The organism is Alteromonas genovensis (assembly GCF_010500895.1).
Lineage (GTDB): Bacteria > Pseudomonadota > Gammaproteobacteria > Enterobacterales > Alteromonadaceae > Alteromonas > Alteromonas genovensis.
Map to the genome: position 1 here is coordinate 346030 of NZ_JAAAWO010000001.1, position 57671 is coordinate 403700.

The 57671-nt window shown below is 43.5% G+C and carries 50 protein-coding genes (2 of these 50 only partly in view); 30 read left to right on the forward strand and 20 right to left on the reverse strand.

Going from position 1 to position 57671, the window contains the following annotated elements:
• Both GTQ48_RS01420 and GTQ48_RS01425 read left to right on the forward strand, forming a co-directional pair.
• A protein-coding gene (locus GTQ48_RS01420; protein ID WP_163104713.1) for a putative bifunctional diguanylate cyclase/phosphodiesterase crosses the window boundary here: on the forward strand, window positions 1–1322 show its 3' portion. 904 nt of this gene lie to the left of the window's left edge; the window shows 1322 of its 2226 coding nt (coding positions 905–2226); its start codon lies beyond the left edge, outside the window; it ends in the stop codon at window positions 1320–1322.
• 64 nt (window positions 1323–1386) lie between these two features.
• Entirely contained in the window at window positions 1387–1719 is a 333-nt protein-coding gene (locus tag GTQ48_RS01425; protein ID WP_163104715.1) for a hypothetical protein, read from the forward strand.
• Between the two features lie 35 nt (window positions 1720–1754).
• Here GTQ48_RS01425 and GTQ48_RS01430 read toward each other — a convergent pair whose 3' ends face one another.
• Both GTQ48_RS01430 and GTQ48_RS01435 read right to left on the reverse strand, forming a co-directional pair.
• Window positions 1755–2519, reverse strand: a complete 765-nt coding sequence (locus GTQ48_RS01430; RefSeq protein WP_163104717.1) for a DUF6174 domain-containing protein — start codon at window positions 2517–2519, stop codon at window positions 1755–1757.
• 193 nt (window positions 2520–2712) lie between these two features.
• Window positions 2713–3960: a DEAD/DEAH box helicase gene (locus GTQ48_RS01435; protein WP_163105065.1), complete on the reverse strand. Its 1248-nt coding sequence runs from the start codon at window positions 3958–3960 to the stop codon at window positions 2713–2715.
• Between GTQ48_RS01435 and GTQ48_RS17790 the strand changes: the two genes are divergently transcribed.
• From GTQ48_RS17790 to GTQ48_RS01460, 6 genes are all read left to right on the forward strand, one after another.
• On the forward strand, window positions 3920–4054 hold the full coding sequence (locus tag GTQ48_RS17790) for a hypothetical protein (RefSeq protein ID WP_275405588.1): 135 nt from the start codon (window positions 3920–3922) through the stop codon (window positions 4052–4054). The genes GTQ48_RS01435 and GTQ48_RS17790 overlap by 41 nt on opposite strands.
• A gap of 533 nt (window positions 4055–4587) precedes the next feature.
• Window positions 4588–5793 (forward strand): PQQ-dependent sugar dehydrogenase, encoded by a 1206-nt coding sequence (locus tag GTQ48_RS01440; protein WP_163104719.1) that lies wholly within the window; start codon window positions 4588–4590, stop codon window positions 5791–5793.
• 193 nt (window positions 5794–5986) lie between these two features.
• Window positions 5987–6469 carry a GNAT family N-acetyltransferase gene (locus tag GTQ48_RS01445; protein ID WP_163104721.1) on the forward strand — a complete coding sequence of 161 codons (483 nt, stop codon included), beginning with the start codon at window positions 5987–5989 and terminating at the stop codon, window positions 6467–6469.
• Window positions 6470–6697: 228 nt separating this feature from the next.
• Window positions 6698–6919, forward strand: a complete 222-nt coding sequence (locus tag GTQ48_RS01450; protein ID WP_163104723.1) for a hypothetical protein — start codon at window positions 6698–6700, stop codon at window positions 6917–6919.
• A 233-nt stretch (window positions 6920–7152) separates the two neighbouring features.
• Window positions 7153–8982 carry an Lnb N-terminal periplasmic domain-containing protein gene (locus GTQ48_RS01455; RefSeq protein ID WP_203565043.1) on the forward strand — a complete coding sequence of 610 codons (1830 nt, stop codon included), beginning with the start codon at window positions 7153–7155 and terminating at the stop codon, window positions 8980–8982.
• 42 nt (window positions 8983–9024) lie between these two features.
• A complete protein-coding gene (locus GTQ48_RS01460; protein WP_163104725.1) occupies window positions 9025–9471 on the forward strand; it encodes a DUF3015 family protein in 447 nt (148 codons plus the stop codon).
• 115 nt (window positions 9472–9586) lie between these two features.
• On the opposite strand, the gene GTQ48_RS01465 is transcribed toward GTQ48_RS01460, so the two are convergent.
• From GTQ48_RS01465 to GTQ48_RS01485, 5 genes are all read right to left on the reverse strand, one after another.
• Window positions 9587–10444 carry a PA4780 family RIO1-like protein kinase gene (locus GTQ48_RS01465; protein ID WP_163104727.1) on the reverse strand — a complete coding sequence of 286 codons (858 nt, stop codon included), beginning with the start codon at window positions 10442–10444 and terminating at the stop codon, window positions 9587–9589.
• Window positions 10445–10588: 144 nt separating this feature from the next.
• Window positions 10589–11494 carry a sensor domain-containing diguanylate cyclase gene (locus tag GTQ48_RS01470; protein ID WP_163104729.1) on the reverse strand — a complete coding sequence of 302 codons (906 nt, stop codon included), beginning with the start codon at window positions 11492–11494 and terminating at the stop codon, window positions 10589–10591.
• Between the two features lie 110 nt (window positions 11495–11604).
• Complete coding sequence (locus GTQ48_RS01475; protein WP_338023269.1) at window positions 11605–14925, reverse strand: hybrid sensor histidine kinase/response regulator; 3321 nt, start codon at window positions 14923–14925, stop codon at window positions 11605–11607.
• Window positions 14926–14930: 5 nt separating this feature from the next.
• Window positions 14931–15134 carry a hypothetical protein gene (locus GTQ48_RS01480; protein WP_163104731.1) on the reverse strand — a complete coding sequence of 68 codons (204 nt, stop codon included), beginning with the start codon at window positions 15132–15134 and terminating at the stop codon, window positions 14931–14933.
• 13 nt (window positions 15135–15147) lie between these two features.
• Window positions 15148–15978 (reverse strand): SAM-dependent methyltransferase, encoded by an 831-nt coding sequence (locus GTQ48_RS01485; RefSeq protein WP_239059947.1) that lies wholly within the window; start codon window positions 15976–15978, stop codon window positions 15148–15150.
• Window positions 15979–16341: 363 nt separating this feature from the next.
• Between GTQ48_RS01485 and GTQ48_RS01490 the strand changes: the two genes are divergently transcribed.
• From GTQ48_RS01490 to GTQ48_RS01520, 7 genes are all read left to right on the forward strand, one after another.
• On the forward strand, window positions 16342–16818 hold the full coding sequence (locus GTQ48_RS01490) for a hypothetical protein (RefSeq protein WP_163104733.1): 477 nt from the start codon (window positions 16342–16344) through the stop codon (window positions 16816–16818).
• A gap of 5 nt (window positions 16819–16823) precedes the next feature.
• Window positions 16824–17033, forward strand: a complete 210-nt coding sequence (locus GTQ48_RS01495) for a helix-turn-helix transcriptional regulator (protein ID WP_163104735.1) — start codon at window positions 16824–16826, stop codon at window positions 17031–17033.
• A gap of 163 nt (window positions 17034–17196) precedes the next feature.
• Window positions 17197–18090 (forward strand): S41 family peptidase, encoded by an 894-nt coding sequence (locus GTQ48_RS01500; protein WP_163104737.1) that lies wholly within the window; start codon window positions 17197–17199, stop codon window positions 18088–18090.
• 159 nt (window positions 18091–18249) lie between these two features.
• Complete coding sequence (locus GTQ48_RS01505; RefSeq protein WP_163104739.1) at window positions 18250–19206, forward strand: YihY/virulence factor BrkB family protein; 957 nt, start codon at window positions 18250–18252, stop codon at window positions 19204–19206.
• 97 nt (window positions 19207–19303) lie between these two features.
• Window positions 19304–21277: a RecQ family ATP-dependent DNA helicase gene (locus GTQ48_RS01510; RefSeq protein WP_163104740.1), complete on the forward strand. Its 1974-nt coding sequence runs from the start codon at window positions 19304–19306 to the stop codon at window positions 21275–21277.
• A gap of 246 nt (window positions 21278–21523) precedes the next feature.
• Window positions 21524–22570, forward strand: coding sequence for a mechanosensitive ion channel family protein (locus GTQ48_RS01515; RefSeq protein WP_163104742.1), 1047 nt, complete (start codon window positions 21524–21526; stop codon window positions 22568–22570).
• 82 nt (window positions 22571–22652) lie between these two features.
• Window positions 22653–23201 carry a YaeQ family protein gene (locus GTQ48_RS01520; protein ID WP_163104744.1) on the forward strand — a complete coding sequence of 183 codons (549 nt, stop codon included), beginning with the start codon at window positions 22653–22655 and terminating at the stop codon, window positions 23199–23201.
• A 388-nt stretch (window positions 23202–23589) separates the two neighbouring features.
• On the opposite strand, the gene GTQ48_RS01525 is transcribed toward GTQ48_RS01520, so the two are convergent.
• On the reverse strand, window positions 23590–24330 hold the full coding sequence (locus GTQ48_RS01525) for a glucosaminidase domain-containing protein (protein ID WP_163104746.1): 741 nt from the start codon (window positions 24328–24330) through the stop codon (window positions 23590–23592).
• 743 nt (window positions 24331–25073) lie between these two features.
• Here GTQ48_RS01525 and GTQ48_RS01530 point away from each other — a divergent pair.
• From GTQ48_RS01530 to GTQ48_RS01560, 7 genes are all read left to right on the forward strand, one after another.
• Entirely contained in the window at window positions 25074–25508 is a 435-nt protein-coding gene (locus GTQ48_RS01530) for a hypothetical protein (RefSeq protein WP_163104748.1), read from the forward strand.
• Window positions 25509–25734: 226 nt separating this feature from the next.
• On the forward strand, window positions 25735–27129 hold the full coding sequence (locus GTQ48_RS01535) for a TolC family protein (RefSeq protein ID WP_163104750.1): 1395 nt from the start codon (window positions 25735–25737) through the stop codon (window positions 27127–27129).
• On the forward strand, window positions 27129–29084 hold the full coding sequence (locus GTQ48_RS01540; protein WP_163104752.1) for an efflux RND transporter periplasmic adaptor subunit: 1956 nt from the start codon (window positions 27129–27131) through the stop codon (window positions 29082–29084). Before GTQ48_RS01535 ends, GTQ48_RS01540 begins: the two co-directional genes overlap by 1 nt.
• Window positions 29081–32248, forward strand: coding sequence for an efflux RND transporter permease subunit (locus GTQ48_RS01545; protein WP_163104754.1), 3168 nt, complete (start codon window positions 29081–29083; stop codon window positions 32246–32248). Before GTQ48_RS01540 ends, GTQ48_RS01545 begins: the two co-directional genes overlap by 4 nt.
• The gene (locus GTQ48_RS01550; protein WP_163104756.1) at window positions 32238–32996 is read left to right on the forward strand and encodes a PepSY domain-containing protein; all 759 of its coding nucleotides are present in this window, start codon (window positions 32238–32240) and stop codon (window positions 32994–32996) included. Before GTQ48_RS01545 ends, GTQ48_RS01550 begins: the two co-directional genes overlap by 11 nt.
• Window positions 32993–34102 carry a PepSY domain-containing protein gene (locus GTQ48_RS01555; RefSeq protein WP_163104758.1) on the forward strand — a complete coding sequence of 370 codons (1110 nt, stop codon included), beginning with the start codon at window positions 32993–32995 and terminating at the stop codon, window positions 34100–34102. The genes GTQ48_RS01550 and GTQ48_RS01555 overlap by 4 nt, the downstream gene beginning before the upstream one ends.
• A gap of 149 nt (window positions 34103–34251) precedes the next feature.
• Window positions 34252–35241 carry a YncE family protein gene (locus tag GTQ48_RS01560; RefSeq protein WP_163104760.1) on the forward strand — a complete coding sequence of 330 codons (990 nt, stop codon included), beginning with the start codon at window positions 34252–34254 and terminating at the stop codon, window positions 35239–35241.
• Window positions 35242–35330: 89 nt separating this feature from the next.
• On the opposite strand, the gene GTQ48_RS01565 is transcribed toward GTQ48_RS01560, so the two are convergent.
• The gene (locus GTQ48_RS01565; protein WP_239059948.1) at window positions 35331–35966 is read right to left on the reverse strand and encodes a hypothetical protein; all 636 of its coding nucleotides are present in this window, start codon (window positions 35964–35966) and stop codon (window positions 35331–35333) included.
• 384 nt (window positions 35967–36350) lie between these two features.
• Between GTQ48_RS01565 and GTQ48_RS01570 the strand changes: the two genes are divergently transcribed.
• Window positions 36351–37238 carry an SDR family NAD(P)-dependent oxidoreductase gene (locus GTQ48_RS01570; RefSeq protein ID WP_163104762.1) on the forward strand — a complete coding sequence of 296 codons (888 nt, stop codon included), beginning with the start codon at window positions 36351–36353 and terminating at the stop codon, window positions 37236–37238.
• 42 nt (window positions 37239–37280) lie between these two features.
• Here the strand turns inward: GTQ48_RS01570 and GTQ48_RS01575 are convergent, their stop codons facing one another.
• From GTQ48_RS01575 to GTQ48_RS01590, 4 genes are all read right to left on the reverse strand, one after another.
• The gene (locus GTQ48_RS01575; RefSeq protein WP_163104764.1) at window positions 37281–39818 is read right to left on the reverse strand and encodes an EAL domain-containing protein; all 2538 of its coding nucleotides are present in this window, start codon (window positions 39816–39818) and stop codon (window positions 37281–37283) included.
• Between the two features lie 152 nt (window positions 39819–39970).
• Window positions 39971–40165: a hypothetical protein gene (locus GTQ48_RS01580; protein ID WP_163104766.1), complete on the reverse strand. Its 195-nt coding sequence runs from the start codon at window positions 40163–40165 to the stop codon at window positions 39971–39973.
• A gap of 59 nt (window positions 40166–40224) precedes the next feature.
• Window positions 40225–40383 (reverse strand): hypothetical protein, encoded by a 159-nt coding sequence (locus tag GTQ48_RS01585; RefSeq protein WP_163104768.1) that lies wholly within the window; start codon window positions 40381–40383, stop codon window positions 40225–40227.
• 9 nt (window positions 40384–40392) lie between these two features.
• Window positions 40393–40533 (reverse strand): bacteriocin, encoded by a 141-nt coding sequence (locus tag GTQ48_RS01590; RefSeq protein ID WP_163104770.1) that lies wholly within the window; start codon window positions 40531–40533, stop codon window positions 40393–40395.
• A gap of 249 nt (window positions 40534–40782) precedes the next feature.
• On the opposite strand from GTQ48_RS01590, the gene GTQ48_RS01595 reads away from it, so the two are divergent.
• Window positions 40783–44055 (forward strand): WD40/YVTN/BNR-like repeat-containing protein, encoded by a 3273-nt coding sequence (locus tag GTQ48_RS01595; protein WP_163104772.1) that lies wholly within the window; start codon window positions 40783–40785, stop codon window positions 44053–44055.
• Between the two features lie 96 nt (window positions 44056–44151).
• Complete coding sequence (locus GTQ48_RS01600) at window positions 44152–46317, forward strand: TonB-dependent receptor plug domain-containing protein (protein ID WP_163104774.1); 2166 nt, start codon at window positions 44152–44154, stop codon at window positions 46315–46317.
• Window positions 46318–46423: 106 nt separating this feature from the next.
• On the opposite strand, the gene GTQ48_RS01605 is transcribed toward GTQ48_RS01600, so the two are convergent.
• Window positions 46424–46984 (reverse strand): PepSY-associated TM helix domain-containing protein, encoded by a 561-nt coding sequence (locus tag GTQ48_RS01605; protein ID WP_163104776.1) that lies wholly within the window; start codon window positions 46982–46984, stop codon window positions 46424–46426.
• Between the two features lie 112 nt (window positions 46985–47096).
• A complete protein-coding gene (locus GTQ48_RS01610; RefSeq protein ID WP_163105070.1) occupies window positions 47097–47714 on the reverse strand; it encodes a LysE family translocator in 618 nt (205 codons plus the stop codon).
• A 418-nt stretch (window positions 47715–48132) separates the two neighbouring features.
• On the opposite strand from GTQ48_RS01610, the gene GTQ48_RS01615 reads away from it, so the two are divergent.
• On the forward strand, window positions 48133–48822 hold the full coding sequence (locus tag GTQ48_RS01615; RefSeq protein WP_163104778.1) for an SDR family oxidoreductase: 690 nt from the start codon (window positions 48133–48135) through the stop codon (window positions 48820–48822).
• A gap of 68 nt (window positions 48823–48890) precedes the next feature.
• Here the strand turns inward: GTQ48_RS01615 and GTQ48_RS01620 are convergent, their stop codons facing one another.
• Window positions 48891–49160: a hypothetical protein gene (locus GTQ48_RS01620; protein WP_163104780.1), complete on the reverse strand. Its 270-nt coding sequence runs from the start codon at window positions 49158–49160 to the stop codon at window positions 48891–48893.
• A gap of 320 nt (window positions 49161–49480) precedes the next feature.
• On the opposite strand from GTQ48_RS01620, the gene GTQ48_RS01625 reads away from it, so the two are divergent.
• From GTQ48_RS01625 to gloA, 3 genes are all read left to right on the forward strand, one after another.
• On the forward strand, window positions 49481–50395 hold the full coding sequence (locus GTQ48_RS01625) for a dienelactone hydrolase family protein (RefSeq protein WP_163104782.1): 915 nt from the start codon (window positions 49481–49483) through the stop codon (window positions 50393–50395).
• Between the two features lie 427 nt (window positions 50396–50822).
• Window positions 50823–51500: a YehS family protein gene (locus tag GTQ48_RS01630; protein WP_163104784.1), complete on the forward strand. Its 678-nt coding sequence runs from the start codon at window positions 50823–50825 to the stop codon at window positions 51498–51500.
• Between the two features lie 142 nt (window positions 51501–51642).
• On the forward strand, window positions 51643–52215 hold the full coding sequence (gloA, locus tag GTQ48_RS01635) for a lactoylglutathione lyase (RefSeq protein WP_163104786.1): 573 nt from the start codon (window positions 51643–51645) through the stop codon (window positions 52213–52215).
• A 100-nt stretch (window positions 52216–52315) separates the two neighbouring features.
• On the opposite strand, the gene GTQ48_RS01640 is transcribed toward gloA, so the two are convergent.
• From GTQ48_RS01640 to GTQ48_RS01655, 4 genes are all read right to left on the reverse strand, one after another.
• A complete protein-coding gene (locus GTQ48_RS01640) occupies window positions 52316–53503 on the reverse strand; it encodes a M56 family metallopeptidase (protein WP_163104788.1) in 1188 nt (395 codons plus the stop codon).
• Window positions 53496–53876, reverse strand: coding sequence for a BlaI/MecI/CopY family transcriptional regulator (locus GTQ48_RS01645; RefSeq protein ID WP_163104790.1), 381 nt, complete (start codon window positions 53874–53876; stop codon window positions 53496–53498). Before GTQ48_RS01645 ends, GTQ48_RS01640 begins: the two co-directional genes overlap by 8 nt.
• Window positions 53877–54169: 293 nt before the next feature.
• The gene (locus GTQ48_RS01650) at window positions 54170–56155 is read right to left on the reverse strand and encodes a class I adenylate cyclase (protein ID WP_163104792.1); all 1986 of its coding nucleotides are present in this window, start codon (window positions 56153–56155) and stop codon (window positions 54170–54172) included.
• Window positions 56156–56243: 88 nt separating this feature from the next.
• Window positions 56244–56804, reverse strand: coding sequence for a DUF4136 domain-containing protein (locus tag GTQ48_RS01655; RefSeq protein WP_163104794.1), 561 nt, complete (start codon window positions 56802–56804; stop codon window positions 56244–56246).
• 252 nt (window positions 56805–57056) lie between these two features.
• On the opposite strand from GTQ48_RS01655, the gene GTQ48_RS01660 reads away from it, so the two are divergent.
• On the forward strand, window positions 57057–57671 hold the 5' portion of the coding sequence (locus GTQ48_RS01660; protein WP_163104797.1) for a hypothetical protein. 222 nt of this gene lie beyond the right edge of the window; the window shows 615 of its 837 coding nt (coding positions 1–615); the start codon lies at window positions 57057–57059; its stop codon lies beyond the right edge, outside the window.

The window sequence follows — 57671 nt, forward strand, 5'->3', positions numbered from 1 at the left end:
TCACCATCGAAGACATTAGCGATCGCAAAAAGCATGAATCTGAGCTGTCTCACCTAGCTCATTACGATCATCTCACTAAAATGCCAAATCGCCTTATGCTTCAAGAGCATCTTGCTTCTTTGCTTAAACTTCACGCTAACGTGTCCTTTGCTGTTATTTTTATCGACCTTGATAAGTTTAAAGACGTTAACGATATGCACGGTCATGAAGCCGGCGATGCAGTATTAGTGGAAGTTGCTCGTCGTTTAGAGCGCTGTGTACGAGAAGGGGATTTTATCGGGCGCTTCGGTGGTGATGAATTTATATTGCTAAGTGAAATCGACACCTCTAAAGATGAAATTGTGCGCTTGGTTCAGCGTGTGCAAAAGGTAATATTACAGCCCATTTATTACCAAAACAGACAGCACAACATTGGCTCAAGCGTGGGCATAGCGCAATACCCAGTTGATAGTGAAGATGCAAACGACTTACTTCGCAAAGCAGATGCTGCTATGTACCGTACAAAAATTAACGAGAAAGGCGCATTCGCTTTTTACAACCTAGATTACGACATTGATTTGCAGCGCAAACTTCGCCTCAACACAGACTTGAATTTTGCATTGGATAAAAATGAATTGTCGTTGGTGTTCCAACCTATATTCGATAAGAACAAAGTGCTTTGTGGTGCCGAGGCCTTGCTGCGTTGGGAGCACAGTGAACTGGGCTTTATTTCGCCCGATGACTTTATTCCAATTGCCGAAGATGGTGGCCAAATTTTACATATTGGCGATTGGGTTATAGATGCTGCTTGTGAGGTACTGCGAGAGTGGCAGGAAATGGGACATTCTGCGCTTAGTATGTCGGTGAATATTTCCTATCGACAACTTGCCGACTGTGCTTTGGTTGATGTAACTCGCCGCAGCTTAAACAAGCATGGCTTGAAAGGCGATAACTTGATACTTGAATTAACCGAGCGTGTATTTGCCGATGACTTAGCGCTGGTTCGAGAAAATATGCGAATGCTGTCTGAGCTAGGGGTGAAAACGGCCATTGACGATTTTGGTATTGCCTATTCCAGCTTGAGCTATTTACGTAGTGTAAACTTTAATATTTTGAAAATTGACCGCAGTTTCGTTAAAGATATTGTGGATGATCACGAAGCCAGAAACCTCTGTCATGCCATACACTCAATGGCGAAAAGCCTGAGCTTACAGGTGACGGCTGAGGGCATTGAAACCGAGGCACATTTTAACGCCTTAATTGAAATGAATGTAGATAAGTTCCAAGGCTATCACTTGGCAAAGCCACTCACTAAAAGCGACTTTTCTAAGTTATTGAGTTAACGCTGCACTGGTAATATTAGAGCAATGTGCTCATACTCAAATTTTTAAGCCATTAAAAGAGACAATGGAAACAAAGCTCCCAATATACAAAAAGCTGCTGGTGATATTTCGCGTTGAGCCTGGCTGCCTTGGGCCGCAGGGTCCTGATTACGTGGAAGAATTTTGTGTTTTTGCGAAGCAGAAACTTAAAAATCATCACGGCCATTGTTTGCGCTGGGCGATTAAACCCCGCTACGACAAATCGTTGCCAGAGTTAGAGTTTCAGTTCAAAAACAGTATTGTGTCTCGTGAGAATGCTGATAAATACATGAACAGCTTCGATATCGACATTGATGTGTTTGAAGAAGGGCTAGAGGAGTCTCTAGCCGATCTTATTGATGTGTTTTTTGAGCGATAGGAAAGCAGACATAGCTGCTTTCCCATCTCGCTTAATTACTCTGGTACTAATGCCACCTCAAGCTCTCTTGGTAAAACATGGCATAAGTCTTTGCCAATACCAAAGTCGTCTACCTGAAACGTTTGATAGCCTGCTTTTTCAACGGTAATTGAATAAAAGCCAGGGCGCTCAGCTAGCATAGCGATTGATTCCTCCCCGTCACAGGTCCCAGTGGCTGCTTCTGAAAAGTCTTCTTCGGTTGCCGTAACCGCTGTATCACAAGCAATGGGCGTGCTTGTAGATTGGTCGGTAACCGACACTATCAAGCCATTTTCCACACTGGTAGTGCAGGTAATGTCGCCCGCTGCAATCACATTACTGACTTCAATTGTGTATTCGTCGTCGGCAGTTTGAGAATTACCATCTACTTGAATTCGAGTTGGATACCCAAGCTCGGGATGATATTCAACTTTTAGCGATTCAGCACGGCTCTCTTCTAATGCTATACGGTTGAACAAGCCAGCTATGGTTTCAGAACTAAAGGTACCTTGCGGCAGGGCGACACTATTTTCTATGATGGTTTGCGATTCTACCTGGTTTGCATTTACAACCACCAAGCGGGGGCGGGTAGCGTCGTCTAAACAAAAACACGAAATGCTGTAATTAAATTGATAGTTGTCGATGTTGGCGCTTTCCCATTTTGCGCGGTTGGCATTGAGGTCTTCCAACGTATTATTTGAATCGCTGTTGCAGCCAACGAGTAAAAGAATAGCAGTGCAAGTAGTCGCGAAAGTAGCGATATAGTGAGTTAAATTATTCATAACTGTCCTTAGTTTTAAGAGCGTTTTGATTTAGTGTTGAGATGCTTTGAGTTAGTTTTGAAATAATCATTTTGAATAATAACTAATCAATAGCATTGCAAATATCACGCGTCCAATCAATAGAATGTGGCATTTTTGTGCGAATTATAACTGCAGCCTGTGACAGCTGCTGCCCAAAAAGGCTTGCTAACATTTACCGACGCTTTTTACGCCCTTTAGATTTTCTTTTGCCTGAGGGCTTATCAAAAGCTTCGAAATTGCCGTATAAATTTTCTTCTATTTTATCTTTTTTAACCGCTGGTGGTTTTGGCTTTGGTGTGAATTCAGAAATAAACGTCTTTTTAAACTGTCGACCAGTAAGGCGTTCAATTGACCTTAGCTGCTTCGTCTCGTCGTCGCTATACAGTGAAATAGCTAAGCCCTTTGATGATGCTCTGCCCGTGCGGCCTATTCTGTGAATGTAGTCTTCAGATACATAGGGTAAATCTACATTGATAACGCACGGCAGTTGCTGAATATCGATGCCTCTTGCGGCAAGGTCGGTCCCTATTAAAACTTTCAGGCTGCCATCTCTAAAGCCATCTAGTGCTTGCGTGCGCGCGTGTTGCGTTCTATTAGCATGTATAGATTCTGCAGCAATACCCATTGCTTCTAATTCGTTTCTCAATTCATCTGCACCGCGTTTAGTGCGGGTAAAAACCAATACCTGAGACCAGTCATTACTTTTAAGAAGATGAATGACGAGCTCGTGCTTTCGCTCCTTATCTACCGGGTGCAATATTTGCGTGATATTTTCAATATGATCGTGAGCCGTTGCCAGTTCAATTGTCACAGGTTTATTGAGCATGGTGGCAGCTAGTGCCTTTATTTCTTTTGAGAACGTGGCTGAAAATAGCAGTGTTTGACGCTGCTTTGGCAAGAGACTTTGTATAAAGTGAATATGCTCAACAAAGCCCAAGTCCAACATGCGATCGGCCTCATCAAGCACTAACATTTCGATATGCTCAAAATTAACATCGCCTTGTTTGTATAAGTCGACTAAGCGGCCAGGAGTGGCAATTAAAATGTCTACCCCTTGCGCTAGCTCAAATTTTTGAGGCTCAATGCGAACACCCCCAAAAACGGCCGTCGAGCGAATATTCATACCTTCGCTGTAGCTTTCAACGTTTTTAGCAACCTGCGCTGCGAGCTCTCGCGTTGGTGCAACAATGAGCGCTTTCACACAATGTGGTTTTGAAGGCTGCGTATTTGCCAGTAACTGCAAAATTGGCAGTGAAAAGCTCGCCGTTTTGCCAGTGCCCGTTTGTGCTATCGCAATGACGTCTCGACCATTGAGTACTGTTGGAATAGCGTGTTGCTGAATAGGAGAGGCACTTGCGTAGCCCTTTTCAGTAACAGTAGTGACCAATTCGGTACACAAACCTAATTCGCCAAATGATATTGGAGACGATATGGGAGGAGACGATATGGAAGAAGACGTAGAAGAAGACTGGGACGAGGGCATAAAGGATACATTCACGACGTTTGAAAATTAACGATATGATACGTGTTGTAGCGCAATGATGCGTGATTATTTGTCGACTTATTTATAATGCTTATTCGAAGGGGCCCGTTAAACGTGGTGCTTTGTTTGCGCGGTGCTACGCTTAATAAAAATGGGTGGATGTCTTCACGTTTGAATGTATTAAACATGTAGAGGTACCACATTAAACCTAAGGTTTAGACAACTAGATAAGTAGGCTTACCGAATGTGGACAGTCGAAATAGACTTTAGTTGAGCCTAACCGAATTGAAATCCGTAAGCATCACTAATAATTATCATTAGCGTGCCATATGTCCATTTGACTAGCCTTTTGTAATGAGCGTTTATGTCTCGTCTTTTGTGTCTAGTTCGTATTCGGTCTCCTGTAACCAGTCTGCATGGACAGCGTGAGGTGGCAAGCGTAAGCAGTTCAACAGGCTCGTAGCGAAAAGCGCAGACATAGCATATGAAGTTGATGCTGTGAATTCACGAGCTTTAATTAAGATTCAACATCAGGATGAGACGATGATTCTTCAAAAGAGAAATATGCAAAAACAATCTGTTAAAACGCGGTCAATGAATATCCGAACCCTGCCGCGGAAAATAGCGTTAATTGTTACGCTAGTTGCAACCTCATACGGAGCCTTAGCTCAGTCTAACTCACCAACGCAGGTGGAAATGACCGGCAGCGAAGGTACTGTGCTAATGGGCAGCGCAATAACATCATTTGATAACCCGTGGGCTATGGCGTTTTTACCCGATGGCCACAGCTTGGTGACAGAAAAAACAGGCGCAATGTGGTTGCTCGATGAAAACCAGCAAAAGCGCGCTAAAGTCGACAATGTGCCAAAGGTTACACCGCGTGGGCAAGGCGGTCTGGGTGATGTGATTGTGCACCCAGATTTTGCATCGAATAATACTATCTATGTTTCTTATGTAGAACGAGATGCTAAGGATGACGCTTTTAGTGGAGCCGTTATCGAGCGCGCCACGCTCACTATTACTGATAAAGGCGCGAGCCTATCGAACAGAGAGCTAATTTGGCGTCAATCACCTAAGGTAACTGGAAACGGACACTACTCCCATCGTATGGCGTTTTCGCCCGATGGTTATTTATTTATCAGTTCTGGTGAAAGACAAAAGTTTACACCTGCGCAGAATATGGCGATGAACTTAGGTAAAATTGTACGCCTGAATGCAGATGGGAGTGTGCCAGAAGACAACCCTTTTTATGGCAATGGTGCAGTGACAGAGCAAATATGGTCGTTAGGTCATCGCAACCCATTGGGTATCGATTTTGATGCGCAGGGTAATTTATGGTCTCACGAGATGGGCCCTCGTCATGGCGATGAGCTGAACATTATCGAAAAGGCACGAAACTATGGTTATCCAACGGTGTCCCAAGGCGATCATTACTCTGGTGTGAAAATACCAAATCATGAAGATATTCCTATTTTTAAGTCGCCGGAAAAAGCCTGGGTGCCAGCGATAAGTCCTGCAGGCTTTATTATTTATAAAGGGGATTTACACAAAGATTGGCAAGGCGATGGTTTTATCGGCGGTCTGTCTTCACAAGCGTTGGTTCGGGTTAGCTTTAATCAGGATGATAAAGGGAAGTGGAATGTTGAAGAAGCTGAGCGTTACGAATGGGGCAAAAGAGTACGTGAAGTTGAGCAAGATGGTATGGGCAACATATACGTACTTGAAGACAAAGAGGGTGGACGCCTTATAAAGCTTCAAAAAGGTAATTAAATGACCAGGGCCAGTGCTGTGACGATATAGTATTTAGTGACAAATCATATAGCGACATAGCATTTGGCGACATTATTTGTGGTACAACGATACATAGTAAAGCGGTTTTTGTTACTGTTATAAATAATGTAGATAGCGTTAGAGAAGTAGGTTTGTAAACTGCTTCCTAACGTCGCCAAAAGGTTGTGCGTTAATGGAAATAAAAGAAGCCTCTATTCAAGACTTTGATCTTATATGGCCTATTTTTCATGAGGTAGCAAAAGCGGGCGAGACCTATGCGTTTCGCACAGACACCTCAAAAGAAGAAGCACTTAATATCTGGGTCAAAACCCCCCGCAAAACTTACATAGCATTGGATGACGGTGAGGTGATAGGCACGTATTATCTTAAAACCAATCACGCCGGCCCGGGAGGCCATGTTTGCAACTGTGGTTATATGGTTGCGGCATCAGCAAGTGGAAAGGGTGTAGCAACGGCCATGTGTAAGCATTCTCAGACCATGGCAAAAGAGTTTGGTTATAAGGCAATGCAGTTTAACTTTGTTGCTTCAACTAACGAGGGAGCCATTCGCTTATGGCACAAGTTAGGGTACAACACTGTTGGGAAATTACCCAATGCGTTCAATCATCCAGCGAAAGGCTTTGTCGATGCACTGGTAATGTATAAATGGCTTTAAACCGGCAAAACAAACCTTGTAATGCTTCCCTACATTCTTTTGGAAATTTGAATTTGCAACTCGGTTTAAAACTTGAACTCATGGCCTAATTGAGGGGCCTAACTGAAGCGCCTAGTTGCAGGGCTAACTTGAATGGCCTAGTTATAAGATAAGGCCGTGACCTCAACGCTTTTTTCAAATATCCGGCGGAAAAACATCACAATTCAATAAACATGTTAAGGACAATTCATGACTTCTAACACATCAGACAGTAATCAACACGACCAATCATTAGGTGACTTTGCAGCAATAAAAACGTCAATTGCCAATGGCGACATTGATGAAGTTAAAGCGAGACTAGACGGTAAATCTCTTAAATCACTGGAAAAGGACTACCTAATAGACCTTGCGAAACTTAGTGGTAACAGTGACATTGTTGATACATTAGAAGCCATGCCGGAGGCTAAATAATAGATAGTGCGTGTATAGCGCTTTATTAGTACTTCGTAGAAAGCCAGTCGTGATTAGTAAGCTGGCTTTTTACATATTAACTCTAGCCTCAACCTCTCATTCCTCATCATTTTTTAAATTATAGCTTGTATATGCGCATAGCTGCAGGCATATTTATTTCTTCTCTGCATTCAGAGCGTTAACTGTCAGCACTGACATTGTGAACTTAAATGGATTTATTGTAGGAATCTCTGTTGTACTCCTTCTTCATTCGCTGTTGTATTTTCTTGCTTTCAACTGTGCCTATTGCTTCTGCCACAGGCGTAAAGTTTGATCTAGAGAGCGCCGCATCGCAAAGCGTGTGGAAACAGTTGCTGCATGCTGAGCAAACAGCAGTTTCGTTACATGCTAGCAGTGAAAACTTTTACTTGGCAGAAAACGGCTTCAAGTATCCCCAAGCAGAGCTTAAAGCAACGATAAGCGCTTTTAAGAACGAGCCAACCAGCCAATGCCAGTTTCCTGCGCGTAAGCTCTTTATTAACAAGCACCTGCCAGAGCTGAGCTTTCCTGATGTTAAATGCCCTCAGTATCAAGAATACTTAGATGCTTTTTCAACCCAAAGCGCAAGCCTCATATTTGCCTCAGGTTATTTAGGCAACCCTGCGTCTATGTTTGGTCACGTGTTTTTAAAGTTTAATAGCGGCTCAGAAGAGGGGCTATTAGACAACACGTTCTCTTATGGCGCCAAGGTTCCAACTGGCGAAAATAAGCTGGTTTATATCACTAAAGGTATATTTGGCGGCTACCAAGGCAAGTTCTCAAATCAGAAGTACCATCACCACCATTTAACGTATAGCGAAACAGAGCTGCGTGACATGTGGGAGTACAAGCTAAATTTAACTCAAGACGATATTCAATTTTTGCTAGCCCATTTGTGGGAGCTAGAAAATGCCACTATGACCTATTACTTTTTTGAGCAAAACTGCGCCTACCAACTGGCAAAGTTGCTCGGTTTAGTGTTCGATAAGCCGTTTATTGCTCCCAACAAGATATGGGTGATGCCGTTTGATTTAGTGGTGATGATGCAGCGCAATCAGAGCGATCAAATAATGTTTAGTGACGTTATCTACCACGGTTCACGTCAACAGACTCTGTACGATCGCTGGCAACAGCTAACCCCTCGAGAACAGCAAGTACTGCTAACAATACTGGAAAGCGCACCTCAAGAGGCGCATCAACAGCTTGCATCGTTAACGGATGCGTCTGCGATACGAGTAATAGATACACTCTACGACTATTTTGCATTTATTGAGCAAAAAGAAGACGACCTTACCGATATCCAAAAAGCGCAAAAGCGGCAGGCCATGATAAAGCGTTTTTCTATGGCACCTGTGAAGACGAGTTGGGATGTAGTGAAAAGGCGTCCTCCCCATGAGGCGCAGGACACTACTCGTATCGGCTTAGCGCTTCACGACTCGTCAGCGGGTGGTATGGCCGGTGAGCTAAATTTTCGCGCGAATTATTATGATTTACTGACGCTTAATCCGGGGCGAATTCCATATTCTGAACTCACCACGTTTAATTTACGTCTTCGGTATCTTGAAGCAGAAGGAGTGTCGGTTAAGGAGTTTACACCGGTACGCATTATTAACCTCAATGCATCTGAATCTGGGTTACCACTAGATAGCAATTGGGCTTGGAAGTTAGCTTTTGGCTACCGCGACCAAGCAAATAATTGCGTGGATTGTGGCGCGGGTTACATAGACAGTTTTATAGGGAAGTCTTGGGTATTTCGCCACAACCTTGTGGGATATGCGGCACTCAGTACTTCCATTACGAGCTCTAATCTGAATGGCGGCTTTATTGCTGTAGGTTCAGAAGTGGGGGGTGTGGCACATGTTACGCCTGAAATAGCAATGTCATTGACAGTGGGCCAACAATGGTTTGTAAATCAACCATCTAAGGACCTGCACTATCTCTCAATGTCAGCTCGATACTTAATTAATCAGCGCTGGGATGTGAGAGTTAATATTGATAATAAGCAAGGTACTGACTTTGGCGTGCTCATTTCGCATTACTATTGAAAATTAAATAAAAAATAAATTTTAAAATCAGAGGAATAATCAATGTTTAAAAAATTAACACTTGCAGCACTTTTAACGACTACTGCTTTTGCTGGAAATGTAGCAGCTGATGACCACATCAATGCGTGGAAACACTGTGGTATTGGCGCTATGATTTTTGACGACAATGGCACAGCAGCTGCTATCTCTAACATCATTTGGGATTTAGGAACTACTGCGGTTTCTTCAAAAATTTCATCTGTTGATTCATGTGAAGGCAAAATGGCAACTGCAGCTATTTTCATTCAAAACAACTTCAACAACGTCATTGAAGAAACTAGCCAAGGTTCTGGCGCACACTTAACGGCAATGCTTGATATTCTAGAAGTCAACGAAGCGGATCGTTCAGAAGTGGTTACTGCGGTACGTGCTGAAATGGCAGTATCAGTTGCAACAAACGAAGCAGCTAACCCAGAAGCTTTCTACAACGCTGTTGTAGCAAACATCTAATAGTGCTGGGCAGTGGCGTATTTACCTATAAAATTAGGTAAAGGTGCCGCTGCCCCAATTTAGCTTTCGTCTTTAGCTGATGTCGCCTGTAAATAGTAGCGGCTTTTGAGAGAGATTACTCAGCATCATCCGTAAAGTTGATACGCGCTAGGCGTTCTTTTTCTTCATCTTCAGCCGCTTGAATTTCTTCAAGAATGGCACCCACATCCGCATCTTCGTCATCATCTTCAAATTCGCCAGTCAGCGTGGAATTAGGCGTTAAATTACCTTCTTCAAACAAAGCCCACATTTCTTTGGCATAGTTCGTTTGTAATAGCTGGGGGGCAAATTCACCGTAATAGCGACGCATGTTGTTTACGTCGCGGGCGAACATGGCTTCAGCGCTATTATTGGCCGAAGCATTAACGGCTTGTGGCAAATCGATGATTACTGGGCCTTTATCGTCGACAAGGACGTTAAATTCTGAGAGGTCACCGTGAATAATGCCGGCACAAAGCATGAGCATGATGTTGTGCATCATTTCTTTGTGTTGCTTGAGCGCCTCATCTTCACTCATTGAAACATGGCCTAACTGAGGGGCCACATCGCCGCTCTCATCTGAAACAAGCTCCATAAGTAACACACCATCAATACAGCAATAGGTATCAGGTACACGTACACCGGCTTCATTTAAGCGTGATAGGGCGTCAACTTCTGCAGTTTGCCATATCTCTTCCTCTAGCTGACGGCCATAGCTTGAGCGCTTACCCATAGCCCGTGCTTGACGACCACCCCGTACCTTTCTGCCTTCTTGGTATTGAGCCGCGTTTTTGAAACTGCGTTTTACCGCGTCTTTGTAAACCTTTGCGCAGCGAATATGGTCGCCACAGCGAACAATAAACACATCGGCTTCTTTGCCACTCATTAAGCGGCTTACTACTGCATCAATTAAACCATCATCGACAAGGGGTTGTAGGCGTTTAGGTATTTTCACAGCGTGCCTACTAAATGGGGGAGGTGTTTAGTCATGTTTTAAAGCATTGCTCTTTATTTAAGTAAATTCAGCCATAGTATATCAGTCTTAAAAATCAAGAGCATTAATGTTGGCCATTTCCTCTATGTAGCCTCAACAACACGGTTACCTGAATCTAATTGTGTTCCGCCCGTCTTGTTTTGCTTGATAAAGCGCGTTATCTGCTCGCTTTATCACCTCTTCAGGTGTTTGCTTATGTGTTTTTTTGACTTCAGTAATACCAATACTGACCGTAATTGAAAACGGGGTCGTGCCTTCAGTGAAAGAGGTTTTTTCAACGCATTGTCTTATCCTCTCGGCAATGACCATTGTATCCTCTTGCGACGCATTATGAATAATAGCTAAGAACTCTTCACCCCCGAACCTACCTAAAATATCGACTTCTCTAAGTTGTGAAGAGGCAATTTCGGTGAATTTAAGTAACACGTCGTCACCAACAAGATGGCCATGGTTATCGTTAATAGCTTTAAAATGGTCTAAATCCATGAGCATTATTGAGAACGGTAGATTATCTCGTTCAAAACGAGATAGCTCTTCGCTTAATGCGTTAACTATTTCGCTTTTGTTCCACAACTGTGTCATGGCATCTCGGCGAGCGCGCTCTTCTAACTCAGCTTCAAGGTGTTTGGTATCAGAGATATCAACCATATAGCCTGTCCAAACTTGATGCCCTTCATAGAATTCATCACTTGGCTTAGAAGACAATCTAATCCAAATCGTACCTTTTGCTGGATTGTTTATGCGAACGTCTGAAACAAAAAAGTCGCCCTGTTGGTTTGCATTATTATCTTCTGCTTGCAGTCGTTCTAAGTCGCTGGGATAAACTATACTCCAGAAATTATCGATATCGCCCATCATGTCTTTAGCGTGTAAACCCAGTAAATCATTGCTGCCAGCACTTACATACAAAAGTCTCCCATCGCCGTTAGGGAATAGCACGTATTTGTAAAGTACGCAGGGCGCGAATTCCAACAGATGCTCTAATTCAACAAGAGATATATTTGTGTGCATTTAGTGAAAAAGTCCTTTTCAGTTTTTATAATTAAAGCATAGCTACATGTTGATGAAATCACCAATATCGACGGCTCTACCAGCGATACGGTTTAAAGCTACCATAATAGCTAGCGTGTAGAGGTGCCGTTTGTGTTTAGGTTAACCTTAACTGCTTCATGTATTTCAGCAAGCGCGCAACTCATTATTTCAAGCTGTTTGTCAAAGTCTGTTTCAAAGTCTTCTGCTCGTTCTTCTTGGTTTTGAATGGTGAGTTCGACAGAGCGTGTTAATTCAGCGAGTTCGTAAGCACCAATGTATTTAAGAGCAGTACTGTAAATATGCACAATTCGGGAGATTGAAGGGTAATCTTTATCAGCAATGGCCAGCGAAAGTGCATCAAGTTCTGCTTGCAGTGCTAAAAAGTCGGTAAGCAAAGTTGTATATAAAGATTCATCGTTAAGCAAAGACTGCATTGCTCTTGCTTTATCGATACGAGTAAGTGCTTTAAGAGGTTTAGCGTTGGCAGGTATTTCGTTCAACTCGTTCGCTTCAATACCGACTGCAGTAGTCTTATGTTCGCGAATTAAGGTTGCCAGTACACTAAATAGTTTGTCCGGCTCGACAGGTTTATTGAGGTGAGCGTTCATGCCCGCCGCGATACTTTTGTCGATGTCTTGCTGCATAGCATGTGCTGTCATAGCGATAATAGGCATCGTAAGCTGTAGTTCACCGCGAATGACTTTGGTTGCTTCTAAGCCATCCATTTCGGGCATTTGGATATCCATAAGCACTAAATCAAAAACGCTATTGCGACGAAGTATATCGATAGCCTCTATGCCATTATTGGCCACTTGAATGTTGGCGTGAGTATCTTTAAGTAAACCTAAGGCCACTTTCTGATTAAGCGCATTATCTTCAGCTAGCAGAATAGTCTTACCGGCAAGGTTCGGAAATCCAGACACGTCTGTCTCTATTATTTCTGCACTTGCGCGGTAATCTAGACACAGCTCCTGAATATTATTGATGAGTTCACTGGCTCCGAAAGGCTTTTTGATAAAGGTCTTAATACCGAGGCGCGTTGCCTGCTCGCGCATTTGGGCCGACTCAAACGCGGACAGCATAATGACTTTGGGAGGCTTAGCAGCAAACTCTTGATTCATGATCGCGACAACTTCAAGGCCGTCAATGTCGGGCATTTTCCAATCTAAAATAAGCAAGTCGAAAGGTGCATTGTTAGCCGTAGCGTTGCGTAATTTGGCTATGGCTTCTTGACCGCCGGTGGCAAGATCAGCCTCAATATTAGCCATCAATAACGCTTCTGATATTGCGTGCCGTGATAAACTTACATCATCTACAACCAACACTTTTAGGGCAGACAGCTGTTTAGAGGGTGATACTATCTTTACTGCTGAATTGCGTTTTACGTTTACCGTAAAGTAAAAGCTAGCGCCTTTGCCTAACTTACTTTCAACCCATGTTTTTCCGCCCATTAATGAGGCGAGCTGCTGACATATGGCTAAACCCAATCCGGTTCCCCCATAGCGACGAGATGTAGATTCATTGCCTTGATTGAAAGGCTGAAACAGCCTGTTTTTTTCCTTGTTATTCAAGCCAATGCCAGTATCTTTTACTTCAAATTCGAGCAGTACGTTGTCGGCGACAAGTTCACATCCCACGCTAACAGATACCAGTCCATCGTCGGTAAACTTAAGCGCATTGCTTAAAAAATTGTTTAAAATTTGCTGTATGCGCAGCGGATCCCCAATTAAATTGTGAGGAACATCTCTGGCAATGTGCTGAATTAACTCAATCTGTTTTTCGTTGGCGCGGGGCAGGTGATATCGAATTGCCTGATTAACCAAAGCGTCAATATTGAACGGCGTCGACTCAATATCCATTTTTCCCGCTTCAATTTTTGAAAAGTCGAGAATATCGTTTACTACGCTCAATAGTGTTTTCGATGCACCTTCTATTTGTAACAGGTTGGTTTGCTGGTCTTTACTTTCGGCAGCGCGCTGAGAAAGTTTTGTAAGCCCAATAATTGCATTGAGTGGAGTTCGTACTTCATGACTCATACGAGCAAGAAAATCAGATTTTGCGTCGGTAGCCTTTTGCAGTTCTTTTGCTAGCTTATTGAGAGCACTGCGCTGTTGCCGAGTTCTAAGCAATAAGCTTATTACTAAAATTAAAGACAAAATAACGCCGCCAATAAAATAAAGCTGAAAAGTATTGGTTTTTTGTTGGATAATATTACGTTGCTCTTTTAACTGATTGTCTTTCTCAAGCAGTTGTATCGTGTCTTCTTTTTCTGCTATTGCTAAACGCACGCGATTTAACGCGAGTAACCTAGACTGTTGTTCGTTAAAACTTTGCTTATAGGTTTCTTGAAACTGCTTTGAATATTGCAGGGCCGACTGATAATCGTTTGTTGATTCAAAGAGTGAAATGAGTTGTTCTAAAAACCTAAGCAGCAGCGCCTTGTCGCTCTTTACCTCTTCTTTTTTTAGTCCTGCCTCAAGCTCGCTGATAGCCAGTTCGACTTCACCCCGCTGTAAATAAATTTCAACCAGCTGTAGCAGACGAGGTCCCTCGGTATATCGAAATCCAACCTTGCGATCTGCTTCTGCGGCTTTGTTGAGGCTTCGTAATGCTTCACTCATATTACCTTGCGCGATGTATAGCTCTGCCATAGAGCTATACACAATGCCAACAAAGGGGTAGTTGATTTCAATCAGAATGTCATCTGCTAGCAGTAGGCTAACTTTCGCATCCTGATAATTGCCTAACTCTTTGTGTGCATAGCCTTGAAAATAATAAGCAATACCTTCACTTTCTCTGTTCCCTAATCGTTGCGCCGAAGAAAGATATTGATGGCTAAACGACAGTAACTTTTCAAAGTCTTCGAGGGAGGCATACACATTTCCCATTGCACTGTATACCGACAGCACTTCGTCGCTATTTAACTGACTATATACCTCAAGAGAATGATTCAAGGCATCTAGTGCTCGCCCATGCTCGCCAGAGAAATCTAAAATAAATCCTTCCAACCGAAATGACTCGGCAAGGGCTAATTCGTTATTACCAACCTTGGCATATTCGCGTGCATCTAAAAGCTGTTGATAAGCTGATACATAATCTTGTTTTAAAATATCGCGATAGGCTTTTAAGTTAAGAAATCGGGCGTGATGGTAATCGTTGGGGTGTTCAGTGAAGTACTGAGAAAGCCCTTTAACCGTGGTTTCTACAGATGACTCGTTTTGTTTGATGCGCTCTTCAAGAGAGTTTAATAGCGCGGGTGTGGGTTGTATCTGGCCAAGGCCGCTTTCTAACGTGTTATTTTGAACAAGCGTACTTCGAAGCGGCATATTTTGCATAGCCATCACTGTTTTCACCGAAAAACCGGTGAAAACAACAACGAAAAAAATAAACTGCTGTACTGCAACTCTCACGTCAATTAATAACTCACTACACGATTGGCTTTACTTGCATCGTCAAACCGTTTCTTCACTTCATCCCAGTTTTGCTCTTTGATAAGCGTTAAGTCCTCATCAGAGAGCCCGTATTTTGCGGCGGTCGCCACGGGGTCTTTTTTGTATGCTTCCATTAAATTGCTATTAGTGTCTAGTTCTTCTAAAAAATTTATCAGCGAGCTGGCCATGTTACTTCCTTATTTAGTTTATTTTCGGGTTTCGGTAATTGATGACTTGTTCTTTTGTCAGGCCAAGGCGTGCTAAGCGTTCCTGGTGATATTCTGGCAACCCCAAGGAAGGTACAACAAGAGTTGAAATTAACGTTGGTGTTGCACGTGGTAAATCGCGAAGCATTAATTTTTGAATTTTGGGCTCACATATGGGTAAGGTTGCTGCTTCGTAAACAATCACTTCGTGGTTCTCGGGATAATGCTCTAGCAGTACCTCTGTCAATATCGCCAACCCAGATAGGCTATGATTGGCATTTAGCACGCTGAGCGAGGCTTCTCCAGCTAGCCCAATTTGCCAGATAATCTGAGTCATGTACGGGTCTATTTTGTAGTCGCGAAATAAAAACTGAGTTGCTTCATACGATTGGCACCCAAATCGCGATGGGTCGAGACCTAAGTCAGCGATTAAGCAATCTTCCGCTGATACGCCAGGCAGCATTTTAGCGTCTAAACCGAGCGCCTGCACTCGTCGAATGGCTTCGTGAGAAGGCGTAACGAATACACCTGCATGACCATAAAAAGCGGCGCACACGTTTTGACCTTCGACAACGGCTTGGACAATGCGGTCAGCCATTTGATGGTAAGTAATTGCTCGGGATTTGCCTTGTTCGTAAAGGTCATCTAGGGAGATGCTATTAGGGTTTATTTTTTTAACGACGTGTTCGCCCACTTTATTCATGATACCCATGAACACGATGTCGGCTCTTTCTATGTAGCTTCTTGCTGCCAATGTCATTTGGCCAGCAACGCTGATGCCGGTGCCGACAACAACTAGCGATCCCTCTTTATCAGTGTCCATCATTCCCTTTTGTCAGTGGCTACATAATATACTCCCGTTACTATAAGTCAGATTTGTTGCATTTACTACGCCTGACGATTGCACGCATGCTCTCCCTCAATGAGCCGTTAATTTTTACTTGAAATAAATGGTGTACGTTGAATGGTTCTCTTCTATTTAAACTGACACTTTCACTTGTACTACTTCCACTTCTACTGCTTTCAATTTTATTCGTAAAAATGTCAAAGAAGAAATGTATTCCAATCTAAATGTTAAAAATACTATACATGAAGTAATAAATTAATTACTCTTGGTTCATCGTAAGCACACCCTCAAGCGCAAAAGGTTTTAAATCACGTCGCTGTAACAAATTTAATGGAGCTACTTATGAACATGACACTAAAAGAAAAAAGTACCTGGCTATCGCTCATTGCCACACTGGTAATTTTTGGCTCGTACACATTAAATGTAGTCAGCATTGATTTAGCTAGCGTGTCAGAGCAGCAAGCTATTGATATTGCTATGGGAAATTTAAGTCAGGCTATTTTATATATCATTATTGTAGAAATTATTTTTCAGTCACTTATTACTGTTGCAGGTTCTAGAGCTGACATAGAAGGTGATGAGCGAGACCGATTTATCGCATTAACTGCTAATAACAGCGGCTACTGGGTATTAAGTATTGGAGTAGTCATGACATTAGGTCATTTATTGCTACCACATGCACTTGGTGTCGAATCGTCGATAAAAGCCTACTTTCCCATCCCATTGTTTGAAGTGCATGTGCTGTTGCTTATGTTTATTTTTTCGGAAATAGTGAGATTCACACATCAAATCATACTTTATAGAAAAGACGCGGTATAACCATTATGGCGATTACGAATAAAGTGAGAGAATGTCGCTTTTTTGCTAACGAGATGACGCAACAAACACTCGCTGAGGCCGTTGGTGTTACGCGGCAAACTATTATGGCTATTGAAAAAAACAAGTATAACCCCTCGCTAGAGGTAGCTTTCAAAATTGCCAAACTCTTCAACAAATCTGTAGAAGAAGTGTTTGCCTATTTTCCTGATGATTAGGGCGGGTGGGAATTAAGCCATCTTGCCTATTGAAAAAGTAGGGCGAAGACAAACATATACACTGAATACATTACCTGGAATGCTCTTGATAACCTTACGCCATTTTCCTACTTTGTTGATATATTTCGCGTTTCTTTTTACGTCGATTTTTGCATCATTTTGTGTGACTGCTGACGATGAACTGCTATCACAACAAGAAGTCGTCAAGGCGCTGAATAATCTTGTAGTGAGTGTAGATAAAGACTACCTGCATGAGAAACATCGGGAAAAGATTACTGAGCAGATCACCACCTCCCTCAATCAAGGTGACTTTGACGGTCATTATCAATTTCATCGGTTTAAACGAAAGCTCGAATCTTTGTTATATGCTTCAAGCCATGATGCTAATTTTGAGATTACATGGCGGTCTGGGTCAGAAAGTTTGACCAACGCCCCAGATAGAGTCTTCCCCAGTACCATTGAAACTCAATTGCTCGAATCGAATATTGGCTACTTGGGAATTGATGGCGACCTTTTTAATGAGCACGCAAAAAGCGATGTAGACAATGCTGTGGCTTACCTATCTAGCGCCACTGCGATCGTTATCGATTTAAGAAGTGCTGGCTACGTCGACTTAGATGTTGCCAAGCAATTTTTAAGTTACTTTGTACCTACTGGTAAACCCATTGCAACGCTTACCCTAGCTCAAAATAATACCTCTCTATTAGTGGCGAGTGATACTGGGTTTAAAATGGGTGAGAAGGTGCCTATTTTTGTGGTTACATCGCCTTTTGTGGCGGGTTCGTGGGAGTTTGTAGCCTATACACTTCAACAGACAAGTAAGGCGACTGTTGTAGGTACGCGTACAATGGGTTTGAGCTATCTATCGACTACCACATCACTTAGTGAGCACATCAATCTTGTGATGACATACGGCGATTTGCGACATCCGTCTACCCAGGAAAGCTGGAAAGATGAGGGAGTCATACCGGATATTCCCTGTGAGGCAACCGACGCAGTGACAGCCGCTTTTGAACTAGTCGAAAAGCGTTTAAATAGTGAAACGAAAGGCAAATGAAATGCATACATCTTCATTATGCTTTTGCTTTCGCTTGTTTTTTGCACCTGTCATTAAAAGCGGTCGCTGGCTGAAATCATAAACTGTGTGAAAATATTTTAATCCTAGTCATACCCACTGCTGTATATATCCTATCAATAAAAAAATTAACGCGAGACTATGAGTAATACACACCTTAGTGAAGCAAGCACAGCTTTTGAGCTCACAATTAAAAGTTGGTGGAGCATTCTCAAACGCATATTCACTAATATTGGCGGTCATAATATTCCCCTTATTTCCGCAGGAGTTGCGTTTTATTGTTTGTTGGCAATCTTTCCCTTACTGGGGGCAACAATATCCTTATATGGTCTTATCGTATCGCCAGAAGAGTTGCAGCGTCATATGGCTTTACTCGTCGATGTGGTGCCTTCTGACAGTAGCTATATCATTGAAGAGCAGCTTAAAAAGCTGACGGAAAAGTCGAGTTCTGCATTGGGGTGGGGGTTCTTTTTAACCCTATTCTTGTCGCTTTGGAGCAGTAGTAAAGGAGCAAATGCATTAATCACAGCGTGCAATATCACCTATAACGAAAGTGAGGGACGAGGCTTTTTTAATGGCTTAATAGCTCGCATAACCTGCACCATCAGTATGATAGCCACCGTTATAGTGGCTCTGGCATGCATTACCATATTGCCCGAGACAATAAGTTGGGTAGCAGGTGGCTCAATTGATGATAAGCAGGCCATGTGGCTTACCTGGCCTATAATGCTCGTGCTGTTCAACTTTTGTCTTTCTGCGCTGTACCGTTATGCGCCTCACCGTCGCTCTGCGCAGTGGCGATGGGTGACACCAGGCGCATTACTCGCCACAGTATTGTGGATAGCGGCCTCGTATGGTTTTTCTATCTATTTAAATGAATTTGCCAGCTATAACAAAACCTATGGATCAGTGGGCGGAATTATCATTTTGCTGATGTGGCTGTATTTAAGTGCCTACATTATTCTAATTGGTGCTGAAGTAAACTCAAGTATAGAGCTACAAACGAGTGTGGATAGCACCGTGGGTGAAGATAAGCCCATGGGGGAGCGAAACGCTGTCGTTGCTGATAATACACCTGAAGATTTACGCAAGTCTTAAGTTTGAACGCATAAAATACTGATGTATTGCGGTATCATGCCTGCCAGTATTTAAACGAGCTTGTGTAAAAGCCGTTTTTTAAGGAGCAGGCAATTCAATGACCGCAGACTACTCTTCAACACTACAGGGCCTATTTGGTTTTCCATCCTTTCGAGCAGGACAGCAGGAGGTGGTTGAAGGCTTACTGAATCAGCAGTCGTCGCTCGCTATTTTTCCTACCGGCTCAGGCAAGTCATTGTGCTATCAATTTGTGGCTACGCAATTACCGCACCTTACCGTGGTGGTATCACCCTTGTTAGCACTGATGAAAGATCAGCTCGCATTCTTACACAGCAAAGGCATTGCAGCGGCGAGTATAGATTCAACGCTAACGCCCCAGCAAAACAAGCAAGTTATGAATGACGTGCGTTCAGGCCAGTGCAAAATATTGATGGTGTCAGTAGAGCGGTTTAAAAATGAGCGTTTTCGTCAGTTTATAGAATCGGTTTCTGTATCGATGCTGGTGGTCGACGAAGCCCACTGTATTTCTGAGTGGGGGCATAACTTTCGACCAGATTATTTAAAGCTGCCCGCCTATCAACAAGATTTAAAAATACCTTTAGTGCTGCTGCTCACTGCTACGGCTACTAAAAAGGTTAAGCTGGACATGGCCCGCAGATTTGACATTGCCCCATCAAATATTATTCAAACCGGGTTTTATCGTTCAAATTTGAATTTAAATGTGTTGCCGGTGGTAGAGTCAGAAAAAAATAACGCATTGCTTAATGAATTAGAGCAGCAGCAAGGTGCAGGCATTGTTTACGTAACCCTGCAACAAAGCGCTGAGCAGGTAGCCCGTTTTTTACAACAAAATGGCTATACAGCAAGTGCTTATCACGCCGGTTTAGACAGTGATGTGAGACAACGTATACAGCACGACTTCATGGACAATAAGCTTCAGGTCGTTGTGGCAACAATTGCCTTTGGTATGGGAATCGATAAATCAGATATTCGCTTTGTAGTGCATTATGACTTACCCAAGTCTATTGAAAACTACAGTCAGGAAATTGGTCGAGGGGGGCGTGACGGAAAAGCGGCTAACTGCACCGTACTAGCTAATTTAGATGGTTTGGTTACCATTGAAAACTTTGTTTATGGCGACACACCCGACCAACAAGCCGTTCAAGCGGTTATCGATGATATCGCCTCACAAGGCACAGAAACAGTAAACGACAATGTGTATGAGTGGGAAACTCAGATAAACAGTCTATCGACTAAAAGTAATATTCGACAGCTCCCGCTTAAAACATTGCTAGTGCAATTAGAATTGGCCAACGTTATCCGCCCACTTTATGCGTATTTTGCAGAGTTTAAATTTCGCTTTATAACCGAAAAAGCAGACATTCTTAGTCAGTTTGCTAAAGAGCGCAGCGACTTTCTAAATGCAGTTTTTAACAACACTGCAATGAAAAAGGTGTGGGGTGTGGTTAACTTTGATGATATTTATCAGCACTATGGGGCCGAGCGAAGCAGAGTTGTGAGCGCACTAGAATATTTGCACGAGCACAACCATATTGAATTGGCATCGCGCTTAATTACCGATGTGTTTGAGGTGAATCAGCAGGCACTGCTCGCAAGTGATTTATCCGAAAAGTTAGCGCACTATTTTGCCGACAATGAACGCAAAGAAATTCAGCGTATTGCTGCTCTTGTTCGATTTTTTGAGCTCGATAGCTGCTTAAATGCCAATTTATCTACCTATTTTGATGATAAAGACGCGCCTGAGCGGTGCGGACACTGTAGCGTGTGCAGCGGCAATGTGTCTAAGCTGACTTACTCAAACCCAATAGCGGCGCCTGATGAAGACGAAATAGCAACCGCAATAACGGCACTTAATAAGCACCTTGAAGGTAAAGTAAACACCCACCTAACCGAAAATACGTACTGCCGTTTTCTTACTGGTATGTCTATGCCGTTGTTTACTCGGATGAAAGTGAGGCAGGTACAGGGCTTCGGTTGTTGTGAAAACTGCCGCTATGCAGATGTAAAAGCGGTGGTGACTGCTTATTTACAATCGAATGCTCGCGGCTAGCATTAGATAACAAGCAGTAAACAACAACCAGTAAATAATAAGAAATAAAACGGTTACTAGGGTGGGGAGTGTTGCTGGAAAAATGTACAGCAAAAATCAATACGCCCTAGGCCGTTATTATTATAACATCAGTCTTATATCATCAGCGATAACAAATCTAACACTAGAGCGCGTTGGTCTTGACTGTATAGCCAAGGTCGACATGCCTTAGCTATCTAAAACGTTAAGCAAATAGGCGAGATGCACATGGAAATTTTGGCGCTGTGGTTACCTTTGGTTATTACATTATCCTTTGGAACGGTAATGATTATCGCAGTGCGATGGATATTATTAAGACGTGCTCAAGAGTTGACCAGCGAACAGCGTTTGCCGCGACAAATGGTCGTGTTTGTTATTATTTTGGTACTATTGATAGCGGTTGCGCTCACACTTCCGGTAAGTGAAAGCTCTAGAAATCAGCTGTTGGCGTTAATTGGCGTGTTAGTGTCAGGTGTTCTTGCTTTCTCATCCACCACCATAGTTGCAAACTTAATGTCTGGGTTGGTCATTCGATTCAACAAACCCTTTAAAACGGGCGATTTCATTCGTTGTAATGATTATTTTGGACGAGTATCGGAAAAAGGATTGCTCGATACAGAAATACAAACCGAGCAGCGTGATTTGATCCATATTGCTAACAGCTACCTGGTTAATAACCCTGTGTCCGTTATCCGCTCTTCTGGCACCTTGATCACAGCTAATATCTCTATTGGTTACGATGTTCATCACACTAGCGTAACCGAGGCGCTCACCAAAGCAGTTCTTGAGGCTGGTTTAGAAGAGGGGTACGTGCAGGTTAGTGAGCTGGGAGATTTCAGTGTGTCTTATCGCGTTGCTGGTCTGCTTAAAGAAGTAAAAAGTGTATTAACGGCACGTTCAAATTTACACAAAGCAATTTTAGATACGCTCCACAATAGCGATATTGAAATTATGTCGCCTAACTTTATTGCTCAGCGACCCACAGAGGCAACGCAAAAATTTATCGCCAAGGTACCGACTAATGTGCCTAGTAAGACACGTGCTAGCGTGGAGGACGATGATGCCCAGGAGGCAATTGCATTTGATAAGGCCGAACTAGCGGCGCAGCACGAAGAGTCGCTTCGAGATGCAAAAGCCAAGGTTGAGAGTGTGCGTCAGCAGATATCAGAGGCTAAGGGAGCAGACAAAACAGCGCTTGAGAAGGAACTCGAAGGGGCACTTAGTCAGGTCGACAATATTTTAAAACTTGAGCAACAAACAAAAGAGACTGAGTAAAGTCAGCAAAATAAAATACCAGTACCGGCGTACTCAGCCTTTGACGAGAAAATGCCTTTAGGGCATACCAATCAGGATTAACATGGCACTCAAAGCAACGATATTTAAAGCGGATATCTCGATAACCGATATGGACCGCAACTATTACAACGATCACAATTTAACCATCGCCCGTCACCCGTCTGAAAACGACGAGCGTATGATGCTGCGTATTATCGCTTTCATTGTTAACGCCCATGAGCAATTGCAGTTTACAAAAGGTTTATCCGACGATGAGGTGCCAGATTTATGGCAAAAAAGTTTCAGTGACGAGATTGAGCTGTGGATTGAATTAGGGCAACCCTCTGACCAACGCATTAAAAAAGGCTGCAATCAAAGTAAGCAAATGAAGATTTACGCTTATGCTGATAACAGCTTCGATGTGTGGTGGAAGAAAGAGCAGAATAAGCTTAATACCAAGAAGAACCTATCTGTGTATACACTTCCTGATGCGCTATCGGCAACGCTGGCAGAAGCAGTTGAGCGTTCTATGCAAATACAAGTAACGATTCAAGATGGGCAAATTTGGCTCACTTTTGCGGGCTCACAGGGAACGGAGAGTTTAGAGATAGAAATAGAGAAGCATTTATAGTGCCGCTATGTTGACTATCTACCTAGAAGAATAAAAGAGTAGAAAAGTAAAAGATTAAAAGTTTGCCATGAAAATCAATCTCTCTTTACATGTCCAACACAAATGCTACATTAAATTGGTGTTTAGCAGATATTTAAGGAGGTGATCATATGTCTAGTGTTTTGAAAACAGGTGAATCGGCTATGAATGGGGTACGTTCTAACTAACCCTTTTTTCGTCACCATTCTGGCTGGCTGATTTGCTAGCCAAAGCACGGAGGAGTCGCAGTAATGCGACTCCTTTTTTATTTGCTCTTTTATAAAGCTAAAGCGTTTACGTGTGCAGAACATTTACTTGAATAGAGCAGTCTGCTCAGTAAATTGATGAGTTTAATCGACGTTTACTTACACTAATCCGCTTCGTTTAGTGCTAACTTATCAAGAGATGAAAGTTTGTTAAAACTGATCATTTCACGTAATTCCTTGCCGTATTCATCACCACGTTCAGAATATTTACCTAAGCCATAACTAAGCGCGACTCCAGTGACAGCTTCGCCTTTTTTACGTAACGATTGACGAATATTACGTAATGGCTTGTAGGCATCATGGGTATTTAAATTGAGCATGTAACTTTCTACTGAATCGGCAGGCGAACGGAAATCCGCAACTTCATGCGATTTGTTCGCATCTCGTGATTTTGGAACAATGCCACAGCCTTTTGTGAAGCACCACTGACCGAAAAAGTTATTCCCCTGTTTGGCAAAACGAGACGTTCCCCACGCACTTTCGTTAGCGGCTTGCGCAATGGCCAATGACGCAGGGACAATGTCTGCTCGGCGTAGCAATATATTGCAGGCGGTGTCTTGTTCAAGATCAGTGTCGTCAATGCGAAATTTGGTTAGAAAATTGTCTAATGTTCCTGTTTCACCGGCGTCACATGCACTTTGAATTTGCTGTCTATCGGCAGCTAGCTCTCTGTTTATATCTAAAATAATGGGCGTGAAGTATTCAAAAAAAGCAGCTTTTCGATCAGGGCCTGCGGCGTAAGCAGTAAAGTCAGGCGCAGATTCTTTGGCAAAAAACGTGAACCACGCAGCGATACTTGCCACTACGGCAACGACTACAATAATGATATATTTCGGGTTTGACATCAGGTGATACCTCTTTTTTTAAATAAAATAATGCTCTTTATTAGCGGACTACCTTAATGAGTACTCTTTCACCATACAGATTCTTACATGCACTGCAACTTATTGAGAGGAAGGTAAATTAAAGTTAATAAAGGTGGGGCAATTATTCTGTCATGGGGGAAAGCGTTTCTAACACTTCTCGTTGGAAAAAGTATCTGTTACATTTCTATGGGCACAAAAAAATCCGATGGCTTGCACCATCGGATTTTATGTTTCACTCGATGAATCTGCCTAACGAGGCGTTCATCGCTCCTTTCGGAGCCATATGCTAGTAGCTAGTCGTGTGCAAGAAGCTTCGACTTTTTCTCGATCTTACAATCTAAAATACGTTGTGCGTTTTTGCGGCCTACGTATGCGGCAACTGCGTATGGGTGCTTGCGTTTGAATAACTTCGTGAATGTCTTTAGCATGTTAAGCCCCCTTTGATAAATTTTCACTATTTAAATTTACATTATTACAGTTATGTGATCAAGTTTTATTTTCAATAGCTGATTTAGACTAAAAATGTAAGGAGGCCATACGCCGTCTAGAAAGCCGTCTAGATTTCAACCTCGCCTATTATCACTTTGTCCTTCGATCATCTTGCCTTATTGGCGAGTTTTGTTGATGTGAACAATGCGAGCCTTCGCGAATAACCCTACACAGCGTTTACTTTATTCACCGTTTGCCCTATTCTTGCTACGCAGAATGTATCTGGTTGGATTATGAACACAGCGTTTTCAAAACTTTTGATTGTTTTCAGTATGCTTGTCGCTTTTAGTGGGCAGTCTTTTGCGTACGTGTTTGAGCATTGCGCTGTTTTTTCTGTTCGCTCGCCAACTACCTCTGCATCTGGCTCGGCACTTGTTTCAAATGTAGGCGACCGTCACGGTAGCTTACATCACCAATCACATCAGCAAATGGCAAGTGACAACAACCAACACGCTTTGCACGGTGCTTCTAAAGACATGGAGCATAAAGAAAGCTGCTGTGTTGAAGAGTGCGTCTGTAAAACAAGCGCGTGCTCTGCAGTGAGTATCATAGCTTCATACCATTACTATTTCACCTTACAAGCAATTAGCGAACGCGTTGCTGCACAACAGGTGAACTCCCCAAAATCAGTGACCTCTCTTCTCTATCGGCCCCCTATTTTTAGTTAAGCGGGGTAATTGCGTCTTTTTTTCGTGATTAACGTGGAAATGTCGCACATTCAATTTTTATCATTAAGCATAGTTTTACCGACAATAGGCATTTTTAGCCAATTTGGCTAACGCGTTCGTTGAAAAGTGGGCCTCACTTTCCGTAAGGACGACTAGTTGTAAGCGTGTTACCCAGTAAGCGTTGCAGCGTTAAGCTATAAATGCCTATTTCTAAAGGACAAGTATCATGAATCGCATTTATTTTAGTCTCTCGATACTGATGGGTTTTTTGTTAATTTCTCATTCTGCGTTGGCTGAGCAAACACGCAATGTCATTTCTCTTGAACAAGCTATTTCGCGGGCACAGCAAAACGATCCTTGGCTTCATGGAAGTCAGCTTAATCAGAAAGCGACAGAATACCGAAGCGATGCTGCGAACACGTGGGCTAACCCTAAAGTGTCGTTAAGCATGATGAACTTACCCACAAATTCGTGGGCGTTTAATCAAGAAGCCATGACCCAATTTAACATTGGCGTAGCACAAATGTTTCCCCGAGGTGATTCTCTCGCCATTCGTGAGGCTCAGCTTAACATTCAGGCCTCTCAGTTTTCTTTTTTGCGCGAAGACAGAAAGGCGAAATTAGAAACCCTAGTTTCTGAGCTATGGCTGGATGCCTATCTTGCACAACAGACTATCGCCCTTATCGAGTCTGATCGCGCCTTGTTCGAGCAGATGTCTGAGGTGGCCAGAGCAAATTATGCTTCAACGGTAGGAAATACAAGACAGCAAGATGTGATCCGCGCCGACCTTGAAATCATTCAACTTGAAGACCGTTTAATGGTTCAGCAGCAAGCGTTGGAATTTGCCGTGGCTCAGTTGAATGAATTTCTTCATATATACAGCCGCAATCAAAGTGGCGAGGCTTTTAACTTCGATTCTCAGCCTTTGGCTTTTTCCGTATCGAACACACTGCCTAAAATTGCGTTAAATAGCCAAGAAATAACCAACATGAGCACTTATAAAAGAAGCCGAATGGCTCGAGCTCTATCGCAACATCCTGCTGTGAGGGCATTAGAAGTGAAAAGAAAGGTGTCTGAAAAAGCGATTGATTTGGCTAAGCAGCAGTATAAACCTCAGTGGGGGGTTAACGCTAATTATGGGTACAGAGATGATATGCCATCGGGGCAGAGCAGAGCTGACTTTTTCTCTGTTGGCGTATCATTCGATGTGCCTTTGTTCACTAAAAAACGACAAGACAAAGAAGTCGCCGCCTCTGTGGCAGATGCTGAAGCAGTCAAAACAGAAAAACTGCTGCTCATCAAAAAAATGTTAAGTGCAGTTGAAAAGGAAATAAAGCAGCTAAATCGCTTGCGCGAGCGCCAGGCGATTTATGAGCAGCAGTTGTTAATACAAACCCACGAGCAAGCCGAAGCTTCTTTAACCGCATATACTAATGATGACGGCGATTTTGCTGAAGTCGTACGAGCGAGAATCGCTGTGCTAAACGCCCGAATAGCGTCATTGCAAATAAATGTTGAAGCGCTGAGGACCGTCTCAAGAATCAATTACTTCTTCTCAGATTCTCATAACAATACATATCGCTTAGATCAGGGCTTAACCCTACAAGAGGGAGAAAAATAATGTCAAACAACGCACCTAGCTCACCGATTTTTACTACGCCAGCAAAAGCGGCGATTTTTGGAATCGTCATTGGGGCAGTAGTAGGCGTAGCTCTGTTGATGCTCTTTCAAGGAGGCTTTCAAGGGGAAGAGCATGGCAGTGCGGCAGCGCAAGACAGTGAAAGTCCCAGCCAGAGCAAAGAGCCTCTTTACTGGGTTGCTCCTATGGATCCAAATTATCGTAAAGATGGGCCAGGAAAATCACCCATGGGAATGGATTTGGTTCCTGTTTACGAAGGGCAGCAAGGAAACGCAGAGAATAACCAAGGTAACGGGGCTGGGGTAGTCACCATTTCACCCAATGTGGTAAATAATTTAGGGGTTAAAACGGCTCCAGTAAAACGTGAACCCATCGACAGCAAAATTTCAACCGTAGGGTATGTTCAGTACGATGAGGATGAAATGGTGCATATTCACCCGCGGGTAGCAGGCTGGGTTGAGAAGCTGCATGTAAAAGCTGAGGGCGATAGAGTAGAAAAAGGCGAACCGATTTACACGTTGTACTCACCTCAGTTAGTTAACGCGCAAGAAGAACTCGTGATAGCGCTCAAGCGCAAAAATACGGGTTTAATAAACGGAGCAAAAGACAGATTAAAGGCACTGCAACTATCAGAACGTTTAATTCAAAACTTAGAGAAAACGTTAAAAGTGCAGCAAAATATCACCTTCTATGCCCCCCAATCTGGCGTAGTAGACGGGTTAAACATACGAGAGGGCTTTTATGTAAAGCCAGAAAATACGTTGCTTAGTATTGCCAAACTCAACAAAATTTGGGTTGAAGCAGAGATATTTGAACGAGATGCTGCACTTGTTAAAAAAGGGCTGCCAGTGAGTATGACCGTCGATTACTTACCAGGCAAAGAGTGGAAAGGTAATGTTGATTACATCTATCCCTCGCTCAATGAAAGCACTCGAACACTGCGAGTAAGATTGAAATTCGATAATACGAATGACGAGTTAAAGCCCAATATGTTTGCCAGCGTGACGATGTTTTCAGATGGAAACTCCGAGGTTGTTGTCGTACCTAAAGCAGCGGTTATTCGAACCGGTACTCAAAATCGCGTTGTAGTAGCGTTAGGCGACGGTCAGTTTAAGTCTGTTCATGTTGATATTGGTCGGGTGGGCAACGAATATATTGAAATTGTAAACGGCGTCGTTGAAGGCGATGAAGTTGCAGTGTCAGCTCAGTTTTTACTCGACTCTGAATCTAGCAAAACGTCTGACTTCGCCAGAATGAACGCTTCAGAACTCCCTAAGTCGGTATGGATGGAAGGTGAAATTAACCACGTTATGGCTGGGCACCGTATGGTTAACATTTCTCACGGCCCAGTAAAAGCCTGGGACTGGCCAGAGATGACCATGGATTTTATGGTTGCCGACGGCGTGGACTTTGAAGCACTAAAGGCTGGGCAGACTTTACATTTTGAGGTAACCAAAGACGACAACGAAAACGTTGTTCTCACTGGTATTCACATTATGTCAGAGCCTGAGGTGTCATCAGCAACAGTGAACGGCGTTATTAATGATATCAATATCGCCACCCGAACCCTCAATATTAGCCGAGGTGCCATTGAAAAATGGGGAAGAGAGCCTGCGACAATGGACTTCATTGCCGCTGAGCACATTGCTCTGTCTAAATTCAGTGTTAATGACGAGGTGACGTTTACCTTTGAGATACGCGATGACTTTATCATAGTGGAAATGAATGGTCAGCATGGTGAGCATAACCAGCATCGTATACACGACGCCTCTTCTGCAAGCGATGCCTCGGGTGTTAAAAAAGCCCATCAAGCGGAAAAGGCACCTAACACTCACGATGCTCATAAGGCGCATAAAGCGCATAGAGAAGAGGGAGATAGCGCTGAAAGCCATGATAGCGTAGACCACTCTCAGCATAAGAGAGGGCATTCCGCATGATTGAATCTGTTATAAGGTGGTCAATTAAAAATCGTATTTTTGTGGTTTTGCTCACGCTTATGATTATTGGCGCAGGGCTGTATTCAATAAAAAGTACACCCGTGGATGCGATCCCAGATTTGTCCGACGTGCAGGTGATTATAAAAACCAGCTACCCAGGGCAGGCACCGCAGGTAGTGCAAGATCAGGTGACGTTCCCATTAACTAGCGCAATGTTATCGGTGCCTGGAGCACAAACGGTAAGAGGCTATTCTTTTTTTGGTGACTCTTATGTGTACGTCATTTTCGACGACGACACCGATGTTTATTGGGCAAGAAGCCGAGTACTGGAGTACTTAAGTCAAGTTGCCACTAGTCTTCCAGCATCCGCTAAACCTCAACTTGGTCCCGACGCCACAGGTGTGGGTTGGGTGTATATATACGCACTCACTGATACTACCAACACCTATGATTTAGGTGAACTTCGCAGTATTCAAGATTGGTTTTTGAAGTACGAGCTTCAAACTGTGCCCGGGGTTTCTGAGGTAGCGGCAGTGGGGGGAATGGTGAAGCAATATCAGGTTCAAGTAGACCCAGAGAAACTGCGCGCTTACCAGGTTCCGCTAGCTCACGTACAAACTGCGCTGCAAAGGGGCAACAAAGAGGCTGGAGCCTCGGTGATTGAAATGGCTGAGGCCGAGTACATGGTAACGGCTACCGGTTACATTCAGTCAATTGATGACATCGAAAAAATACCCTTAGGGCTGAATGATCAAGGAACGCCACTGCGTATCGGCGATGTTGCTTATGTAAACCTAGGGCCGCAAATGCGCCGAGGCGTAGCCGAATTAAATGGCGAAGGTGAGGTGGTTGGCGGCATTATTGTGATGCGCGCTGGCGAAAATGCACAGCAAACAATTAATGGAGTAAAAGAAAAGCTAGCCTCGCTGAAGGCATCAATCCCCGAGGGTGTTGAGATAGTGCCAGTGTACGATCGCTCGAAGCTTATAGAGCGGGCTGTTGATAATTTATGGGATAAATTATTAGAGGAGCTAGTTGTAGTAGCGCTAGTTTGTGCAATATTTCTCTTTCATTTACGTTCCTCTTTGGTTGCCATTGTTACGTTGCCATTAGGCATACTGGTTGCTTTTATCATCATGTATATGCAGGGAATTAACGCCAATATCATGTCCTTAGGGGGAATCGCCATTGCCATTGGGGCCATGACTGATGGTGCAATCGTGATGATTGAAAATATGCACAAGCATATGGAAAATCTTCATCAAAACGGTGATACGCTGAACCGAGAGAATCGATGGGAAGTGGTATCGAGAGCAGCCAGCGAAGTTGGGCCAGCGCTGTTTTTTAGTTTACTGATCATAACCGTTTCCTTCTTACCGGTTTTTATCCTTGAAGCGCAAGAGGGCAGAATGTTTGCGCCACTCGCTTTTACTAAAACCTATGCTATGGCAGCGGCCGCTGGTTTGGCCATTACTCTAGTGCCAGTACTCATGGGATATTTCATTCGGGGCAAAGTCATCTCGCAAAAGAAAAACCCGCTTAATCGATTGCTGATTGCCTTGTATATGCCTGTTCTAAGGCGGGTAATGCAGTTTCCCAAATTGACTATCGCCTTAGCGTTCATTATTACTGTGGTAGGGTTTTGGCCTGTAAGTAAAATAGGTAGCGAGTTTATACCGCCTCTTGATGAAGGTGACCTAATGTATATGCCTACAACCTATCCTGGTATTTCGATAGGTAAGGCTCGACAGCTGTTACAGCAAACTGACAAACTTATTGCAACAGTACCTGAAGTTGAAAGTGTGTTTGGCAAAGTGGGCAGGGCAGAAACTGCCACGGACCCGGCACCGCTTACCATGATTGAAACCTTTATACAGCTCAAGCCCAGAGATGAGTGGCGAGAAGGAATAACAACCGAGTCGTTAAAAGCAGAGTTTGATAGCTTGGTAAAACTCCCTGGCTTAACCAATGCGTGGGTAATGCCGATAAAAACCCGAATCGATATGTTGGCTACCGGGATTAAAACCCCCGTGGGAATTAAAATAGCCGGTCCCGATCTCAATGTTATCCAGGAGATTGGCCAACACATCGAAAATACATTGCCCGAAGTAGAGGGTACGGCGTCTGTTTATTCTGAACGTGTCGCGGGCGGGCGTTACATAAAGGTGGATATATCTCGCGAGAAAGCGAGCCGCTACGGATTGAATATTGATGATGTCCAGCAGGTAGTATCTACCGCCATTGGTGGCATAAATGTAACTCAAACCGTTGAAGGACAAGAGCGTTATCCAGTGAATGTACGTTATCCGCAGGATTACAGAGACTCGCCTGAGCAACTGTCCCGTTTACCCGTGGTTACGCCGAGTGGACAACACATTGCTTTGGGAGATGTGGCTGATATTCGTGTGGAAGATGGTCCGCCGGGAATAAAAAGTGAAAACGCCCGTATTAATGGATGGACGTTTATTGATATAAAAGGTGTGGATGTAGGAACCTACGTTGTTAATGCGAAAGCTTACCTCTCAAAGACGCTCGACCTTCCGGTTGGCTACTCTATTACATGGGCTGGTCAATACGAGTACATGGAGAGAGCAAAAGAAAAACTGTCTTATGTGCTTCCATTAACTTTCGCCATTATTGTTATTTTACTCTATCTTAATTTTAAAGCGTTTAGTGAGGTGGCAATCATCATAGTAACGCTCCCCATGGCTATGATAGGTGGACTTTGGTTGATGTACTTTGAAGGCTTTAATTTTTCCGTAGCCGTCGGTGTGGGTTTTATAGCACTGGCCGGTGTAGCAGTAGAAATAGGCGTTATTATGTTGGTTTACTTAAATCAAGCAATCAACGAGCTGAAAGGAAATGCGAGCGCGAATAACGCGCCAATATCGGCCGACGCGTACCGAAATGCGCTTGTTCATGGCGCGGGATTACGAGTTCGCCCTGTTATGATGACGGTAGCAACTATTATATTGGGTCTGTTACCTATTCTATATGGTACGGGAACAGGCTCAGAAATAATGAGTAGAATAGCCGCGCCTATGGTTGGCGGCATGACAAGCGCAGTACTTTTAACGTTAATTGTCGTGCCTGCATTGTATTCTATAGTTAAAAAGTCGGACATATCGGCATTCAATCGCGAACTATCAAATCATGGTGAATAATACGGCGCGGTCGACATCGGTGGTATGGCTAAAAAAAGCGAGAAAATACCACCGATGGTTGATGGCTGGGGTGGGGGTGCAATTTCTTTTTTGGTCGATAACCGGTGTGTATATGGTAAGTATGAACATTCACTATATACACGGGGAGTCGCTGGTAAAAGATGATGACGAAAAACTCGACTTAGGAAGTATTGAGTTTCCCATGAGTGCGCTGGTGGCTGAATATCCAAACGCCAGGTCTATATCGCTTACCCAGCGGATGGGAGCGCCTATTTATATTGTTACTAAAGGTGCGAACACGTTTTCCATCGATGCCATAACTGGAGCGCAATTGCCCAAGCTTAATGAGGCGGCGGCAATTGCTATAGCCCGATACCACTATGCGGCCAGTGATGAAATTACAGGAAGCCGGCTTATTCGCTTCTCATCAGACATGCCTGAAGAACTCTCATCTCGCCATTTACCCGTATGGCAAGTCACTTTCGATAATGTTGCAACTCCTACCTTTTATATCAGTCAGCAAACCGGAGAAATTGTTACCAAGCGCCACCATTATTGGCGCTTATTCGATTGGATGTGGCGTTTTCATATTATGGATTACGATAACGGCGAGAACGTAAAAAACGGGTTTTTGTTTTTTGTCGCAGCAATTGGAGTTATCGCTGCATTGTTGGGAGCTGCCTTAACGTATTTTAGTTTGCGTACTTCTGTAACAAAGGGCTCGGTTGAAAAGGGCTTTAACAAATGAAGATAAGCAAGTTTAAACCCGCTTTCAGCACTCCATTTACTAACGCTCACACCGGCGTATCTAAGGTTGCATTCACCGCTTCTTTGCATAAATGGCTTTCATTATTGGTGGGCGTTCAGCTATTAATTTGGCTTGCAACCGGGTTGTATTTCAACCTTATGGATCACAAAAAGGCAAGCGGTAACGCGCTAAGAGAACCAGTGAGTGTTAAACGGAGCTTTACTGACAGTGAACTTATTCCTCTCAATAAGTTAAAAACTGTAAGTGAGGTGGCGCCTCAAAAAGTAGAGCTCATATGGGTGCTGGGGAGCCCTTATTATCATGTTATTGGCAGGCAGGGAGAGCATAGTTACCAACTTCGTCATTCGTTACTATTTAATGCCATTACAGGCGAGAAAGCGGCGTTAACATCCCAACAGGTGTTGGAAATAGCAAAACTTTCTTATTCCGGGTCCAGCGAATTAAGCAATCCTAAACTGCTTCAGCCTCCTTTTTCAGATTATGTCGCACAGCAAAACCCAATGTGGAAGGTGTCTGCGAATGACAATAACAATACCTCTATTTATATTGACAGTGTTACCGGGCAAGTTTTAAAGCATGTGAACGATGATGCCAGATTAAAAGCCCTGATGTTTAAACTGCATTTTATGGATTACACCAACACAGGAGGCTTTAATCATTGGCTTATTATTTGTTTTGCTTTCGTTACATTATTTCTCTCGGGAACCGGGGTAACCTTGCTTGCAAAACGATATCAACGTCGAATATTTTCCGTGAAAAGAAACGGCAATAAACAGGCTATTTCTGTCATTTTATCTCATTCGCACACTCCAGCACCGGCTCGCGTAGAGTCTGAGGCAAACTTATTTAATGCGCTTGCGGATGTAGGTATCGAGTTACCCTCGGTGTGTAATGGTGCTGGTACCTGCGGTAAATGTAAGTTCTTTTCTGAAAACAGGCTTCGCGTTGCTCCTACTGAACGTAGGCTTTTGTCAGCAACTGAATTAGCTGAGGGTGTTCGGCTTGCCTGTCAGCATAAAGCTTCTGAAGTCACCGGTGTAATTGATGTGAGCGTGACAGGCTTTGCGACAAAGCTTCAGGAATAGGCCTTTAGAGTGAGCTTCACTGGTAGCACCTCTTTCAGAGGTCGCAGTGATACCTACTTGTACAAATGGCGTATGAAAGATGGCAATAGGCAGTGCGTAGGTTGACGTACTTCTTATCATTAAAAGTTTTAATCAATATGGGCGAACCAATGAAGCGTTTCAGTTTTGTACTTTTTATATTTGTCGCCGCAATCAGTATGGCAAACGGGGCACAAGTGGAAGAGTCTCGTTTGAGTAAAGGGTTACTGGCGGTGGTAAATAAGTCTGATAACAGCATTAGCGTGATTGATATAAATGATAAACGGATTATCAAAACACTGCCTACCGGTAAGGGGCCTCACGAGCTTGTAATGTCTAACAATCAAAAGTGGGCGGTAAGTACCAATTTTGTAGGCGGCGACAGCTTGACGGTTTTTAATTTGAGGGAGCTTGAAGTGGAGAGAACAATTCCACTCGAGGCGTTGAAAGGTCCACATGGTGCTGCGTTTTTAACCGACAATAAACACGTTATTTTCACCTCAGGTAAGGCAAAGCATCTTGGCATTGTAAACGTTGAAACGGGAGCGCTCGAAACAAAAATAAAAACCGCGCAAGATACCACCCACATGGTGGCTTTAAACAAGGATGAAAGTAGAGCATTTGCCACCAATATTCGAAGTGATTCGATATCGGTGCTAGACTTACAAAATCAAAGTCGAGTGAAAAATATTGCTACTTTCTCTATGCCAGAGGCTATTGGCTATCGTGCGAGTGCCCATGAGATATGGTACGGCGCAAACAAGGAAGGTAGGCTCGTTGTTATTAACCCTGACAGCGAACAAGAGATTGCTCAATGGCAAGGTTTTGGTTTTCCTTACAGAGTGCTGTTTAATCACGATGAGTCGGTAGCTATGGTGCCAGACTTTCATAATCACTACATTCGTTTCTTTGATGCGAATAATAAAAAAGAGCTAGGGACTCTGGCTTTAGAAGAGGGGGCAGGACCGCAGGGCATCACTCTTCATCCAAAGCATGATATTGCATTCTTATCACTGAACTTGAAAAATAAGATAGTCGCGATAGACATTCATACTCGGGAAGTTATTGCAGAGTTTCCCACGGGAACTAACCCTGATGGCGTGATTTTTATTAGTCGTTAATCTGCATAAGTTAATAAAACATACCCATCTTTTAAAAGAGCGACGACTGGCAAGACAATAAACTCAGTTGAACCCTCCAGTCGCAGCTTTTAGTTAATAGGTGCGTATCCCCACGGTGTACCAGGCAGTTCAACCGGGTTTGTTAAATCAAAGTCTACTTGAACTTCCCTTGCAGGGCGCACTAAGCGATAACTAAAACGCTTTGGGTAAATCATCATTTGCCAAACATTATCAGTTGAGGCAGTAATTCCAGAGTCGATAAATAGCTGTTTTGAATACGCATCGGCTGGGAACGACTGAACTTCGTTATAACCTCTTTCTGTTGTATGTCCTCCATACATGGTTGATGTGTGGAAGCTTCCATCTTCATTACGATGGTCGTGTTTAAGCATTAAGCCGGCACCTGTTTTTGTGACAATCCAAGTGCGAGAGGCGTCATCCCCGACGTGAAAGGGAATATGCAGTTGAGTATCCGAGCACTCCCGTACATGCATGATGAGTTTATTATCGCCAAAGGTATTGCCTACGTTATCCTTTGTCACCTTTCCAATAAATGCTTTGCCGCAGTGCGCTTTTATTGCATTAAAAAAGTTATCGTGAGTGTCTATAGACACTAAAGGGGCGGGCGTTGCGCTTACTAATGTGGAGAAGACCGCAATGTATGCCGTAAAAGAAAAAGTGCAAAAAGCAGAAAAATTTTTTGTTTTAGTCAACGTAGTTTTCATAATAAACCTGTTAGTAAGATGCGCTTTTTAATACGCTCTGATAATCCTTACCTTAAGTCAGTGAAGCGGATATGTCACTGTTATACTGCCCTTTAAGCGCTTGTTTAAAAGCGCGTATTTAACCTACTAGCACATACCACATTGATTTTTATATCGGTGCAGAGAAAGTGCACAATAAAATTCGGTACGTTGTAATCCAAATTAGTATTCATTTCATGAAGCTAAATAAATCAGGCAAATAAAGTATGTCTATACTTTCCTTCATCATACTCTACATATCAAACAATAATGGGGCGCTTCTCTTAGCCACACAACGAGCTAACAGGCCCAGCTACTAGGTCCAGCAAATAGGCCAAGTCATGAAGAGTATAAAAGGTGAATAGTATGTCTAACGAATTTAGCGGTAAGACCGCAATTATATCCGGAGCAGCCGGTGGTATAGGGCTAGCTGTTGCCGAAGCGCTGGCAGGGCAGGGCATGAACATAGTTATGGGAGATATTGATTCTTCCACGTTGTCTGAGGCAAGCGACGCGTTAAAAGAAAAAGGGTACAACGTTATTACCTGCCCGTTAGATGTTACCGACTATACGCAGTGGGAGTCTATTGTGGAAAAGGCAAAGGAAGCCTTTGGTAAGGTACATATGGTGGTTAATAACGCCGGCGTTGGCGGTACACCTGGCAAGATTGAAGACGCTGAGCACGAGACATGGCGTTGGGTGATGGATGTTAACGTGATGGGCGTGCTCTATGGAGCTCAGGCAACAGTACCTGCAATAAAAGAGCACGGTGAAGGCGGTTGGGTGTTAAATGTTGCGTCTATGGCAGGAATGATGGGAATGCCTTACGCCGGTGCTTATTGTGCATCTAAAGCTGCGGTGGTCTCGATGACCGAAAGTTGGATGGCAGAGCTTCACCCTCACAATATTCATGTTTCTGTGCTTTGTCCTGCCTTTGTGAAAACTCGAATTCACGAGTCACATCGCAATAGGCAAGAAAAATATGCAGTAGCGAAAGAAAAGCGAATGAGTAAAGACAAGCTTATGGCTGGTGCGCAGGCTGCGGCTGCTGCCGTCGAATCTGGTATTCCTGTTTCTATGTTAGCCGAGCGAGTGGTTGAGGCGTTGCGCTCTAAACAAACCTATATTTATTCTCATCCCAATTATAGAAAAGTGACTAGCGGGCGAGCGAAAGCTATCGATATGGCATTTGTCGATGCCGAAGAGAGTGAAGTGGTAGGGCATTTAATTAACGATGATATCGTCACGTTTTAAAGTGGCTTCGTGCCTTTTAAATTCGACATTAATGTCTTAAATTTATGCATTGGATATTACCTCTTCCTCAACGCTGTCTAGCACAATGCCCAGCGCTTGCGGTTTGTGAAGGTAATATCCTTGCGCAAAATCCACCCCAATTTCTTTCAATCGCTGCAGCTGTTTTGCACTGTTAACAGACTTGGCCACCACCTCTATATTACGAAGCTTGGCAATGTCGGCAAATGCTTTGACAGCTATTTCATCCACCTGATCATTAAGAATATTGCCAACAAAATTGCCATCAATCTTAATCTGTTCAATTTGATATTTTTTTAAATAAGCAAAGGAAGATGCACCAGTACCAAAGTCATCGAGTGCAGTTTTGATACCGGCACTGCGTAAAAGGGTGACAAACGCAACACTATCCACCATTGAGCGGGTTATGGTTGCTTCAGTCATTTCGAAAACAAGCTTTTCTTTAATAGAGTACGGCGTGTTGTTCAATAATGGCAAAAGCTTTTTGATAAAAGCCTGGTTAGCAATAGTTTGGCCCGATATGTTTATGTTTATTTGGGCGATGCGGTGAAGGTGTTGGCAGCGATGAAGCGTAGAGATCACACTGCTAATTACATAGTAATCTATATGGGGGGAAAGAGAATAGCGCTCTGCAATAGGTAAAAATGAATCTGGCAATATCCAATTGGATTCTCCGTCTGGCATTCTCAGCAAAACCTCTAAAAAGATGACTTTTGATGGGGAATGCAATGGGAACACTCTTTGCGCGAATAGCTCAAATAATTCACTATCTATTGCATGTCTAATACGTGAAGACCAATTGCTTTCTAGTGAACGCTGGTGGCCACGCTTTTCCTCCTCTTTCCATACAAATACGCGATTTCTGCCCGCTTTTTTGGCAGAGTAACAGGCGCTATCTGCCGCATTGATGAGCTCGGCCACACTCGACCACCGTCTAGTTATCGGCACAAGACCAATACTTGCCCCTATGCGGAATATTCTATTGTCATGATAAAAACGGAAATTATCCACCACTTGGCACAGGTTCTGCGCTTTAGCCAAGGCGTGCTCTTCATCCTGGTCGGCTAAGAGCAGACCAAATTCATCTCCACCTAGTCGGGCAATAACATCATTCTTAGCGATATTATCTTTAAGCAGCCTACTAACTTGCTTTAGAAGTTCGTCGCCAGCGTGATGTCCGCATGTATCGTTAACAGCCTTGAACTTATCAAGGTCAATATACGCTAAGGCGTAATTCGTCAAAACTCCCCGATTATCGCCTAAGCAAGGATTAAGTCGCGACTCAAATTCACTGCGATTGTAAAAACCTGTAAGCGGGTCATGTGTAGCTCTATGCTTCATTTCCATGCCGGCTTGGCGCTCTTCCGTTACATCATGAAACACCATCACCGAGCCTAACAATTCTTCACTCTCTGTGCAGATGGGAGAGACGGAACAGGTTATTCCATATTTTGCACCGTCTCGAGAAAGTAACGTGGTGGAATGCTCTAGTTCTACAGTGCGCTTTTTCTGTAAACATTGGATAATGGGGTTGGGCAAGTCCGTCTGAGTTTGCTCATTTATCACATTGAGTATATCAGATGCCGCCATGCTTTCGGCCTCTTCAAGGGACCAGCCTGTAAGTTGCTCTGCAATAGGGTTTAGCCATGTTACGTTACCGTTGGTATCGCTTGTAATTAACGCATCTCCAATGGATTGCAGCGTGACGCGCAATAATTCATGCTGCTTTGTTAGCTGCATCTTTAAACGCTTACTGCTTGTGATATCTTGAAATACACCAAACATTCGTACGCATTTATTGTTTGCCCATTCTGGTTTGCCGATGGCTCTTACCCAAATAGTACGGCCTTTTGCAGTTACCAATTCTAATTCTTCGTCGTAGGGAATCCCGCAATGTATACCCTGTTCAACCGCGTTAGTAATAATACTTCGGCTTTCCCCTTCTTTGTAAAAATTAATAGCTGTCGCTAAGTTAGGTTTGTAATCGTCTGGGACTTCGTGAATACGCTTAGTTTGTCGACTCCACCAAATAGTATTTTTCTCTAAATCCAAATCCCAAATACCAATGTTGGCGGTATTTTCGAGTTCTTCAAATGTTTGGTTTCGTTTCTGAAGAGCAATAGTTTGTTTTTTTATTTCTGTAACATCAACGTGAGAGCCAAGCATGCGTATTGCTTTACCATTTTTATCTCTCAATGCTAAACCTCTACAGCGTATCCAAACTGTTTGTCCAGATTTATGGGTATAGCGAACAACTTGATCGAAGGGGTGAGAGGGGCTCTCACAATGTTTCTGTATGTTTTTTTTAACAACAACGAGGTCGTCGGGGTGAATGATGTCTTGCCACTCTGACGATAAATGTTGCTTTTCAGTTGGTTCGTAGCCTAGAGTCTTCCAAAAATTGTCACTCATCCACTCGTGTTCCGGGCGAGTTAAATCCCAGAACCATAGTCCATCGAGTGATGACTTCTCTACGAAAGACAAAATGCTCTCGTCGCTTTTAATTAGCTCAAGCAACTCTCTACGAAGAGGGTGAATTGATCTGCTATTTTGTGTTGTCAAACTGTATTCTTTTTATTATTTTTTTAAAAAGTGTTCTTGTGAGACTTTGTCGACAAATAGTGGTCCACAAGTCTAATACCTTTAAAATTAGCACAAATATAATGAAACGCTAATTTACCTACGCCTCATCATTCTGGCTGGTTATTCATACACTATTCTTTGTCATGTTCGTCCTTGTATTTTTCATCAATAAGTTCGTAGCAAGCCCCAAGAACGATAAACAATAATGCGGTTTGTAAGTTATCTTGATGAGTATTAAGTTCTGGAGTTGTTAAAAATGCATAAATGCCTTCCAGCATAAGTAGAAGCGCAGCAGCACCAGTTGCATAGCTGAGTTTAAATTTCATGAGGGGGGACGCCTTTTTAAAGAGGCTCGTGGAGCCTCTTTCTTTTAGTTTAAAGTTAACTACCAATGGTTTCTATTCGTGTTGCCATATGCGTCGTAAATAGCATCATTAGCGTTAGCTACTTTTGCAAAAAAGGCGCCCAGCTCATACATCAAGCCTCCGCCTGCAACAGCGCTTATGTCGGCGGATGAAAGTTCCATCATTGTTTCGGTTTTCATAGTTTTTCCTTAACTTCTGTGGTCAGAATAGCCTTCGTAAAACTCATACAATCCCTCAGCTATCGTTGCAACGACGCCGATGTAGCCAAGTCCCTTCATCCAACTTCCGCCAGAAACAGCATCTAACTCGTTTATGGTTAACTCACTCATTAATAATATTTCCTTATATTTTGTTGTGACGTGACTTTATCATCGCGCCGATATGCAAATTAGCAATTACCTCAGGCCAAATAAACTGGCCGTCGTGTGTGTTTTTACGCGTTTATGTAATCTAGTACAGTGAAAGTCGGTTCAATGCATCTGACCCCTATTATCGTCAGTTGGTCGTTTGTTCCATTGAACACTTGTGCGCTTGTTTGTAACTTCATTATTGAAGAGTCCACAAACTAGGCAATAACAATGAAAAAAATACTTAACGTTGCAGTGGCTGTAACCATGGCACTGTCAAGCGTGCCAGCATTTGCAGATAAGTCAGAGACAGATAAAAACGCCCCTTTCAGTAGCGCTACGTTTAAAGCGATGGAAATGAGAAGTATCGGCCCGGCCTATATGTCTGGGCGAATAGCAGATATCGCCATCGATCAAAACCACCCGTCAACCTGGTACACCGCGGTAGGTTCTGGCGGCGTGTGGAAAACCAATAATTCTGGTACCACGTGGGAACCTATTTTTGATAATGAAGCGGTTTACTCAATAGGTGATGTCACCATTGCACCAAGCAATTCAAACGTCGTTTGGGTAGGTACAGGTGAGAATAACGGCGGCCGCCATATCAGTTTTGGCGATGGCGTTTACAAATCACTTGATGGCGGTAAAACGTGGAAAAACATGGGGCTTAAAAAGTCTGAACACGTTTCCGACATTATAATTCACCCAGAAAACCCCGATGTAGTATGGGTGTCGGCCCAGGGTCCTTTATGGTCTGAAGGCGGTGAACGTGGCTTGTATAAAACCACCGACGGCGGTGAAACTTGGAAGCAGGTACTTACCCCTGAAGATGAATGGACTGGGGTAACATCTCTTCTACTCGACCCAAACGATCCTAACAGGCTTTATGCAGCTACATGGTCAAGACAAAGAACCGTTGCAAACTACGTTGGTACAGGCCCTGCAGCCGGTATTCACACCTCTAGCGATGGTGGCGAAACATGGACTGAATTAAAGACCGGCTTACCCAAAGGCAATATGGGTAAAATTGGTATGGCGATTTCGCCTATCGATTCCAATGTACTTTACGCGACTATTGAGATAGATAATCGCGAGGGCGGTTTTTATCGCTCGGCAAATAAAGGGGCGAGCTGGGAAAAGATGTCTGATGAAGTAGGTGGCGGTACTGGCCCACACTATTATCAAGAAATCTTTGCTGATCAGCACCAAATGGATAGAGTCTACATTGCTAGCAATTACAGCAAAGTGTCTGACGATGGCGGAAAAACATGGACGCCTATTAATACCAAGCGCAAACACGTTGATGATCACGCAATGGCATTTCACCCCACTGACCCTGATTTTGTGTTGATGGGGTCGGATGGCGGTATTTATATGTCGCACGACAGAATGGCCAACTGGCGCTTTATGGCAAACTTGCCATTAACTCAGTTTTATAAAGTCGCGCCAGATGACACCAAGCCGTTTTACAATGTGTATGCCGGTGCGCAGGATAACTCTACACAGGGCGGCCCCTCTCGTACTAATCGTGCAGAAGGAATTAAGAATAAAGATTGGTTTTTGACCCTAGGTGGCGACGGACACCAACCTGCTGTTGAACCCGGTAATCCAGATATTGTGTATTCTCAGTGGCAGCAAGGTAACCTCACTCGCGTGGACATGACCACGAAGGAAGGAGTGTATATTAAACCGCAGCCGTTGCCTGGCGACCCAGCGGAGCGATTCAATTGGGATGCGCCTATCAACGTATCTGCTCACGATCCGAAGCGAATTTATTTTGCATCGCAGCGCGTATGGCGCTCTGACGACCGTGGTGATAGCTGGACTGCGCTCTCGGGCGATCTCACTAAAAACGGCAACCGCATGCATATGCCCATGATGGGGCGAACTTGGTCTGTCGAGGCAGGCTGGGATTTATATGCCATGTCTGAGTATCACACTATTGCAAACTTTGCTGAAAGCCCAGTTGATGAAAATATACTTTGGGTAGGCACAGATGATGGCATCATTCAGGTTACTACTAACGGCGGCAAATCGTGGAAAAAGATAGAACTTGATGATATTCGCGGTATTCCTGCTACCGCTTACGTGAATGATATTCGCGCTGACTTGTTCGACCCGAACACGGTGTATGTTGCACTAGATAACCATAAATATGGCGACTATAAACCGTATCTTATTAAGTCGACTAACTTAGGGAAAAAATGGACGTCGATGGCAGATGAACTGCCTGAAAAACACTTAGTGTGGCGTATTGTTCAAGATCACGAAAATAAAGATCTTATGTTTATCGGCACTGAATTCGGTATTTTCTTTACCGTCGACGGGGGAGAAAAATGGGTTGAACTTGAAGGTGGAATGCCTACTATTTCAACCCGAGACGTGAAAATTCAGCGTCGTGAGAACGATTTAGTGGCCGGTACGTTTGGTCGAGGTATTTATATACTCGACGATTATGCACCGCTTCGCTCGTTAACGAAAAAGTCGATGGAAGAAGACGCGCTGCTATTTGCGCCTAGTCGGCCGGTTAAGTGGTATCAACCAGACGATAACCATACAGATTCAGACGGTGACGACCGCTATGTGGCTGAAAACCCAGAGCATGGCGCAACGCTGACTTATTACCTTAAAGACAGCCTACTGACAGCGAAAGAGAAACGTCAAGAAGCTGAGAAAAAGCTTATGGAGGGTAAAGACAAATATCCGAAGTATCCAAGCTGGGAAGCGGTGGAAGCAGAAAACCAAGAAGCTGCGCCTGCCGTCTATCTTGAGATAAAAGACGCTAAAGGTGATGTGGTTAACCGGGTAGAAGGAAGCACTAAGAAAGGCTTGCACAGAGTTACATGGGATATGACCTATGCCAATGCAATGCCTATTACGGATAAAGACAGTGCTAGTCGTTCTCGTGGCGCATTAATGGCGTTACCAGGCAGCTATACGGCAACGCTGTTTAAGCGCGAAGGTACTACAATAACGCCGCTAGCAGAACCTGTTAGTTTTGTGCTTGAGTCTATCTACGAAGGGGCACTAGAAGGTGCTACAGCACAAGAACGTGCTGCCTATGATGGTAAAGTGAGTGACGCCCAAAAACGAGCGGTAACCACTACAAGCGTGCTGGCTAATGTGAAAGACACGATGGAAGTACTTCGCAGTGCTATAAACCGTACTCAGGGTGATATCAGCAAGCTTGAAACACAATTTGCCGATGTGCAGACTGAAATTAATGCCTTAAGCCGCGAGCTTTATGGTTTAGAGTCTCGTGAACGCAAAGGGATAAAGCCTGCGAATATAACCAGCCGTTTACGTTACGCTCGTTCTGCCGTGGGCACATCTTATGGACCGACTCAACAGCATCAAGACCAATTGCGTTATGCTAGCGAAGGGTTGGTTGCAGTGAGTAAGCGCGTAAGTGTACTTCAGCAAACCACCGTACCTGAGCTACAGCGCGCAGTAGTGAATGCTGGTGGCCCATGGACAGCAGGTCTGCCGGTTATTACTGAATAACTGTTAATGCAATAAACGGGTTTTATACCTTATAAAACGGCAGTGTTCTCACTGCCGTTTTCTTTTAATTTTTCTAAACAAAATTACATAGGCACTATGACAGGTTCGCGACTCTCTTTTTCTTTACACACCATGCGTAGTGCACCTGTGGCGGTGTGTACACAGCTTATGTTCAAATCAGTCATTAGACTAGCGTTTATGACACCGCTTACGGCAGCGCTTATGACAGCTTTTATGTTAGCAACGTTTCCAGCTTCTTCAGCATCGGTTGTACAATCAGAGATTAGCAAATTAGGCGCTCACGAATCAGATGTAGAGAACATAGTGGTAAAGGCTACGAGACCTTACTACCACGACACGCTAGAACGCATCCTTCCCCTATATAGCTATTCACAATCTACAGTGGCTAAAGGCAATAGTATTAATGATGTATTAGTTCAGTCCCCGGTAATCAGCCTGAACGGGCAGGGAGGGCAAATTCAAAATGTGAGTATTCGCGGCTTTTCCCGCTGGCGAATTCAAACGCTGTTAAACGGCGTTCCTATTTTTAGCGATAGGAGAGCCGGTGCAAGTGCTGGCTTTATACCCCCTTCCTGGATAACTCAGGTGTCAGTTGTGCCTGGCGCAGCGTCGACATATCTAGGTTCTGGTGCAATCGGCGGCGCGGTTAACCTGCAGATTGCTACACCGAATGAGCAGAATCTTTATGTTGGAATGCTGAATAATGGCGAAACTCAAGAATACGGGTATGAAGGCTTTGCAGATAGTTCACTTACGCCCAATACTGATAAGCGCCATGCTTATTCTGGAAGCACTGATTGGAAAATCTCTTATCGCAATGCAGATAACACGCAAGATGCCAATGGCAATGCGTTGTTTGAGCAATTTGAGCAAACTGCGCTTTTTATACGACATCAGCCGGAGCAATCTAATATCACTGAGGCGTGGTCGCTGTTTTCACACAATAGCAATGTTGGAAAGTCGAGCAGTGATTTTCCACAAGATAGAATAACAACATACCCTAAAAACACCCATTGGCTTGGCAAAGTAAGCGCTGTTTTCGATAACATGACTAGTAACGTGTGGTGGCATCAGTCTCAATTAGATACTCAAACGTTACGGCCAGAAGCGCGCATTAATGAAAGCAGTAGCAACGCATTCGATTATGGCAGTGATATTGGAGGCAGGCAGCGTGTAGGGAAGTGGCGAGTTAATTGGCAAGCCCAACTTCAAGGACGTGAAGGGGTAAGAATTAATGAAAGTGAAACGCCGATAACATCGCTAGGGTCTCAAGTAACACCTGAGGCGGCAATATCAGCTCAAGCTCTCTCTATACACGCTCTATCTTTACGAGCACTGTCTATACAAGCACTCCCTGCACAAGTTGCTAAGACTGACGCCTTTAACATCACCACACTTGATGCCAGTGAGATTGGATTGGCGGGCGTTTTGGATGCCTCAAGAACGTTCCAGAAGCTGTCTGTAGCGGTTGGTACACGCGTTGACTGGCAGCGTCAAAGTGGAAGTGGGCAAAACATAAAAAAATTAAACGTTAGCGGATTCACTGGTGCTATCTATGCACTTTCTCCTCACTGGCAAGCAAGCGTATATGTTTCAAGCGCTTTCAGGAACCCATCACTTACAGAACGTTTTTTCTCTGGAGTAACTCCTCGAGGCACAGTGCTGGGAAATCAACGTTTAGACACTGAGCAATCAGTAAATATTCAAGGCGGGATCTCATATAAAAACAATTGCTTACTGGCAACCACTGAAGTGTTTAGTCAAAATATACATCACTATATCGAACGCATTGAAATTAGTGAGGATGTGTTGGAATACGTTAATTTAGACAGTGCCACTATTAATGGGCTGAGCTATACGGCTAATTGGGCACCGCACAAAAGCAAGTTGTCTTTGCAGTTAAGTGGCGCTTGGATAAAAGGTGAGGACGAAAGCGGGAATGTTATCGCGGATATTCCTGCGCACAATCATCGACTCACGGCGGAATACCAGGTGGGCACGATACGCTTTTTTTCAAACGTGCTTTATCGGGCTAGTAAAACACACGTTGCTGATGGAGAGCGGTCATTAGATAGCGTAGTGACCCTAGATATAGGGGCATCTTTGCCGTTTAATAATAAAGTGAATGGAAGAGTGAGTATTCGAAACTTCACTAATCAGCTTTTTTATGTGAGTGCTGATGACAGGGCGGCTTTTGCTCAAGGTCGCAGCATTCAGTTTGCGCTAAGGTTTTTGTTTTAGAGAACTTGCTTCAAAAGACTTGCTTTAAGTGGGGCTTTAAGAGACTTGCATCAGCGGGCCTGGTTTAACTAGCTTGTTGAAACTAAAGTGTACTGACCAGGTTGTACTAACTAGACTGCTGCAAGCGAGCCTGTTTCTTTCGATATTTACTTTTAAGCGTGGTAAATAACATTACTATGCCAGTTAACCAAATGACGAAAAGAAGCAAAGCGGCGGGTAGAAACAGGTACAGTTTAGCGCCTTCAAAAAACCAGCTTCCGTCATGGATAGATTCTATGGTGTCGGTACGTCGATACGCTGTTTGCAGCACCTCACCTGTGTAGGCGTTAAGCTGCACTTCCCAATGATTATTGCCACGTACTTTTATGATGCCTTTGTTCGGTCTAATATCCAGTCTGTCAATGTCTTCCCAGCGCGTTAATTGGGCGTTGGATACGGTTTGGACTGCTTGTAATATCTGCTGCGAACTTATTATGGTACTGGACGAGTCTGTTGCTTCTTCTAAAGGCGTTTGGTTTACTTTTTGGGTTGGCGGTTGGATCCAGTCTATCTCCTTTTTCACCTGCAGCAGCAGGCCGCTACCAATCACGATGATAACGGGAAGAAAAATACTCAAGGAGATCCACAAGTGAAGATGTCGACTGACTTTTCGTAGTTTGTTGGGCATTCGAATACATATCTGAAACGGGCTAATACTATACTGCATAGGGCTTTCAGAGTAAAAGCGGTAGTCATGCTACTGACCGCTAAAAAACGGCTAAACAACCGCTTTTTAAGCGCTAAGTAAGCGCTAGCCAAATGCCCACACCAATCATTAGTGTACCCGCTATTCGGTTCATTAACTGCACATTGTCGCTTTGCATTAACAAAGAGCGCATGGTTCGCCCACCTGATGCATAAATTAATAGGCAACTAAATTCTAGCACTAATATGATGGCGATTAAGCTAGCTAATTGATGCATCAGCGGTTGTTCAGGGTTGATAAAAGGCGGCAGTAATGCAACAAAGAAGGCCCAACCTTTTGGGTTAGCAATGGCGGTGATAAATCCTTGCGACATAAGGGCTAAACGAGAGGCCCGCTGACTTTCACCATCGGGTTTTAACGCCATTTTGCCTCGCGACAACCACATTTGCACGCCTACATAAAAAAGGTACGCGCCTCCGATGTATTTTAGGACAGTGAATACGGATGGGTAATTGAGCAACAGTGCAGCCACGCCAACAGAGGACAGAGTGGCTACTAGCCCCACACCCGCCAGTTCACCAATCATCATCCATAAGGCACGTTTAACACCAATACTCATGCCTAGCGTCAGCGCGAGTGTCATACACATGCCTGGCGTTATGGACACAAAGAAAAATGTAGGAATAAAAAGAGACAGCAAGCCCCAGCTCATAAGTAGTGTCCGATGATAAAGAAAACAGGCGTGGAAGTTGCCAGAAAAGGCGATGGTGATCAATAACAAGTTGCGCATTGATCAACCGATATCTGCGTATTGTTATTTTTGGCCTTGTAAGAACTTCTTGCCCGTTGAAAAATTAGCAGAACATGCTGAGAGCAACGTTTGGATGATAAAATTAAAGTGACTATTAATCAGTGGTTTATGTTTGTTTGTAGACCGGCATTTCTGGATCGCTTGTTGCACACCTCTAGTTTACTGTTGAGCAAAGTTAAATAGTAAGTATTACTAAAAGTAAGAGAACACTTTCTCTAAAGCACAAATTTATCAAGCAGAGCATCTCTCGAGCACATGTTTTCTCGAAGAAAGTGCTCTAAAGAACTCGGTGACTAGAAAGAAAAAGGAGAACCTAATTATGAGTAAGACTAAACAATCTAAAGTCGTTGTTATCACGGGCGCGTCTAGCGGCATAGGCAAGGCAACCGCCAAATCGCTCGTGCAAGAGGGGCATCGCGTTGCGTTAGTTGCAAGAAGTGAAGATAAGCTAAACAGTCTTGTGGAAGAGTTGGGTAGCGAAAATGCATTTTCAGTAAAGGCCGATGTAAGTGATTTTGACGACGTAGAGAACGCATTTGCCAAAATAAATGCGCATTTCGATAAAATAGACGTTGTTTTTGCTAACGCGGGAACCGGCGCGAGTTCTCCAGGTATTGAAAAAGGCGATGTGAGCGATTGGTCGACTATGCTTGGGGCGAACGTGAACGGTCTTTTATATACAGCAAAAGCAGGGTTACCTTTTTTAAGGGAGAGCAAGGGGCATTTTATTCTCACGGGCTCCGTAGCCGGACGCATTGCTCTTAAAGGCTCGGTATACGGCGCTAGCAAGTGGTTCGCTTATGGCTTCGGTCAAAACTTAGCCGAGGAAATGCGTGAATGGGGAGGGAAATGCACAACCATTTGCCCAGGTATGGTCAATACACCATTTTTTGACGAACCTAAAGAAGATAAGCTGGCACCAGAAGATATTGCAGATGCGGTTAATTACGCATTATCAAGCAGCGACAAAGCATGTGTAAGAGAAGTATATGTAATGCCAACGTCGTAACTTTTAGTTATCGCAAATCAAGGTTCTAATTATTACCGCCAAAGGTGCCAGTAATATTGGGCGAGCCGCTACCGCCGCTTGCGTTGCCTAAAAAGTCCTAACTTGATGGCAATGCCGGTGGCAATAAATGTAATGGTAAAAATAACAAAGACTCTTAGTAATAACTCAAGCTTATCCGTTAATTCAAAAGAAGCAGCTAACACACTCAATACGAGATTGCTTGTTACAGTGATACTAAAAATATAGGCCATGTAGCCAACAATCAACGTCACATTTTTTTGCACGGTATTCTCCTGAAAGTCCATTCCAATAAGGGCTCTCGCCACTTTCATGCTCAATTAATTTTCCGCGTTCGCAGAGCAACCAATGTCGCTATGTTCCAATGTTAATACTAGTTTTAACGCTAGCCCTACCTTTAGCTAAAGTTCGTAATGCTAACGATGGATAATAAAAAGAGTAACTGGTCATAAAGACTGTTTTCTTTCTAACTACATTAACTATGGATATAAACGAACGTTGAGCCTTATGACACTAAACTGATAACTCTTGCTTTTAATCGCGTTTTTTCGTTTTTGATGCGTAAATCTCTGTAAGGTGTGATTACTTTATGCTCAATGTTATTTAAGACGATTAACCCTACAACTTGGCAGGCAAAAGAATGAAAACAGATAAACCTTCTGTAACGATCCCTCAAGAAGCTTTTGATTGGTATGACGAATATGCTCATGGCGACATAGACAGGCGCACATTTTTAACTCGCGTAGCCTCGTTGTCTGTTGCAGGCCTGTCTGCTGGTGTTATCGGCAGCGCGCTTATTCCCGACTATGCTAAAGCTGAACAAGTGTCCTTTAACAACCCCGCCATTAAAGCAACATACGAAGAGTTTCCATCCCCTGAAGGCCATGGCACTGGAGGCGGGTATTTGGTAGTGCCTACTGAGGCTAGCGCCGAAAGCCTTATGCCGGCGGTTGTTGTGGTGCATGAAAATAGAGGGCTGAACCCCTATATAAAAGACGTGGCAAGACGCTTAGCCATGCAAGGGTTTGTTGCGTTCGCGCCAGATGCTTTATTTCCCTTAGGAGGTTATCCAGGTAATGATGATGACGGTAGATCAATGCAGCGCAGTCTCGATAGAGAAAAAATTGAACACGATTTTATGGCAGCCGCAAAGTGGCTAAGTCACTTTGAAAAAACCTCAGACAAGCTTGGTGTGGTTGGTTTTTGCTTCGGCGGATACATCAGTAACCTTTTAGCCGCAACCCTTCCTGATATGATTGATGCGGCCGTACCATTTTACGGTACACCTGCAAAAGAAGAGTTGCAGGCTCAAGTGAATGGGCCGCTGCTTCTGCATTTTGGTGAGAATGATAAGCGAGTGAATGCAACCTGGCCGGAATATGAAAAAGTGCTGAAGGCCAACGGGGCAGACTACACCGCTCATGTTTATGACAAAGCCCAGCATGGCTTTCACAACGACTCAACAAGCCGGTACAGCCCAAAAGATGCCGAACTTGCATGGCAGCGCACCGTTGATTTTTTCTCGACTCACCTTAAAGCCCCAATAAGTCGGTAAATTAACAAGTCGGTAAATTAATCAGTCGGTAAATTGATAAGCCGGTAAACTGATGAATCGGTAAGCAAGTAAACCTTCAAATAAGACCCGAGCCTTTGACGAAACGAGTATCGAATATAAAAAAGCGCCACCAGAGGCGCTTTTTTATATTGATCATCTAGATGATGTTTACAAGCATGTAGATGGCGGTAAAACCTCAACTGAGTTAAACTACGCACATCTGCATGAGCTGTTGCAGCCGTTGAATTAACAGTTGCGTCTCACTGATTTTGCTCTGCTTGTGCGCTGCTAGCACGGAAGCACCGTGCAATAAATTAGCGCAACGCTCGGCTCTACTATGACGCTTCGCTTGAATAAAGCACTGTGCTCAAAAGGCCTCAGCGTAATCAAACACAATAACTACTTCTATCCTTAAAGGTTATCAATCATGTTTCACAACGATGTTCTACGCCGCATTCGCTATGCGCTTGCTATAAACGATACCGCGGCTATCAGTATTTTTAAGCTGATGGATTACGAAATGGACATAGATTATCTTCATAGCATCATGAAAAAAGAGGATGAAGAAGGTTATTTGCCATGTAGAGATAAGATCCTTGCGATGTTTTTAGATGGTTTGATTATCAAAAATCGTGGTAAGCAAGAAGGACAAGCGCCCAAAGAGCTCGGCCCAAAAGAGCGCCTGAGTAATAATGAGATACTTCGAAAAATTCGCATTGCGATGAGCTATAAAGACGAAGATATGATTGCCGTATTGTATATGGCTGATTTCAGGCTGAGCAAAGGCGAGTTGTCAGCACTATTTCGAAAGCCTGATCACCGAAACTATAAAGCGGCCGGCGACCAGGTTGTACGAAATTTACTGCAAGGTATGGTAATTAAGTATCGCCAAAATACGAAACCTCGTACGTCTAATCAAAATGCATTTGCATCAAAAAGCAAAGGTGGTGGTACGGCTAAGTCTGGCTCGTCTGAAACACAGAAAGCAGGCCCTAAAACCCTTAACCTCAAGAACTCAGGCGCCAAAAAGCAAATAGTCAAAAAGAAGAGTAATACCTATCGCGTAGATAATAAGCCCACAGACTCTTTGCGGAGTAAGGGCTAGCTCTTTTGCAGTAAGGTAGAAGTTGGCAAGGAAATCGATAGATAGCAGAAATGGCGGGCGAGCGGCAGTTGAAAGGTAAGTGTTCAGCGCACATAGTGTTGCTATTAACATGGACAACTAATGTAAAGCGAGGAAGACCCTTATGGCTAAAACGATAGATACACCGACCAGTAGACATTTCGATAATGCAGACGGGCTTTGCGAAGAAAAAAGCGACGCAACAAGAGGGTTTGTCTTTAATCAAACCATGCTGCGAATTGCTGATCCCAAACGCACCTTAGACTTTTATACCCGTGTGATGGGTATGACGCTGATAAAGCGACTAGACTTTGAAGAAATGAAGTTTAGTTTGTATTTTCTAGCGGCAGGGGATGACTTTTCAGATATAAGCGATGACTCAGAGAAGCGCACGCAGCAAACCTTCGGTCGCCCTGCGATGTTAGAACTTACTCACAATTGGGACGACACCCCAGAAAATGCGTCTTACCACAACGGTAACAGTGAGCCAAAAGGCTTTGGCCATATTGGTTTTCACGTGCCAGATGCAGAGGCTGCCTGCGAGCGATTTGAAGCCCTTGGCGTGCCATTTCAGAAAAAGTTAAATGACGGGTCTATGAAAGGCATTGCGTTTATAAAAGATCCCGACGGCTATTGGATTGAAATTTTTGATGCCAGCAAGGTAGCAAAAACCTGCGCGCCGCATTTAAAAGGTTAGAACAACGCACCTGATATTTTTTAAGCGTTTCTAAACCATTTTATAAAAATACTAAAAGGAGCCGCGCTCCTTTTAGTATTCTTTTTACTTTCTCCCTTCGTTAGTCGGCATCGTCAGAAGATAGCTTATAATCAAGTTGCACCAACAAACCTGTTTGCATCAGTGCTTGGCCATTTTGAACCCGCGGCTTATATTGCCACTGCTTGAGAGCGCTACTGGCACTTTTATCGAATACGCCTTCAGGTGACGACTTTACTACCGTTATGTTATCGGTAGTGCCTGTTTCTGTAATATCAAATTGCAACACGACATACCCTTCAGTATTTGTCTTTGCAGCATCTTCAGGGTAAGTCGGTGAAACGCGAGCTATCGGTGAGGCTTCATTGACCTTAGCATCGATTGCCTTATGCTCATTTCCCTCAGCATGATTTTTCGGTGGTGGCGGCATATTGGCCGCAGCAGTATTCGCCATTAGTAATACGCTCAGTGCCACTGCAACGAATGCGGCTAGTCGGTTTTGTGGAAGTTTATCTTTCATTAGTAATAAACGTTTTTTCATGGTGCTTTTCTCTCCAAAGGTAGGGTACAGACTCAATGTCTGCGGGGATTGCTCGGCACACTGTACGAGTGCTTTTGCATAAATAAGTGTCTCCTTATCGCTTTTGTTTGATAGAACTTTGTGGTCGCAGGCTAGTTCTTGGTTAGTTCGAAATGCTTTAAGCGCAATCCAAACGAGAGGGTTGAACCAAAAAAGCGTCATCAAAACGAAGGTAAAACCATTCCACAGGTGATCCCTGTGATGTTTGTGGACCGATTCATGTTCGACAATCATTTGCTGCTGCGCTTCACAAAACATGCGCTCAAAGTTCAGGGGCAGCACTATTTTAGGGTTAACAAAACCAAATAACATGGGCGTATTTGCCGTAGATGAGTAATAAGCTACATCACCGTTAGTGTTTATCTTGTGTAAGGAGGCAGTAAGAGACAGATAATGCACAAGCGTAATAACCATTATCGCACTCGCTCCTAGTGCCCAAAGATAAAGAAATACATCGATGTGCTGCACAGTGAATGTGGGTGTCGTGTTGACTACATAGTTAGAGAATGAGTCACTTGTTACCGATACACTGTAAATAGGTAGGTTGTTAAGAAGTAATACAGCTGGCACTGTGGCCCACAATTTATAGGTAAACATAGCGCCCATCTTTGCGGTAAATCGCTCTGCTATCAGCATTAAAATGAGGGCAATACTCAAAGCACCTTGTTGTGCTATTAACCATTCAGTCATTGTCTTCTTCCCATTGTGCTATTAACGCTTTTAACTCGTTTACATCATCTTTTGACAATGTTTTCTGGGTTGCAAACCCTGCTACTAATGGTGTGATTTTGCCCTTGAAAAGCTTGCCAACAAAGCTCTCTGTTTCTTGTGCGGCATAGTCTTCTCGCGCGATAAGTGGGTAATACAAATATTGACGCTGCTGTTTTTCAAAACCAATAACGCCTTTTTTTACTAGTCGGCCTAATAAGGTTTTAATTGTTTTCTCATGCCACTCTTTATGGCTAGACAAGGTTTGCACCACGTCGCTCGCACTTGCAGGGTTGCGCTCCCACAGTACGTCGAGTACATCAAATTCTGCATTGGAAATATCGGGTTTAGACATGGTCTTGCTTACCTCTATCTTTTCGATTACAACTGTAGTCTCTCATTTAAGATTACACCTGTAATCGTTCTTTGCAAGTCTTTTTAGTTCTTTTTTTCATCAATGTAAAAAGAGGGGAGATCAACTCAGCTGAGATTTGGTGTACTTATTATCTGAATTCGGAACTAATTAAAAAGAGCGAGTTAGGACTGGAAAAGCAAAAGAACGAAAGAAACAGGAGGGCAAAATAGTTGATATAGATTTATAGCAAGAACTCAGAAGCAGATAGCTAATAGGAAAAAGTAAGACTTACCTCAATGAACCACGGAAAATGTAAGGTCTGTAGATTCAAGAAACTCACCTAGAATACGTGACTGTTGATTTCCACGAGGCACCATAACGTAGCATTTAGGCTTCGGCGAGACCTCTGAAAGTTCGTACCAGAGACTATCTAGCACGTCCGCCCCGTGTTTTAAAAACGTCTCACCCCAAGTGGTGCTGTAAAGTAAATACACATCTTCTACTGTAGGTTTTTGGCGAAGGGTGGGAAAATTAACTAATGCCATGCATGTCATAATGCGTTCTGGTGCCAGTAAATTCTCTCGCGGCAATGCAGATACCCGTACTGGTGGAAACAACGCGCACAGGTGTTTTAGCAGGTCATTGAGGTCGAGCTCGCTAATTTCGCAATAGTTGTAATCTAGATGAATTTTTGTGTTCGTATCCATTATGCGGCTGGCAACACACCACACAAGTAACGCCACTGCATTAGATGCTTGTGAAATCTTTTGCGATTCATCGATAATACCCGACTTGCTCAGCCTATCACCCGCGTAAGCGGTCCATATCTCATCGCCATTCTTAAGTGTTCTCACGGCTATGGTTACGGTGGGGCAATATAAACTCTCATCAAATGCTCTGCGAAGAAACTCCACCTTGTTGTGTTTTTTACCGTAAAACGTGCTCAATCGGCGACCGAGTACCGTCATGTCTTTTTCATCCATGATTTGGGTTTGGCCATCAAGTTGACTGGATATGCGTCTATAGCATTTGAGTAAAAAGCGATGTATGCGACGACTTAATTGAACACGCTCGTTAAAGTTCCATTGTTGAATATTATCAAGGTGCTCTAATGACTTTCTGCTCCAGCCCCAGCTTTTTGCATAGGCGGCCATAATTCGTCGTTTAAAGTTAGGTGTTTCTCCCTCATACAAGGGCTGACTGAGGCTACATCCACATTTTAGGTACAAGCACTGCTGTAAAATAAGAATATCTTCGGGTTGGCCATAGGCAGTGTAGTGGGTGATCAGCTCATTGAACATAAGCGCATAGGGGTCAATATCAGTCACTTTCCCTGGCGCGTCAGAGCCCAAGTGAACATGCTTTTTAAGAGTGTTGCACAGCGGCTGCTCGCTGCCAATATTAGCAAGATAGACTTCTAACTTTGCCATTTTCAGCAGCGACTTAAATGGCGAATCCATTGCCTTACCTAACTGCCATATGGCTGCGCCAAATAGCTCGCCAGCATCAAGTTTTTCCAAATGGCCTAAATCCATAAACCAATCTAAGTCGGGGGAGCCTCCTTTTTCAAGGTTTCCCAAAATGCCGTCGTATTGCTTTATGGTCGACTTTTCTGGCGTTAGCCACCAAAAGGGCACTTTCCCCGCTACAACAATGTTAGTGCTGTAAAATTCAGCTTTTAAAAACAATGCTTGCGCAGAGCCGGCACTTTCTCCGTCTGCAACGCCAAAGTCATTTTGTTTTACCTTCTCGATATCAGAGAGAAAAAAGTGTACTTCAGTACCCCACTTTTTATCAGCCCATTGCTCAATTGCTCTTAGTTTTTGAGTTAATAAGTCGAGGGATTGGGGAGAAAACTGCTTTCCGTTTACACACACCCAATAATCAAAATCTGACGTGTCGGTTTGCGCAATTGTGCCTATGCTGCCCATTAAAACCAGCGAGTCTATGCACCGCTGACGGGGCCAAATAGATTTAATATCAGTAAATAACGACTGCAGTGAAGGAAAACAGCGCGTCAGCGCCATCTCAATATCTTTTCTGAAAGAGTAATTGTTGATACCAAATGGCACTAATACATCGTTAGAAGGCGATTCAACATACCCGGGTAAATCGGGGTGATTAACGTGGATTAAGAATGGCAGTACGTGAAACAGAGGTCTGTTTTCAAGGGGCAATAAACTTAAAGCACGCTCTGTTCGTGATTTGTTGTATCGCAATACGCGCAGCAACCTTATCGTGAGGTTTTTCTGTAAAGAGAGCGATTTTTGCTCAACCATAACTTAGTCTTTGCCCACTTGCTTTTGCTTGATGTCTACTGTCTTGTATTTTATACCAAGCATAGCGCGATTCACTGCTATCTGCTTGTTATTTATCTTTAGTGTTTGGGTAATTATCGAGAAGTGATTTTACTAGCTCGTTTAGCGCCCGTTGAACGGTAATCGCATCATTTGCTTTAATTTCAGTACTGCCCGACGCACTGTAAACAAAGGTGTTTTCCTTTGTGACGTCTATCTGCAAGTTTTGATATTCTGTAAATTGCTCTCCAACAGGAATGCTAAATACGCTACCTATCGATATTCCGCCCGAACGTCCAAATGTTCCGCTGCCTAGGCCTATGTTTAAACGTGTGCCGTCATCTTTAGATTCTACAAAAGGGAAAAATCCGATGAGAACGTCAGCTTCATCTTGTGAAACCTCAGTTAACCCTTTTGCTGTCATTACCTTAGCAATAGTCTCTGCAATACCGTTTTCAAGGGTTGGGTTTACGCTGTTTAGCGGTGGCTTCACATGAAAGCTATCAATGCTTTGAAAGTCTTGTGTTTCGTCTACGCTGATAGACGGGGCGTTAGAAGCACAGCCGGTTAACAAACCACCAAACGCGATCAAACAGAAAAGCAGTTGGATCTTTCTAAATCGTTCTCTCATCGTCTTATCCCTCATTTTTTGTCAATCATCATTTGCCGTTTAAAAGGGCTGTTGCAATCAGTTGAATATGATTGGCTTATTCCCTAAGCACTTGCGGTTTATTATCGACAGGATCGCTCATTGCACCATCATTGGCAATATTAATGACAAGATCTTTGGAAATGACCTTGTGAATGATTAGACTAATTCATAATTGTTGAAAATTTAAACATCGTTAATAATTCGCTCGTTTTCAACTTCTCGAAATGGCTTATGTTCAAACTATTGCTCTCGATGACTGCTTTTATGATGTGCTACGCCGCCAGTGCAGCGGATGCCCCAAGCGGCGACGTAACGCAGGTGGACAAGACAGAAAAAGTAACGATAACCTGGGCAGTAAATCCGGCTCCTCCTTTTCATATATTTGAGGGCAAATATGCGTCACAAGGCATAGGTGACGTAATGCTTAACTCGATAATCGCTCACATGCCAGAAGCAAAACACACTATAGTTCGGATGCCTCATTCGAGAATAAGTAAAAGGGTTGATGCTGATATGAACCTCTGTTTTCCTTGTTTGATTAAAAGGTCCCGAAGCAGCAAATGGATTTATTCCAACACAAATGTTGAGTATTTACCCCTTGGTGTCATTGCCCTTCCTGAAACTATTGCGCCTTTTCTGGACAGCGATGGTCGAGTTTCTTTTAAACACTTAGTAGAGAACTCTCAGTTAACATTCGCAAAGCCAGTGGCAAGAAAATATCCCGATGTGATGCAGACAATAGTGGAAAGCGCGAAAGGTAATCCACGTTTTGAAACAATCGCTGGAGCAGACAGTGCTATTAGAGTACTCAACCAATTAAAGTATGGTCGCATTGATTTTACATTA

Excerpts from the sequence above, each read along its gene's own strand:
- GTQ48_RS01425 (WP_163104715.1), top strand. The coding sequence starts at position 1,387 with ATGGAAACAAAGCTCCCAATATACAAAAAGCTGCTGGTGATATTTCGC.
- GTQ48_RS01430 (WP_163104717.1), bottom strand. The coding sequence starts at position 2,519 with ATGAATAATTTAACTCACTATATCGCTACTTTCGCGACTACTTGCACT.
- GTQ48_RS01440 (WP_163104719.1), top strand. The coding sequence starts at position 4,588 with ATGCAAAAACAATCTGTTAAAACGCGGTCAATGAATATCCGAACCCTG.
- GTQ48_RS01445 (WP_163104721.1), top strand. The coding sequence starts at position 5,987 with ATGGAAATAAAAGAAGCCTCTATTCAAGACTTTGATCTTATATGGCCT.
- GTQ48_RS01450 (WP_163104723.1), top strand. The coding sequence starts at position 6,698 with ATGACTTCTAACACATCAGACAGTAATCAACACGACCAATCATTAGGT.
- GTQ48_RS01460 (WP_163104725.1), top strand. The coding sequence starts at position 9,025 with ATGTTTAAAAAATTAACACTTGCAGCACTTTTAACGACTACTGCTTTT.
- GTQ48_RS01470 (WP_163104729.1), bottom strand. The coding sequence starts at position 11,494 with ATGCACACAAATATATCTCTTGTTGAATTAGAGCATCTGTTGGAATTC.
- GTQ48_RS01480 (WP_163104731.1), bottom strand. The coding sequence starts at position 15,134 with ATGGCCAGCTCGCTGATAAATTTTTTAGAAGAACTAGACACTAATAGC.
- GTQ48_RS01485 (WP_239059947.1), bottom strand. The coding sequence starts at position 15,978 with ATGATGGACACTGATAAAGAGGGATCGCTAGTTGTTGTCGGCACCGGC.
- GTQ48_RS01490 (WP_163104733.1), top strand. The coding sequence starts at position 16,342 with ATGAACATGACACTAAAAGAAAAAAGTACCTGGCTATCGCTCATTGCC.
- GTQ48_RS01495 (WP_163104735.1), top strand. The coding sequence starts at position 16,824 with ATGGCGATTACGAATAAAGTGAGAGAATGTCGCTTTTTTGCTAACGAG.
- GTQ48_RS01505 (WP_163104739.1), top strand. The coding sequence starts at position 18,250 with ATGAGTAATACACACCTTAGTGAAGCAAGCACAGCTTTTGAGCTCACA.
- GTQ48_RS01510 (WP_163104740.1), top strand. The coding sequence starts at position 19,304 with ATGACCGCAGACTACTCTTCAACACTACAGGGCCTATTTGGTTTTCCA.
- GTQ48_RS01515 (WP_163104742.1), top strand. The coding sequence starts at position 21,524 with ATGGAAATTTTGGCGCTGTGGTTACCTTTGGTTATTACATTATCCTTT.
- GTQ48_RS01520 (WP_163104744.1), top strand. The coding sequence starts at position 22,653 with ATGGCACTCAAAGCAACGATATTTAAAGCGGATATCTCGATAACCGAT.
- GTQ48_RS01525 (WP_163104746.1), bottom strand. The coding sequence starts at position 24,330 with ATGTCAAACCCGAAATATATCATTATTGTAGTCGTTGCCGTAGTGGCA.
- GTQ48_RS01530 (WP_163104748.1), top strand. The coding sequence starts at position 25,074 with ATGAACACAGCGTTTTCAAAACTTTTGATTGTTTTCAGTATGCTTGTC.
- GTQ48_RS01535 (WP_163104750.1), top strand. The coding sequence starts at position 25,735 with ATGAATCGCATTTATTTTAGTCTCTCGATACTGATGGGTTTTTTGTTA.
- GTQ48_RS01540 (WP_163104752.1), top strand. The coding sequence starts at position 27,129 with ATGTCAAACAACGCACCTAGCTCACCGATTTTTACTACGCCAGCAAAA.
- GTQ48_RS01545 (WP_163104754.1), top strand. The coding sequence starts at position 29,081 with ATGATTGAATCTGTTATAAGGTGGTCAATTAAAAATCGTATTTTTGTG.
- GTQ48_RS01550 (WP_163104756.1), top strand. The coding sequence starts at position 32,238 with ATGGTGAATAATACGGCGCGGTCGACATCGGTGGTATGGCTAAAAAAA.
- GTQ48_RS01555 (WP_163104758.1), top strand. The coding sequence starts at position 32,993 with ATGAAGATAAGCAAGTTTAAACCCGCTTTCAGCACTCCATTTACTAAC.
- GTQ48_RS01560 (WP_163104760.1), top strand. The coding sequence starts at position 34,252 with ATGAAGCGTTTCAGTTTTGTACTTTTTATATTTGTCGCCGCAATCAGT.
- GTQ48_RS01565 (WP_239059948.1), bottom strand. The coding sequence starts at position 35,966 with ATGAAAACTACGTTGACTAAAACAAAAAATTTTTCTGCTTTTTGCACT.
- GTQ48_RS01570 (WP_163104762.1), top strand. The coding sequence starts at position 36,351 with ATGTCTAACGAATTTAGCGGTAAGACCGCAATTATATCCGGAGCAGCC.
- GTQ48_RS01580 (WP_163104766.1), bottom strand. The coding sequence starts at position 40,165 with ATGAAATTTAAACTCAGCTATGCAACTGGTGCTGCTGCGCTTCTACTT.
- GTQ48_RS01585 (WP_163104768.1), bottom strand. The coding sequence starts at position 40,383 with ATGAAAACCGAAACAATGATGGAACTTTCATCCGCCGACATAAGCGCT.
- GTQ48_RS01590 (WP_163104770.1), bottom strand. The coding sequence starts at position 40,533 with ATGAGTGAGTTAACCATAAACGAGTTAGATGCTGTTTCTGGCGGAAGT.
- GTQ48_RS01595 (WP_163104772.1), top strand. The coding sequence starts at position 40,783 with ATGAAAAAAATACTTAACGTTGCAGTGGCTGTAACCATGGCACTGTCA.
- GTQ48_RS01600 (WP_163104774.1), top strand. The coding sequence starts at position 44,152 with ATGACAGGTTCGCGACTCTCTTTTTCTTTACACACCATGCGTAGTGCA.
- GTQ48_RS01605 (WP_163104776.1), bottom strand. The coding sequence starts at position 46,984 with ATGCCCAACAAACTACGAAAAGTCAGTCGACATCTTCACTTGTGGATC.
- GTQ48_RS01610 (WP_163105070.1), bottom strand. The coding sequence starts at position 47,714 with ATGAGCTGGGGCTTGCTGTCTCTTTTTATTCCTACATTTTTCTTTGTG.
- GTQ48_RS01615 (WP_163104778.1), top strand. The coding sequence starts at position 48,133 with ATGAGTAAGACTAAACAATCTAAAGTCGTTGTTATCACGGGCGCGTCT.
- GTQ48_RS01625 (WP_163104782.1), top strand. The coding sequence starts at position 49,481 with ATGAAAACAGATAAACCTTCTGTAACGATCCCTCAAGAAGCTTTTGAT.
- GTQ48_RS01630 (WP_163104784.1), top strand. The coding sequence starts at position 50,823 with ATGTTTCACAACGATGTTCTACGCCGCATTCGCTATGCGCTTGCTATA.
- gloA (WP_163104786.1), top strand. The coding sequence starts at position 51,643 with ATGGCTAAAACGATAGATACACCGACCAGTAGACATTTCGATAATGCA.
- GTQ48_RS01640 (WP_163104788.1), bottom strand. The coding sequence starts at position 53,503 with ATGACTGAATGGTTAATAGCACAACAAGGTGCTTTGAGTATTGCCCTC.
- GTQ48_RS01645 (WP_163104790.1), bottom strand. The coding sequence starts at position 53,876 with ATGTCTAAACCCGATATTTCCAATGCAGAATTTGATGTACTCGACGTA.
- GTQ48_RS01650 (WP_163104792.1), bottom strand. The coding sequence starts at position 56,155 with ATGGTTGAGCAAAAATCGCTCTCTTTACAGAAAAACCTCACGATAAGG.
- GTQ48_RS01655 (WP_163104794.1), bottom strand. The coding sequence starts at position 56,804 with ATGAGAGAACGATTTAGAAAGATCCAACTGCTTTTCTGTTTGATCGCG.